At 72.2% G+C, this 57,671-nt stretch carries 46 protein-coding genes, 1 tRNA gene and 5 pseudogenes (1 of these 52 running past the window's edge); 31 read left to right on the forward strand and 21 right to left on the reverse strand.

Going from position 1 to position 57,671, the window contains the following annotated elements:
* Nucleotides 1-120: 120 nt before the first annotated feature.
* On the forward strand, nt 121-1,977 hold the full coding sequence (gene dnaK, locus ACSLTV_RS28795) for a molecular chaperone DnaK (RefSeq protein ID WP_435613148.1): 1,857 nt from the start codon (nt 121-123) through the stop codon (nt 1,975-1,977).
* Nucleotides 1,978-2,019: 42 nt separating this feature from the next.
* Here the strand turns inward: dnaK and ACSLTV_RS28800 are convergent.
* The 3 genes and pseudogenes from ACSLTV_RS28800 to ACSLTV_RS28810 all read right to left on the reverse strand — a co-directional run.
* Nucleotides 2,020-2,142: pseudogene (locus ACSLTV_RS28800) on the reverse strand (respiratory nitrate reductase subunit gamma); the annotation flags it as partial.
* 97 nt (nt 2,143-2,239) lie between these two features.
* Nucleotides 2,240-2,734 carry a nitrate reductase molybdenum cofactor assembly chaperone gene (narJ, locus tag ACSLTV_RS28805; RefSeq protein WP_432133877.1) on the reverse strand — a complete coding sequence of 165 codons (495 nt, stop codon included), beginning with the start codon at nt 2,732-2,734 and terminating at the stop codon, nt 2,240-2,242.
* 247 nt (nt 2,735-2,981) lie between these two features.
* Nucleotides 2,982-3,845 carry a helix-turn-helix domain-containing protein gene (locus ACSLTV_RS28810; protein WP_432133879.1) on the reverse strand — a complete coding sequence of 288 codons (864 nt, stop codon included), beginning with the start codon at nt 3,843-3,845 and terminating at the stop codon, nt 2,982-2,984.
* 271 nt (nt 3,846-4,116) lie between these two features.
* On the opposite strand from ACSLTV_RS28810, the gene ACSLTV_RS28815 reads away from it, so the two are divergent.
* The gene (locus tag ACSLTV_RS28815; RefSeq protein ID WP_432133880.1) at nt 4,117-4,548 is read left to right on the forward strand and encodes a hypothetical protein; all 432 of its coding nucleotides are present in this window, start codon (nt 4,117-4,119) and stop codon (nt 4,546-4,548) included.
* A 7-nt stretch (nt 4,549-4,555) separates the two neighbouring features.
* Here ACSLTV_RS28815 and ACSLTV_RS28820 read toward each other — a convergent pair whose 3' ends face one another.
* Nucleotides 4,556-5,398, reverse strand: a complete 843-nt coding sequence (locus ACSLTV_RS28820; protein WP_432159100.1) for a helix-turn-helix domain-containing protein — start codon at nt 5,396-5,398, stop codon at nt 4,556-4,558.
* A gap of 122 nt (nt 5,399-5,520) precedes the next feature.
* Between ACSLTV_RS28820 and ACSLTV_RS28825 the strand changes: the two genes are divergently transcribed.
* Nucleotides 5,521-5,826 (forward strand): 4a-hydroxytetrahydrobiopterin dehydratase, encoded by a 306-nt coding sequence (locus ACSLTV_RS28825; protein ID WP_432133882.1) that lies wholly within the window; start codon nt 5,521-5,523, stop codon nt 5,824-5,826.
* Between the two features lie 46 nt (nt 5,827-5,872).
* On the forward strand, nt 5,873-6,637 hold the full coding sequence (locus ACSLTV_RS28830) for a class I SAM-dependent methyltransferase (RefSeq protein WP_432133883.1): 765 nt from the start codon (nt 5,873-5,875) through the stop codon (nt 6,635-6,637).
* A gap of 132 nt (nt 6,638-6,769) precedes the next feature.
* Here ACSLTV_RS28830 and ACSLTV_RS28835 read toward each other — a convergent pair whose 3' ends face one another.
* Nucleotides 6,770-7,249 carry a hypothetical protein gene (locus ACSLTV_RS28835; RefSeq protein ID WP_432133884.1) on the reverse strand — a complete coding sequence of 160 codons (480 nt, stop codon included), beginning with the start codon at nt 7,247-7,249 and terminating at the stop codon, nt 6,770-6,772.
* A 40-nt stretch (nt 7,250-7,289) separates the two neighbouring features.
* On the opposite strand from ACSLTV_RS28835, the gene ACSLTV_RS28840 reads away from it, so the two are divergent.
* On the forward strand, nt 7,290-8,258 hold the full coding sequence (locus ACSLTV_RS28840; protein WP_432133885.1) for a helix-turn-helix transcriptional regulator: 969 nt from the start codon (nt 7,290-7,292) through the stop codon (nt 8,256-8,258).
* 40 nt (nt 8,259-8,298) lie between these two features.
* Complete coding sequence (locus ACSLTV_RS28845; protein ID WP_435613149.1) at nt 8,299-10,185, forward strand: rhamnogalacturonan lyase; 1,887 nt, start codon at nt 8,299-8,301, stop codon at nt 10,183-10,185.
* A gap of 102 nt (nt 10,186-10,287) precedes the next feature.
* On the opposite strand, the gene ACSLTV_RS28850 is transcribed toward ACSLTV_RS28845, so the two are convergent.
* Nucleotides 10,288-12,978: a cellulose binding domain-containing protein gene (locus tag ACSLTV_RS28850; protein ID WP_432158303.1), complete on the reverse strand. Its 2,691-nt coding sequence runs from the start codon at nt 12,976-12,978 to the stop codon at nt 10,288-10,290.
* A gap of 112 nt (nt 12,979-13,090) precedes the next feature.
* Complete coding sequence (locus tag ACSLTV_RS28855) at nt 13,091-16,006, reverse strand: glycoside hydrolase family 48 protein (RefSeq protein ID WP_432133888.1); 2,916 nt, start codon at nt 16,004-16,006, stop codon at nt 13,091-13,093.
* 277 nt (nt 16,007-16,283) lie between these two features.
* Between ACSLTV_RS28855 and ACSLTV_RS28860 the strand changes: the two are divergent.
* The 5 genes and pseudogenes from ACSLTV_RS28860 to ACSLTV_RS28880 all read left to right on the forward strand — a co-directional run.
* Nucleotides 16,284-16,559 (forward strand): annotated as a pseudogene (locus ACSLTV_RS28860) (cellulose binding domain-containing protein); the annotation flags it as partial.
* 221 nt (nt 16,560-16,780) lie between these two features.
* Nucleotides 16,781-17,142, forward strand: a pseudogene (locus ACSLTV_RS28865) (cellulose-binding protein); the annotation flags it as partial.
* Nucleotides 17,139-18,902, forward strand: a complete 1,764-nt coding sequence (locus ACSLTV_RS28870) for a glycoside hydrolase family 6 protein (protein WP_432133889.1) — start codon at nt 17,139-17,141, stop codon at nt 18,900-18,902. The pseudogene ACSLTV_RS28865 and the gene ACSLTV_RS28870, both read left to right, overlap by 4 nt.
* A gap of 179 nt (nt 18,903-19,081) precedes the next feature.
* Nucleotides 19,082-20,110 (forward strand): methyltransferase, encoded by a 1,029-nt coding sequence (locus ACSLTV_RS28875; RefSeq protein ID WP_432133890.1) that lies wholly within the window; start codon nt 19,082-19,084, stop codon nt 20,108-20,110.
* A 172-nt stretch (nt 20,111-20,282) separates the two neighbouring features.
* On the forward strand, nt 20,283-20,984 hold the full coding sequence (locus ACSLTV_RS28880) for an SDR family oxidoreductase (RefSeq protein WP_432133891.1): 702 nt from the start codon (nt 20,283-20,285) through the stop codon (nt 20,982-20,984).
* Between the two features lie 84 nt (nt 20,985-21,068).
* Here the strand turns inward: ACSLTV_RS28880 and ACSLTV_RS28885 are convergent, their stop codons facing one another.
* The 3 genes from ACSLTV_RS28885 to ACSLTV_RS28895 form a co-directional block, all read right to left on the reverse strand.
* Complete coding sequence (locus ACSLTV_RS28885) at nt 21,069-21,905, reverse strand: aldo/keto reductase (RefSeq protein WP_432133892.1); 837 nt, start codon at nt 21,903-21,905, stop codon at nt 21,069-21,071.
* Between the two features lie 191 nt (nt 21,906-22,096).
* The gene (locus ACSLTV_RS28890; RefSeq protein WP_435613150.1) at nt 22,097-23,932 is read right to left on the reverse strand and encodes an AMP-dependent synthetase/ligase; all 1,836 of its coding nucleotides are present in this window, start codon (nt 23,930-23,932) and stop codon (nt 22,097-22,099) included.
* Nucleotides 23,933-24,285: 353 nt separating this feature from the next.
* Nucleotides 24,286-25,149: a LysR substrate-binding domain-containing protein gene (locus ACSLTV_RS28895; RefSeq protein WP_432133894.1), complete on the reverse strand. Its 864-nt coding sequence runs from the start codon at nt 25,147-25,149 to the stop codon at nt 24,286-24,288.
* Between the two features lie 141 nt (nt 25,150-25,290).
* Between ACSLTV_RS28895 and ACSLTV_RS28900 the strand changes: the two genes are divergently transcribed.
* Together ACSLTV_RS28900 and ACSLTV_RS28905 are read left to right on the forward strand one after the other, a co-directional pair.
* Nucleotides 25,291-26,445: a bile acid:sodium symporter family protein gene (locus ACSLTV_RS28900; protein WP_435613151.1), complete on the forward strand. Its 1,155-nt coding sequence runs from the start codon at nt 25,291-25,293 to the stop codon at nt 26,443-26,445.
* A gap of 244 nt (nt 26,446-26,689) precedes the next feature.
* Nucleotides 26,690-27,217: an isochorismatase family protein gene (locus tag ACSLTV_RS28905; protein ID WP_435613152.1), complete on the forward strand. Its 528-nt coding sequence runs from the start codon at nt 26,690-26,692 to the stop codon at nt 27,215-27,217.
* A gap of 99 nt (nt 27,218-27,316) precedes the next feature.
* Here ACSLTV_RS28905 and fdhD read toward each other — a convergent pair whose 3' ends face one another.
* Entirely contained in the window at nt 27,317-28,165 is an 849-nt protein-coding gene (fdhD, locus tag ACSLTV_RS28910) for a formate dehydrogenase accessory sulfurtransferase FdhD (protein WP_432158307.1), read from the reverse strand.
* A 368-nt stretch (nt 28,166-28,533) separates the two neighbouring features.
* Here fdhD and ACSLTV_RS28915 point away from each other — a divergent pair, with 368 nt between their 5' ends.
* From ACSLTV_RS28915 to ACSLTV_RS28960, 10 genes are all read left to right on the forward strand, one after another.
* Nucleotides 28,534-29,481, forward strand: a complete 948-nt coding sequence (locus ACSLTV_RS28915) for a beta-ketoacyl-ACP synthase III (protein ID WP_432133898.1) — start codon at nt 28,534-28,536, stop codon at nt 29,479-29,481.
* 175 nt (nt 29,482-29,656) lie between these two features.
* Nucleotides 29,657-30,331: a GntR family transcriptional regulator gene (locus tag ACSLTV_RS28920; protein ID WP_435613153.1), complete on the forward strand. Its 675-nt coding sequence runs from the start codon at nt 29,657-29,659 to the stop codon at nt 30,329-30,331.
* 226 nt (nt 30,332-30,557) lie between these two features.
* Nucleotides 30,558-30,642: transfer RNA gene (locus tag ACSLTV_RS28925), tRNA-Leu, on the forward strand.
* Nucleotides 30,643-31,033: 391 nt separating this feature from the next.
* Nucleotides 31,034-32,419, forward strand: a complete 1,386-nt coding sequence (locus tag ACSLTV_RS28930) for an LCP family protein (protein ID WP_432133918.1) — start codon at nt 31,034-31,036, stop codon at nt 32,417-32,419.
* Nucleotides 32,420-32,763: 344 nt separating this feature from the next.
* Entirely contained in the window at nt 32,764-33,960 is a 1,197-nt protein-coding gene (locus tag ACSLTV_RS28935) for an ATP-binding protein (RefSeq protein ID WP_435613154.1), read from the forward strand.
* Complete coding sequence (locus tag ACSLTV_RS28940) at nt 33,957-34,358, forward strand: roadblock/LC7 domain-containing protein (RefSeq protein ID WP_432133920.1); 402 nt, start codon at nt 33,957-33,959, stop codon at nt 34,356-34,358. The genes ACSLTV_RS28935 and ACSLTV_RS28940 overlap by 4 nt, the downstream gene beginning before the upstream one ends.
* The gene (locus ACSLTV_RS28945) at nt 34,355-34,732 is read left to right on the forward strand and encodes a DUF742 domain-containing protein (protein WP_432133921.1); all 378 of its coding nucleotides are present in this window, start codon (nt 34,355-34,357) and stop codon (nt 34,730-34,732) included. The genes ACSLTV_RS28940 and ACSLTV_RS28945 overlap by 4 nt, the downstream gene beginning before the upstream one ends.
* Nucleotides 34,707-35,300, forward strand: a complete 594-nt coding sequence (locus ACSLTV_RS28950) for a GTP-binding protein (RefSeq protein ID WP_432133922.1) — start codon at nt 34,707-34,709, stop codon at nt 35,298-35,300. Before ACSLTV_RS28945 ends, ACSLTV_RS28950 begins: the two co-directional genes overlap by 26 nt.
* Before the next feature lie 11 nt (nt 35,301-35,311).
* Nucleotides 35,312-36,655 (forward strand): cytochrome P450, encoded by a 1,344-nt coding sequence (locus ACSLTV_RS28955; RefSeq protein WP_432158311.1) that lies wholly within the window; start codon nt 35,312-35,314, stop codon nt 36,653-36,655.
* Between the two features lie 222 nt (nt 36,656-36,877).
* Entirely contained in the window at nt 36,878-38,017 is a 1,140-nt protein-coding gene (locus tag ACSLTV_RS28960; protein WP_435613155.1) for a tryptophan dimethylallyltransferase family protein, read from the forward strand.
* A gap of 88 nt (nt 38,018-38,105) precedes the next feature.
* Here ACSLTV_RS28960 and ACSLTV_RS28965 read toward each other — a convergent pair whose 3' ends face one another.
* The 7 genes from ACSLTV_RS28965 to ACSLTV_RS28995 all read right to left on the reverse strand — a co-directional run bounded on the left by ACSLTV_RS28965 (nt 38,106) and on the right by ACSLTV_RS28995 (nt 45,613).
* Nucleotides 38,106-39,392: a flavin-containing monooxygenase gene (locus ACSLTV_RS28965; RefSeq protein WP_432133958.1), complete on the reverse strand. Its 1,287-nt coding sequence runs from the start codon at nt 39,390-39,392 to the stop codon at nt 38,106-38,108.
* Nucleotides 39,393-39,746: 354 nt separating this feature from the next.
* The gene (locus ACSLTV_RS28970; RefSeq protein WP_432133925.1) at nt 39,747-40,439 is read right to left on the reverse strand and encodes a GntR family transcriptional regulator; all 693 of its coding nucleotides are present in this window, start codon (nt 40,437-40,439) and stop codon (nt 39,747-39,749) included.
* 114 nt (nt 40,440-40,553) lie between these two features.
* Nucleotides 40,554-41,555, reverse strand: a complete 1,002-nt coding sequence (locus ACSLTV_RS28975; RefSeq protein WP_432158313.1) for a proline racemase family protein — start codon at nt 41,553-41,555, stop codon at nt 40,554-40,556.
* 23 nt (nt 41,556-41,578) lie between these two features.
* Nucleotides 41,579-42,475 (reverse strand): dihydrodipicolinate synthase family protein, encoded by an 897-nt coding sequence (locus tag ACSLTV_RS28980; RefSeq protein ID WP_435613156.1) that lies wholly within the window; start codon nt 42,473-42,475, stop codon nt 41,579-41,581.
* Between the two features lie 228 nt (nt 42,476-42,703).
* Nucleotides 42,704-44,143: an NAD(P)/FAD-dependent oxidoreductase gene (locus ACSLTV_RS28985; RefSeq protein WP_435613157.1), complete on the reverse strand. Its 1,440-nt coding sequence runs from the start codon at nt 44,141-44,143 to the stop codon at nt 42,704-42,706.
* Nucleotides 44,136-44,462 (reverse strand): (2Fe-2S)-binding protein, encoded by a 327-nt coding sequence (locus ACSLTV_RS28990; RefSeq protein WP_432133929.1) that lies wholly within the window; start codon nt 44,460-44,462, stop codon nt 44,136-44,138. The genes ACSLTV_RS28985 and ACSLTV_RS28990 overlap by 8 nt, the downstream gene beginning before the upstream one ends.
* Nucleotides 44,459-45,613, reverse strand: coding sequence for an NAD(P)/FAD-dependent oxidoreductase (locus ACSLTV_RS28995; protein ID WP_435613158.1), 1,155 nt, complete (start codon nt 45,611-45,613; stop codon nt 44,459-44,461). Before ACSLTV_RS28995 ends, ACSLTV_RS28990 begins: the two co-directional genes overlap by 4 nt.
* Nucleotides 45,614-45,870: 257 nt before the next feature.
* On the opposite strand from ACSLTV_RS28995, the gene ACSLTV_RS29000 reads away from it, so the two are divergent.
* Entirely contained in the window at nt 45,871-46,566 is a 696-nt protein-coding gene (locus ACSLTV_RS29000) for a nucleotidyltransferase domain-containing protein (protein WP_432158317.1), read from the forward strand.
* Nucleotides 46,567-46,617: 51 nt separating this feature from the next.
* A pseudogene (locus ACSLTV_RS29005) lies at nt 46,618-46,797 on the forward strand (hypothetical protein); the annotation flags it as partial.
* A 171-nt stretch (nt 46,798-46,968) separates the two neighbouring features.
* On the opposite strand, the gene ACSLTV_RS29010 reads toward ACSLTV_RS29005, so the two are convergent.
* Nucleotides 46,969-48,879 carry a coagulation factor 5/8 type domain-containing protein gene (locus ACSLTV_RS29010; RefSeq protein ID WP_435613164.1) on the reverse strand — a complete coding sequence of 637 codons (1,911 nt, stop codon included), beginning with the start codon at nt 48,877-48,879 and terminating at the stop codon, nt 46,969-46,971.
* Between the two features lie 412 nt (nt 48,880-49,291).
* A complete protein-coding gene (locus tag ACSLTV_RS29015; protein ID WP_432133932.1) occupies nt 49,292-50,035 on the reverse strand; it encodes a YwiC-like family protein in 744 nt (247 codons plus the stop codon).
* Nucleotides 50,036-50,238: 203 nt separating this feature from the next.
* Here ACSLTV_RS29015 and ACSLTV_RS29020 point away from each other — a divergent pair, with 203 nt between their 5' ends.
* A complete protein-coding gene (locus tag ACSLTV_RS29020) occupies nt 50,239-51,657 on the forward strand; it encodes a NarK family nitrate/nitrite MFS transporter (protein WP_432133933.1) in 1,419 nt (472 codons plus the stop codon).
* A 314-nt stretch (nt 51,658-51,971) separates the two neighbouring features.
* On the opposite strand, the gene ACSLTV_RS29025 is transcribed toward ACSLTV_RS29020, so the two are convergent.
* Complete coding sequence (locus tag ACSLTV_RS29025) at nt 51,972-52,763, reverse strand: CDP-alcohol phosphatidyltransferase family protein (RefSeq protein ID WP_432133934.1); 792 nt, start codon at nt 52,761-52,763, stop codon at nt 51,972-51,974.
* A 106-nt stretch (nt 52,764-52,869) separates the two neighbouring features.
* Between ACSLTV_RS29025 and ACSLTV_RS29030 the strand changes: the two genes are divergently transcribed.
* From ACSLTV_RS29030 to ACSLTV_RS29050, 5 genes and pseudogenes are all read left to right on the forward strand, one after another.
* Nucleotides 52,870-53,850, forward strand: a complete 981-nt coding sequence (locus ACSLTV_RS29030) for a dehydrogenase (protein ID WP_435613159.1) — start codon at nt 52,870-52,872, stop codon at nt 53,848-53,850.
* Between the two features lie 116 nt (nt 53,851-53,966).
* Nucleotides 53,967-54,365 (forward strand): 6-pyruvoyl trahydropterin synthase family protein, encoded by a 399-nt coding sequence (locus ACSLTV_RS29035; protein WP_432133936.1) that lies wholly within the window; start codon nt 53,967-53,969, stop codon nt 54,363-54,365.
* Nucleotides 54,362-55,558 (forward strand): glycosyltransferase family 4 protein, encoded by a 1,197-nt coding sequence (locus tag ACSLTV_RS29040; protein ID WP_435613160.1) that lies wholly within the window; start codon nt 54,362-54,364, stop codon nt 55,556-55,558. Before ACSLTV_RS29035 ends, ACSLTV_RS29040 begins: the two co-directional genes overlap by 4 nt.
* A complete protein-coding gene (locus tag ACSLTV_RS29045; RefSeq protein WP_435613161.1) occupies nt 55,555-56,550 on the forward strand; it encodes a class I SAM-dependent methyltransferase in 996 nt (331 codons plus the stop codon). Before ACSLTV_RS29040 ends, ACSLTV_RS29045 begins: the two co-directional genes overlap by 4 nt.
* Before the next feature lie 503 nt (nt 56,551-57,053).
* Nucleotides 57,054-57,671 (forward strand): annotated as a pseudogene (locus ACSLTV_RS29050) (lysylphosphatidylglycerol synthase transmembrane domain-containing protein) (its annotated part continues 117 nt past the right edge of the window); the annotation flags it as partial.

Consider the following 57,671-nt stretch of genomic DNA (forward strand, 5'->3'; position numbering starts at 1 on the left):
GGGGGGGGGTGGGGTTCTTTTTGGGTCTCCCCCCCACGGTCCTGTTGACAAGCACCTGCCCAGGTTCTGTGCTGGAACTGGAGGCTGTCTGGCGCGAAGCCCTGGCGGAAGGGGACGGCGATGGGACGTCCGGTCGGTATCGATCTGGGAACCACCAACTCGGTGGTGGCCGTCCTGGAGGGCGGTGAACCCACGGTCATCGCCAACGCGGAGGGCGCGCGGACCACCCCCTCGGTGGTGGCCTTCGCCAAGAGCGGCGAGGTCCTCGTCGGCGAGGTCGCCAAGCGGCAGGCGGTCACCAACGTCGACCGCACCGCCCGCTCCGTCAAGCGGCACATGGGCGACGCGCACTGGCGCTTCCCCGAGCACGGCTCCGTCGACGGCACCCGCTACCGCGCCCAGGAGCTGTCCGCGCGCGTCCTGCAGAAGTTGAAGCGGGACGCGGAGTCCTACCTCGGCGAGGACGTCACCGACGCCGTGATCACCGTCCCCGCCTACTTCGACGACACCCAGCGGCAGGCCACGAAGGAGGCCGGGGAGATCGCCGGCCTGAAGGTGCTGAGGATCATCAACGAGCCGACCGCGGCCGCCCTCGCCTACGGCCTCGACCGCGGCGAGGAGCAGACGGTGCTCGTCTTCGACCTCGGCGGCGGCACCTTCGACGTCTCCCTGCTGGAGATCGGCGACGGCGTCATCGAGGTGAAGGCCACCAACGGCGACACCCACCTCGGCGGTGACGACTGGGACCAGCGGATCGTGGAGTACCTGGTCAAGAAGTTCAAGGGCCAGTACGGCATCGACCTGGGCAACGACCGGATGGCCGTGCAACGGCTGCGCGAGGGCGCCGAGAAGGCCAAGATCGAACTGTCCTCGTCCTCCGAGACCACCATCAACCTGCCGTACATCACCGCCTCCGCGGAAGGCCCGCTCCACCTCGACGAGAAGCTGACGCGCGCTCAGTTCCAGGAGATCACACAGGACTTGCTCGACCGCTGCAAGAGGCCCTTCCACCAGGCGGTCAAGGACGCGAACATCCAGGTCTCCGCGATCGACCACGTCATCCTGGTCGGCGGCTCCACCCGGATGCCCGCGGTGACCGACCTGGTGCGCGAACTGACCACCAAGGATCCGCACAAGGGCGTCAACCCCGACGAGGTGGTGGCCGTCGGCGCCGCGCTGCAGGCCGGCGTGATCCGCGGCGACGTCAAGGACGTCCTGCTCCTGGACGTCACCCCGCTGTCCCTCGGCATCGAGACCAAGGGCGGCATCATGACCAAGCTGATCGAACGCAACACCACGATCCCCACGCGCCGCTCGGAAATCTTCACCACCGCCGTCGACAACCAGCCCTCCGTCGGCATCCAGGTCTACCAGGGCGAGCGGGAGATCGCCGCCTACAACAAGAAGCTCGGCGTCTTCGACCTCACCGGGCTGCCGCCCGCACCGCGCGGGGTGCCGCAGATCGAGGTCGCCTTCGACATCGACGCCAACGGGATCATGCACGTCTCCGCGAAGGACCTGGGTACCGGCAAGGAACAGAAGATGACCGTCACGGGCGGCTCGGCCCTGCCGAAGGACGACATCGACCGCATGGTGCGCGACGCCGAGCAGTACGCCGAGGAGGACCGCAACCGCCGCGAGGCCGCCGAGACCCGCAACCAGGCGGAGCAACTCGTCTACCAGACCGAGAGGTTCCTCCAGGAGAACGCGGAGCGCATCCCGTCGGACACCAGGAGCGAGGTCGAGTCGGCGGCGACCGACCTCAAGGCGCTGCTGGAGCGCGGCGCCGACACCGCCGAGCTGCGTGCCGGGGCCGACCGGCTCTCCTCCGTCAGCCAGCGCATGGGGCAGGCGATGTACGCGCAGGCACAACAGCCGACCGCCGACGCGGGGCCGCCCCCGCCGCACGACGAGGAGGGGGTGGTGGACGCGGAGATCGTCGACGACGAGAAGGACACCAAGGGCGGCGCCGCCTAGCGGCCGGGACCCCCGGTCGAGCCGTTCCCGGCCGGGCCGTTCGCCGCGCGGGCCCAGTCGGTGCGGATCCCGGCTGCGGTGGACGATATACGGCATGTACGGCATGTACGGCCGGAACAGGTACTGCACCGGCGCGCTGAACAGGTGCACCGGGCGGGTGTACGGCGCGTCCCGCCGAACCTGTCGTGGCGGTGGCGCCAGACCGGGCCGGAGACCAGGAGGACGAAAGCGATGGAGGGCAGGGCGCCCCAGAGGAGTGTGGTCACGGACGCTCCCCGGTGCATACCGTCGGCAGTGTGGCGCAGACCGCATCCAGAACGGTCGCATACGGTGTGCCGTATGCGGTCAACCGGTCACGCAGCTGCCGCAGCGCGTCCCTGTGCTCGGTGAGCATGTCGATGTTGCCGGTGCGGGCCGCGAACTCCAGCACCGCGGGCAGGAAGTCCGGCAGCTCCTCACCGGTGAACTCCAGCCCGTGCGCCCGGTAGAGATCCTCGAAGCGGACCAGGGACATCCCCCGACGACGGGTGTCGCCGTCCCGCCACCAGCTCAGGTACAGGCTGTACCGGTTCTTGAGGCCGAAGACCCGCACATAGTGCTCGGCCAGCTCCCCGGGCGGTGTCACCGCCGCGTGGTCGGCGAACTCCCGAAGCTGCGGAGCGGCTTCACGCAGCAGCGGCAGCCGGGCGCGGAAGTCGTCGTCCGGATAGGTCAGACAGAGGGCGGCAGCCTGGTACAGCACGGCGTCCGAGGGCATCAGACCTCCTTGGCCTCGTCGGGGACGACGGCTTGCGCGTCGTCCGTGGTCCGCCGCCGGCGCGGGACGCGGAAGTTCTCCACCGACACCAGCGGCAGCCGCCGCCGACCCCCGACGGCCGAGACGGTCCGCGTGTCGGTCGCGTGCGCTCCCTTGCTCGACCCGTGGTTCGACGCTAGGGGCGCGGACGCGAGCACACCCGTTCACGGCGCCCGTACGGGTCACCGCTCCCGGTGGCCGGCACCGGTCAGCAGGCGGCGCGCAGCGAACGCAGGATCTCCTTGGTGCGTGACGCCGACGCGGCGTGCGTCGTCATGTGGTCGAGGACCTCCAGGTGCACCGAGACCTCCTTACGGGAGTCCAGATAGAGGGCGCCCGTCAGATACTCGCTGACGACCATGTCGGGCAGCTCCGGCTGTGCGAACCGGAACAGCGAGAACGGGGCGTACGTTCCCGGATGCGGGCCCTGCGCGAACTCCGCGACCTGCAGCGTGACCCGGTCGCGGTCGGCGAACTCCAGCAGCTTGTCCAGCTGGTCGCGCATCACCGACGGCTCCACACCCACCGGCCGCAGCAGGACCGTCTCGTCCATCACGACCCACAGATGCGGCGGTGTCGGCCCCTCCAGCAGCTGCTGGCGGGCCATCCGCAGCGCCACATGCCGGTCGATGGCCTCCGGCGTGGTCTGCCCGACGGTGCCGGCCTCCAGCACCGCCCGCGCGTACTCCCGCGTCTGCAGCAGCCCCGGCACGAAGTGCGGCTCGTAGGAACGGATCAGCCGCGCGGCACCCTCCAGGCTCACATACAGGCTGAACCACTCCGGCAGCACGTCGTGGAAGCGCTGCCACCAGCCCGGCCGGTTCGCCTCCTCCGCCAGCTCCACGAACGCCGCCGTCTCGTCCGCCGGCACGCCGTACGCCTCCAGCAGCACCTGTACGTACGGGATCTTCAGCGCGACATCGGCGGTCTCCATCCGGCGTACCGTCGCGGGAGCCACCCGCAGCGCCCGGGCCGCCTCCTCGCGGCTGAGGCCGGCCGCCTCCCGCAACTCCTGCAGCCGTCTGCCGAGGACCACCTGTCCCACGGTGGGTGCGGGCCGCCGTTCACTCACGCCACGTCTCCCCTGCGTGTCGACCTGGCAGCAGTGTGTCATGTCCCGGGCCCGGTCTCACGGGAAGCGGAAGGATCTCCTCGGCACGGGCCGGGCCGCCGGACGGCCGCATGACCCCGGGGGTAATCGACGGGCTCGGCCGACGGCGGGATCGTGGAGTCACCGGGTTCCGGCCGGCGCGCTCCTGCCCGGAACCCGCGACCTCCCCGGCCGGCCGGAGTGCCGCCGCCGGGCCGTACCGCCCCATGACCGCGACGGAGGGTGCTTCACCATGGCCACGACCCAGCTCACCGCTCTCGCCCGCACCGACGAGCCGCACACCGCGCTGCGCCGCTTCCTCGCCCTGGACGCCGTCGTCACCGGCGCCAACGGACTCGCCTACCTCGCCGCCGCCGGGCCGCTCGGCCGCTTCCTGGGCGTCGACGCCGGACTGCTGCGCGCCCTGGGCGCGTTCCTCACCGTGTTCGCCGCTCTCGTGGCGGTCCTGGCCCTCGGCGCACGACCCGCGGCGGTCCCGGTCCGGGCGGTGGTGGAGGCCAACCTCGCCTGGTCGGGCTTGAGTCTCCTCGCCCTGGTCGCGTGGCTGTCGCCGACCGGACCGGGCGCGGTGTGGACGGTGCTGCAGGCGGGCACGGTGGCCGGCTTCGCCGTACTGCAGCACCTCGCGCTCAAGGCGCGCCACGAGGGGGCCACCGCGCCCTGAGCATCGGTCAGGTAATGGCGCCGCGCAGGAACTTGCCCGTCGCCGGGTCGGCCGGGAGGAACGTCTCGATGGCCAGCTCGGCGACGGTCACGTCCATCGGCGTGTTGAACGTGGAGATCGACGACACGAACGACAGGGTGTGCCCCTCGTGCTCGATCAGCAGCGGAAGCGCGAAGTGCGGTACCGCTCCCGCCGGTTCACTCGTACGCGACGGTCCGCCGACGCCCTCGGCCAACGGGTAGGCGGACACCTCCTCGTACAGCGCGCGCAGCTCCGGCGAGCGCTGCAGAGCGATCTGACGCTCCATCTGATGCAGCAGGTGCCCACGCCACTCCCGCAGGTTGCGGATGCGCGGCGCGAGGCCCTTCGGGTGCAGCGTCAGCCGCATGGCGTTCAGCGGGGGCGCCAACAGCTCCTCGTCGACGCCGTCGAGCAGCATCGCGATCCCCCGGTTCGCGGCCACCACGGAGTACAGCCCGTCGACGACCAGCGCCGGATACGGCTCATAACCCCGGATCAGCCGCTCCACCCCCTCCCGCAGCGCCTCCAGCGACGGATCCTCCAGCGGGGTCTCCGGGTAGCGCGGGGCATAACCCGCCGCCAGCAGCAGCGCGTTGCGTTCCCGCACCGGCACCTCCAGGTGCTCGGCCAGCCGCAGCACCATCTCCTCGCTGGGCCGGGAGCGGCCGTTCTCGACGAAGCTGATGTGCCGCGCCGAGGACTCCGCGCGCAGCGCCAGGTCCAGCTGGCTGACCCGTCGCCGCTCACGCCAGGCCCGCAGCAGCGGTCCGACGCCCTGGACGGCGGAGGAGGACGGGGTGGTGGCGGGCGCGGTCGGGGCAGTGGTCATATACATGACCGTAGCCGAGAAGGCGCGGCCAGGGGGGTGCGGTCGCGTCGGCGACCAGGACCCCGACGCCTACCTGTGGCAGGCTGAAACCGGTACGCGACGACGAGGAAGGGAGCTGGGACATGCCCGCCGAAGCACTGTCGCAGAAGGAGATCGAGGACCGGCTCGCCGAGCTGCCCGGCTGGTCCGTCGAGGGCGGCCGCCTCACCCGGACCTTCCGTCTCGCGTCCCACTTCGCCGCCACCGCCCTGGTCACCCACATCGCCCAGGTCCAGGAGGAGCTCGACCACCACTCGGACCTGACCCTGGGGTACAACACGGTCGTGCTGGCGGTGCACACCCACAGCGCCGGCGGCGCCCTGACCGGCCTCGACTTCGAGCTCGCGCACCGCGTCGAAGCCCTCGCGCCGGCGCACGGTGCCGACTGAACCCGGCCGATCACCGAGGGACGGACCCAGGGACGGGGGGACCCACGTGCTCGACTACGAGAAGGAAGCGGCCGTCTACGACGGGCTGCGCGGCGGTGAGCCCAGGGCCGAGGCGGCCGCCGAGGCCGTCCTGGGCCTGGTTCCGCGACAGCGCGGAGGCCGGTGGCTCGACGTCGCCTGCGGCACCGGCATCGTGACCCGCCGCCTGGCCGCGGCGCGGCCCGACACCCGGGTGGCCGGGGTGGACCTGGCGCACGCGATGGCGCGGACCGCCGCCGCCCGCCTCCCCGGCGCGGTAGTCGTCGCCGACAGCAGGCGGCTGCCGTTCCCGGACGCCGCGTTCGACGCCGTGTCCAGCGTGTGGCTGCTGCACCTTCCCGACGAGGCGGCGGACGTCCACCGGATCGTCTCCGAGTGCGCCCGGGTGCTGCGGCCGGGCGGGGTGTATGTGACGACGGTCGACAAGGGCGCTGCCCACAACGTGGGGAGTGACATCGATGGCGTTCTCTCCGCCCGCCCGCGCAGCACCGCACGGGACGCCGCGCACATCGTCGAGGCGTACGCCGCCGACCAGGGCCTGACCCCGGCCGGGCAGGCCCGCTTCCCCGGCCGGGGCCAGGGCCGCAGTCCCCGCCGGGCCATTGCCGACCTGCGACGCGGCTGGTTCCTCACGCTCCCGCCGGGGGATCCGCGGACGGACGACTTCGCCGACCGCCTGGCCGCCCTGCCCGACCAGGACCGGCCGCGCCCGGACCCGGTGTTCACCCTGCGGGCGTTCCGGAAGCCGGCGCGGCGGGCCCCTGACGGCTGAACCCCGGCAACCGGCCGGTCCCCAGGCCGCCCCAGCCGCTCCCTCCCGCCTCTCCCGGGGGCGGGAAGTCGCTGCCGCGGTGGTCGCGAACCTGTCCGTCCCCGGAGCGGAAGCCGGACCCGTGCGCGCCGCTCATGAGAGGCCTCCGGTACTTCCCTCGGGCAGACTGTCCGTCAAGTAGCTGTGCAGATCGGGGATGTCGGGTGAGAGCAGGTGGCGCACCCAGGCGTCGCGCTCGTGCTGGATCGGGGGCAGCTCCCAGACGCAGCCGATCCACGGCCTGTCCACCGGAACGAAGTGCGTGGGGTCGCGGTCGGGGCAGCCGAGCACCGGCTGCCCGGCCGCGGCGCCGCGGAAGTGCAGGACGTTGTCCCATACCCAGCTGTAGGCATTGAGGTAGGTACCGCCGTCGCCGCCCTGGTGCAGGACGACGAACGTCGCCGGGGGAGTGTCGTCGAGATCCGGCAGCAGGGTCGGCAGGATCCTGTATGCGGCATCCTGCACATCGGCGGCGATCCCCGCCGGGTCGGCGGTCACGTGGTAGCGCTTGATCCGCCGTCCCGCGAGCGCGATCGGCGGCGGGACGGTCAGCAGTTTCTCCTGGAAGGCCATGACCGCGACGCTAGGGCGACTTCACTGACATCCTGTGTCAGTGAAGTCCGGCCGACTCGTCTCGATCCTGCTCCTGCTGCAGACCAGGGGCCGGATGACCGCCGCCCAGCTCGCCGCGGAGCTGGAGGTCTCGGTCCGCACGGTCTACCGGGACGTGGAGGCGCTGAGCGCGGCCGGTGTGCCGCTGTACGGCGACGCCGGTCACGCCGGCGGCTACCGGCTGCTCGGCGGCTACCGCACCCGCCTGACCGGTCTCACCGCCGACGAGGCCGAGGCACTCTTCCTCGCCGGGCTCCCCGGACCGGCCGCCGAGCTGGGCCTCGGCGACGTGCTCGCCGCCGCCCGGCTCAAGGTGCGCGCCGCGCTCCCGGCGGAGCTGCGTCCCCACGCCGACCGGATCAGCGGCCGCTTCCACCTCGACGCTCCCGGCTGGTACGCCGAGGGGGACGAGGTACCGCTCCTGCCCGCGGTGGCGGACGCGGTGTGGAACAACCGTGTCCTGGATGTCGTATACCGCCGCTGGCGGGAGCCAACCGACGTGCGGCGCCGCCTGGAGCCGTACGGACTCGTGCTCAAAGCCGGGCGCTGGTACGTCGTCGCCGCCCCGGGACCGCGCACCTACCGGGTCGACCAGATCCTCGAACTGACCACGCGGGACGAGGTGTTCACCAGACCCGGCGACTTCGACCTGGCCGGGTACTGGGCTGCCTGCCGGCGCGACTTCCACGACCGGCTGCACCGCGCCGAGGCCCTGGTCCGCCTCGCTCCCGGAGTGCACCTGACCGGGGCGGCCGGCCGTGCCGTGGACGACGGCGGCCGCACGGACCCCGACGGCTGGACCGTCGCCCGGGTGCCCATCGAGTCCGTCGACCACGCCCACGCCGAGTTCCTCCGGCTCGGCGCCGGCATCGAGGTGCTCCGGCCGGTCGCACTGCGCGCGCGGATCGCCCGGACGGCCACCGAACTGGCCCGGCTGTACGGCAACCCGGCGGACCCCGGCGACGACTGACAGGACACAACCTGTCCGCTCTCACGGGAGGTCACGTCTCGTGCAGCACCCGCAGCCGCACCCCCGCAAGCACCGCAGACGCCGTACCCTCGTCCTCACCGCGCTGACCGCCTCGGCCGCCCTGGTCGGCACCGGGCTGACCACCCTGGGCGCGGCCACCGCCGAGGCGGCCACCGCCCGGCAGGTGGAGGCCCTCGACCGGGGCGTGGTGAGCGTCCACACCACCGACGGCAACCTGGTCAGCTGGCGGTGGCTCGGCACCGACCCCGGCGACATCGCCTTCAACCTCTACCGGGCCGGCACCAAGGTCAACTCCGCGCCGATCACCGGCTCCACCGACTACTTCCACGCCGCCGCGCCCGCCCACGCCGACTACACCGTCCGCGCGATCGTCGACGGCGTGGAGCAGGGCGACTCCGTCCACGCCGTCCAGTTCCGCTCCGGCTACAAGGACGTGCCCCTCTCCCCGCCCGCCGGAGGCACGACCCCCGACGGTGTCGCGTACTCCTACGAGGCCAACGACGCGAGCGTCGGCGACCTCGACGGCGACGGCGCCCTGGACATCGTCCTCAAGTGGCAGCCGACGAACGCCAAGGACAACTCGCAGTCGGGATACACCGGCAACACCGTCGTCGACGGCGTCAGGCTGGACGGCACCCGGCTGTGGCGGATCGACCTGGGCCGCAACATCCGTTCCGGCGCGCACTACACACAGTTCCAGGTGTACGACTACGACGGCGACGGCCGGGCCGAGGTGGCGATGAAGACGGCCGACGGCACCCGGGACGGCACCGGCGCCGTCATCGGCAGTTCCTCGGCCGACCACCGCAACTCCAGCGGCTACGTGCTGTCCGGGCCGGAGTACCTGACCATGTTCGACGGCCGGAGCGGGCGGGCCCTGCAGAGCGTCGGATACGTGCCGGCGCGCGGCTCGGTGTCGTCGTGGGGCGACTCCTACGGCAACCGCGTCGACCGCTTCCTGGCCGGCACCGCCTATCTCGACGGCTCCCGTCCGTCGCTGATCATGGCACGCGGCTACTACACCCGGACCGTGATCGCGGCCTGGGACTGGCGCAACGGATCCTTCACCCGCCGCTGGACCTTCGACACCAACTCCTCCACCAACGCCGGCCGGGGCTACGACGGCCAGGGTTCGCACAGCCTCTCCGTCGGGGACGTCGACGGCGACGGCAAGGACGAGATCGTCTACGGCGCGATGGCGGTCGACGACGACGGCCGGGGCCTGTGGACCACGAGGACCGGTCACGGCGACGCCCAGCACCTCGGCGACCTCGACCCGTCGCACCCCGGTCTGGAGTACTTCAAGGTCTCCGAGTCCAGGAACCAGCCGGCCGAGCTGTACATCGATCCGGCTAACGGCGCGGTGAACTGGAAGCTCTCCCCGTGCTGCGACAACGGGCGCGGCGTCGCCGGCGACATCTGGGCCGGCAACGACGGCGCCGAGGTCTGGTCCGCCTCCGACACCGCCGTCCGCGACGAGGCCGGCGCCGCCAAGGGACGCGAGCCGTCCAGCGTCAACTTCCTGTCGTGGTGGGACGGCGACCCCGTCCGTGAACTCCTCGACGGCACCCACATCGACAAGTACGGGCCGTCCGGCGACACCCGCCTGCTGACCGGGTACGGCGTGCACTCCGCCAACGGCACCAAGGCGACCCCCTCGCTGTCCGGGGACATCCTGGGCGACTGGCGCGAGGAGGTGATCTGGCCCACGTCCGACAACCGGGCCCTGCGCATCTACTCGACGCCCTACGAGACGACGACCCGGATCACGACCCTGCTGCACGACACCATGTACCGCACGGGGCTCGCCTGGCAGAACACCGCGTACAACCAGCCGCCCCACCCGAGCTTCTTCCTCGGCGACCGCATGGCCACGGCGCCCCGACCGGCCGTGTACACGCCCTGACGCACCACCGCCGAGGCCCCTGACCCGGAAAGCCCCACAGGCCGGTCCGTGAAGGGCGTGGTGGGTGGCCGCCGGGAGCGGCCACCCACCACGCCGGGGGTGTCAGAGCACGGCGCAGGTCCGGTCACCCATCCGGAACGCCGTGGGTTCGGTGTTCGACCCGGTCCAGCTGCCCGTGAACCCGAAACTCACCGAGGAGCCCGCCGCCACGTCGCCGTTCCAGCCGGCGTTCTGCACCGTCACCGCCGAACCCGACTGCGTGAACCGGGCGTTCCACAGCTGTCCGACGCTCTGCCCGTTCGGGAAGGCCCAGTCGAGCGACCAGCCGGACCACGGGGACGTGCCGGTGTTGGCCAGCTTGACGTCCGCCTGGAAGCCGCCCGACCACTCGTTGGTGATCTCGTACGTCACCGCGCAGGCACCCGTGGGGGCAGGGGGCGGGTCCGTACCGCCGTCGTCGCCGCCCCCGTCGTCCCCGCCGCCGTCGCCTCCGCCGTTCGGGTCGGAGGTGTCGCCGTAGATCACGCCCCGGCCGTTGGTGGAGACGTACACCCGGCCGTAGACCCGCGGATCGCCCGTGATCGCCGCGCCGGTCCAGCCCCACTGATGGGCGTCGTCGTTGACGCGCGTCCAGGTCGCGCCCTGGTCCGTCGACCGGAAGATGCCGCGCACCCCGCCGATCTTCGCGCTGGTGTACAGCGTCTGGTAGGTGGCACCGGCAGCCGCCTTGCCGAAGCCGACGGTGTCGGCCTGTTCCACACCGGACAGCTTGGTGAAGGTCGCCCCGGCGTCCGTGGAGTGCCACAGCCCGTACGCCCCGTCGCTCGCGCCGCCCGCCAGCCAGACGTCGCCCTTCGTGCCGGGCAACGCCTTGAAGCGGACGCTGTCGCCGCCGGGCAGGCCGGTCGCGGCGGACGCGGTGAAGGTGGCCCCGCCGTCCTCGCTGACGTAGAACTTCCCCGACTTGAAGCCGTAGAAGGTCAGCGGGTCGACCCGGTCGGACTCCACGATCGCGCCCGCGGGGATTCCGCTCGACGCCGACCACGACGTCCCGAAGCCCGTGGTGTGCTGCACGCCGGTGCCGTTCGGACTCCACACGAACCGGCTGCCGTCCGCCGCCGCGGCCACCGTGCCGCCGCCGCTGACCCCCGAGGGGTCGCTGCCGGCGAACCAGTGGGCACCGTTGTCGGTGGAGAACGCGACGTGCGGCCCCGAATCCAGATCGCCCACCCGCACCACCGTGTTCGGGTCGGTCTCGGCGTAGTCGAGACTCGTGGTCGTGGTGAAGACCGGCGCGGTGTACATCATCGACGGCACCTCGGTCAGGTCCGTGTGCCGGAAGCCGCCGATGTCACCCAGCGCGCTGAGCAGCGGGGCGCCGGACGGGGGCGAGGCGAGGTCGTTGACCGCGGTCTCCTCCAGCCCGCGCACCATCGGCTTGATGGTGAACGTGCCGCCGCCGTCCCACTCGGTGAGGTTCTCGGTGCCGTAGATCGTCGCGCCCGTGCCGTACATCATGCGGTCGGAGTCGAACGGGTCGATTTCCAGCGCCTCGGTCATCCAGCCGAGTTTGGGTGTCTGCTCGGGCGGCTGCGGGTCGGCGTTCCAGGTGAGCCAGGGCGAGGACGAGACGTCCATGGTGTAGCGGTTCGCCCGGTCGGGATACGAGGTGTAGTCCCAGGCCTTGGACCAGGTGGCACCGCTGTCGGTGGAGCGGAAGAGCTGGGTGTCGGGCCACCAGGAACTGTAGGCGGTCGTCATGAGCGTGCCGGGGTCCCGGCGGTCGACGGTCAGTCCGCTGAAGCCGTAGTAGGTGTCGGCCTCGGCCACGGGGCTGATGTCCGTCCAGGTGCCGGTAGCCGTGGCATACCGCCAGAGCTGCCCCTTGCCGCCGTCGTAGGGACCCCCCTTGTCGCTGTATGCGATGTACAGATAACCGTTGACCGCATCCAGGACACCCTTGTGCGGCAGGTATCCGGTCGGCTGTCCACCGATCCGCTGCCAGGTGACCCCCGCGTCCGTCGACCGGTACACCGCGTTGTCCTTGTCGGCGACCCCGACGTAGATCGTCTTCGTCGCGCTGCCCGGCGTCCCCGTGGACTCGTCGAACGTCGCCCAGACGATGCCCTGGTTGTCGGAGGCGTACCCGCTGGTGTCGCTGGGATCCTGTACGTAGTTGCCGGGATTCGGGAACGCGGTCACCTGCGCCCAGGTCACCCCCGAGTCCGTGGACCGCCACAGCCCCTTGCCGCTGGGCGCGCCCAGGTACAGCACACTGTCCTTGTTCGGGTCGATCGCCAGGCGCTCGCCCATGCCCCGGCCCGGCATGTTGCCGCCCAGCTTGAACGGCAGATCGGCCTTCTGCCAGCTCGCGCCCCGGTCCCCGGAGCGCAGGACCGCCCCGTTGCCCGGATCCCAGCTGTTGGTGTACGTGCCGACCGCCGCGTACACCTTGTCCGGATCGACGGGGTCGGAGGCCAGGCTCACCACCCCCGTGTGGCCCCAGCGGTCCCAGCCGACCGAGTCCAGCAACGGCGTCCAGCTCTTGCTCGACTCCTGCCACCGGTACGCGCCGCCGATGTCGGTGCGGGCGTACGCCAGGTTGCGCTCCGTGCGGTTGAAGACGATGCCGGGGACGAAGCCGCCCCCGTCGATGCGCGCGTTCTTCCAGGTGTACGACTCGGCGGCCGGACTCGCCTCGGCCGCCCGGTCCGCGGCGAGCGCGGGCGGGCTGCCCGCGAGCAGACCGGCGGCCAGCGCCAGTACGGCCGTCAGGATGCGGGTTCTTCGCACGGTGGGGGTCCTTCCCTCACGAAGCCGTGTCAGGGGTGGGGGCACGACGACCGGGCGGTCCCCACAGCGGGAAGGGGACCGCCCGGCGCGCTACGCGGAGCGAGAGCGGGGCTTACTCGAGGAGCTCCGCGTACGAGCCCATGGCAAGGGCGATGTCCGCCTGGGCCCAGAACCGGTGGTACGTGAACACGGGCGCCGCTCCGCCCGCGAGGTAGCTCTCGATCTTCGACCAGGCCGGGTCGTCCTGGTAGAAGGACCGCAGCGAGGCGAACGTCGACGAGGAGTTGATCGCGTCGCCGTTCGGCATGGCGCCGCTGAAGCCGCTCGGGACGTAGACCGGGTCGTCGAAGCGGTTGTAGTCGGCGCGGGTCTCCGGGACGGCGATGCCCAGGCTGTCCTGGTAGTTGTCCCACATGCCGTCGAGGAGCGCCTTGGCCGTGGTGGCGGCCTCGGTGTCACCGGAACGGTCCGCGTAGTACGTCAGGGTCTTTGCGTACGCCGCCGCCACGCCGACGTCGTTGGTGTAGTCGGCGACCGTGACGTGCAGGCCGTTGTTGGCGCCGGGGCTGGAGGCGTTCCAGGTGTCGGGCTGGCCCGACCACTGCAGCGTCGACGGGATGCGGAACGTGCCGTCCGGGTTGACCGTGGTCTCGGACAGCGCCCAGTCGACCCACTTGTCGAGGACCGCCTTGGCCGCCGCGTCACCCGTCTGCTGGTAGTACTCCGCCACGCGTTCCATGGACCACGCCTGGAAGCCGAACCACTGGTTGGACGGCGGGTCGTGGTAGACGGGCGCCTCGTCGTAGTACATCCCGTAGAAGGTCGACCTGCCGGCCGGCGGGGTCGCGTAGCGGCCCGCCCAGCTGTTGGTGGCGCCGCCCGCGATCGCGCCCTCACTGGACTGCAGCCAGCGGTAGAACTCGATCTGCCGCTGCAGCGACTTCGACCAGTCCGCCTGCCCCGTCGCCGACTTCGGCTTCAGGTCGGCGTAGCTGCTCAGCGCGTACGCGGCGAGCGGGTTCTGGTAGCCGCCGTGGACGTGGCTGGAGCCGATCCGCCACGCCCAGCCGGCGCTGGTGTCGGTGGCACCGCCCCAGGCGTAGTACCAGGACATCAGGTAGTGCGAGGCGTCCTTGCCGGTGCCTGCCGCGCAGGAGGAGGGCCCGACGCAGTTGCCGATCTTCTTGAAGTACTTGTCGTACATCGAGTAGCGCAGGTAGTCGCCCATCTTCGCGGCCTTGGCGACGGTCGCGGAGACCTGGCTCTTCTTGCCCTGCTCGCCGGCCCACTTGTCGGCCCAGTACGCCGCCTGCACCGCACGCGCGTCGGCGTCCGGGGCGTTGGTGAACTTCCACTGCTTGGCGTAGGAGGCGTCACCGGTGAACAGGTCGAGGTAGCCGTTCGGGCCGCCGTACCTGAACTGGTCGCAGGTCGGCTGCGGCACCGTCTCCCACACCGACTCCTGCACGCCGCGCTGGAAGGTGTTGATGTACGACGGTCCGGTCGCGGTCGGGCCGGCCTCGCACTTGCCGGGCTCGTTTCCGTAGCCGTAGACGTTGTCGACGTCCTGCAGCCAGTGCATACCGTAGACGTCGTCCGTGCCGTATGCGGTCTTCAGTTCACCGGCGATCGGATCCGATCCCACCGACACCCCGGAGTCCAGCTGCGCCGGGTACTCGTTCGGCGTGTCCAGCTCGGGTGCGTAGGTGGCCGGCTTGGAGGCGTTGTAGAAGGAGTTCGTCGGCTGGTCGGCGTGGGTGGGGATCATGTATTTCTCCATGGTGTCCCACGCACCGTTGAACTTGGACCAGTCACCCGTGACCTTGCCGTACATGGCCTGCAGCCACAGCAGGTAGCTGTACGCCTCGGACGTGGTCTCGTGCCCGTGGTCCGGCGCCTCGACGATCAGCGTCTCCACCGAGTGGTACGGGATGCCCTCGGGGGAGAAGTAGCCGTTCGCCGGGTTGGTGATCTTCCCGTACAGGTCCAGGAAGCGGGCGTCGTACTCCTTGGCCCCCGCCAGCTCGGTGACGGTGACCGACGCCTTCGCGTGCCCGTTCGCCGACGACTCGAAGGTGGCCGAGCCCGTGCCGGAGGAATCGGCGCTGATCCGCACCGTCTGCCCGGTGTTCCAGTTCGACCGGGTGAAGGTGAGCGAGGCACCGCCGGACACCGTCAGTCCGGAGTTGCCGCTCGCCCGGGTGGTGGTGACGGTCACGTCGGACGACGGCTGTGTCGACAGCTTCACCTCGTACGTGCCCGACTCGCCCTGCCTGACCGCGAGTTGGTTGGTGGACACCACGATCGCCGGTCCCGAGGCGACCTGGATGCCGACCGGGGCCGACTCCGCCGAGGCGCCCAGGCTGTCGTAGGCCTTCGCCAGCAAAGAATGACTGCCCACGGTCAACCCGGAGGCCGAGAGTGTGTACGGAGCGCTGGTGTCCGTGCCGAGCAGCGTGGTGTCGTCGTAGAACTCGACCTTGGAGATGCTCGCGTCGTCCGCGGCCGCGGCGGTCGCCGCGAGCGGTACGGCGTCGCCCTGGCTGTAGACCGCGCCCGGCGCCGGGCTGGTCAGCACCGTGATCGGCGGCTGGTGGGCGCCGACGCAGGGCGTGCCGTTGATCGCGAAGCTCGTCGGAGCGGCGTTGGTGCCGCTGTAGGTGAACTGCGCACCCGTGCTCACGGCCGCGCCGGCGGCGATGGTGCCGTTGTACGGGGCGTTGCGCACGGTGATCTGACTGCCCGACTGCGACCAGGTGCCGTTCCAGCCGTTGGACAGCCGCTGGTTGCCGGTGTAGCCGTACGTCAGGGTCCAGCCGTTGATGGAGTCGGTACCGCGGTTGGTCAGGGTGAGGTCCGCGGTGAAGCCGGAACCCCAGTCGTTGGTCTTGTAGTCGACGCTGCACTGAAGTGCAGCCGCCTGGGCGGGAGTCGACAGTGTGCTCAGGGTGGCCAGGGGGAGCGCGAGGGCCGCCACGGCGGCGGTCCACAGGCGCCGCGCCGTGCGGCGTCTGCGTTGGGGATGCATGTGCTGGTTCCTCCTTGCGGCTCGGGAGAAGGTGGGCGCGGAGCAACAAGCCTTGAACCAGTGGGAGCGCTCCCATAGTGAGGACGACGCTACGGACGGTCAAGATGCTTGAAGAGTCGAAAAAATTTCACCGGCCGTCATTGAGCGAAAGTCAGGGAAAATCGGCGGCTCCCCTGTTCTTTGCCGGCACTTGGCGCTAGCTTCTTGGACACCAGTGGGAGCGATTCCATCAGTCGACGCGTCCGCCACGACGCGCCTGAGCTGCAAGGAGTCGCTCATGCGACACCCCCCGCCTTCAGTACTTTTAGCCGTGGCCTGTGACGTCGACCCCGTCGCGGGGTCGACGCCGTCGGCAGTCACGGCTGAGGGAGCCGCGCCTGCCCGCACGGTGGAGTACTCGGTCACCGGCCAGTGGGACGCCGGCCTCCGAGCCGCCGTTCGGAACACCGACCACGTGGCCGCCCTGAGCAGTTGGAGCCCGACCCTCGATTTCGTCGACGGCCGGCCGGTCACCCGTGGCTGGAACGCCTGGGGGCCGCAGTCCGGTGCCTCCGTCACCGCGGCGAACGAGAGCTCCGACGGTTCGCTCGGCACCGGCACCAGCACCGGCGTTCGCGTCGGCGTCGGCGTCAGTGCCGGCTTCCTGGCAACGAAGGCGGGGGCAACACGGTACCGACGGCGTTCCCGCTCGACGGCACAGCCTCTAACACCGACACCGACACCGAGCTCACGCCCACACGCACGCACACGCCCACCCCGCCCACGCCGGCCTGCCGGACCACCGGCCCGGCGGGCGATCTCACCGCCGCCCGGCGCGTGGACGACCGTCCTGCCCGCTGCGCGGAGCGCTGCTGGAACTCCATCCCCGCCCCCGTGCGGGCCCAAGTGCCGCTGGTGGCCGGGGACAACGGTGAGAACCGCTGCTCGCACGGTTTCGTCGACCGCGTCATGAACTGGTTCGACGACCGGGACCTGTCGTACCTCGGCTGGACCTGGAACACCTGGGACTGCTCCTTGGTCCCTCGCTGATCTCCGACCATGCCGGAACGCCGACGGCGTACGGCATCGGGCTGCGCGACCACCTGCGCTCGCTCGACGGACAACACCCGCAACCACGAAGGAACCCGCACTCATGAGTCGTACCAGAACAGCGATGCTCGCTGCCATGGCGCTGGTCGCCGGCGCCTCGGGAACCGCGCTCGCGGCCGCGGACCCCGGCGGCGTCGGCCTGGCCGCCGTCCCCTGCACCGTCGACTACCAGGTCCAGAACGACTGGGGCTCCGGATTCACGGCCGCCGTCACCGTGACCAACAATGGCGCCGCCAAGTCCAGTTGGTCGGTGGCGTGGTCCTACGGCGGCAACCAGCGCGTCACCAACGGCTGGAACGCGCGGATCACCCAGAGCGGCACCGGTGTCACCGCCGCCAACGAGTCCTACAACGGCAGCCTCTCCACCGGTGGTTCGGTCAGCTTCGGCTTCCAGGGCACCTACAGCGGCAGCAACCCCGTCCCGGCCACCTTCACACTCGACGGCGTGACCTGCAACGTGGACGACGGCAGCGGGGGCGGCGACGGCGGCGGTGACGGCGGTGGCGACGGCGGCGGTGACGGGGGCGGTGACGGGGGCGGCGGCAACCCGTCCGACAAGGCCGACAACCCCTACGTCGGCGCCAAGGGCTATGTGAACCCGGAATGGTCGGCGAACGCCGCCGCCGAACCGGGCGGCAGCCGCATCGCCGACCAGTCGACCGCCGTCTGGCTGGACCGCATCGCCGCCATCGAGGGCGTCAACGGGGGCATGGGGCTGCGGGACCACCTCGACGAGGCGCTTCGGCAGAAGGGCTCCGACGAGCTGGTCATCCAGCTCGTCATCTACGACCTGCCCGGACGCGACTGCTCGGCGCTCGCCTCCAACGGCGAACTCGGCCCGACCGAGATCGACCGGTACAAGACCGAGTACATCGACCCGATCGCCGCCATCCTGTCGGACTCCAAGTACGCCGGGCTGCGGATCGCCACCGTCATCGAGCCGGACTCGCTGCCCAACCTGGTCACCAACGCGGGCGGCACCGCCGGAAGCACCGACGCCTGCGCGACGATGAAGGCCAACGGCAACTACGAGAAGGGCGTCAGCTACGCCCTCGACCAGCTGGGCGCCATCCCGAACGTCTACAACTACATCGACGCCGGCCACCACGCCTGGATCGGCTGGGACACCAACCTCGACCCGTCCGTCCAGGAGTTCTACAAGACCGCGACCTCCAACGGCGCGAGCGTGAGCGACGTCGCCGGCTTCATCGTGAACACCGCCAACTACGGCGCCACCAAGGAGCCCTACGTCAAGATCGGCGACTCGGTGAACGGGCAGACCGTGCGCCAGTCCAAGTGGATCGACTGGAACTGGTACGTGGACGAGCAGTCCTTCGCGCAGGCCCTGCGCGACAAGCTCGTCGCGGCCGGCTTCGAATCCGGTCTCGGCATGCTGATCGACACCTCGCGCAACGGCTGGGGCGGCTCGGCCCGGCCCGCCGGCCCGGGTGCGACGACCTCGGTGGACAGCTACGTCGACGGCGGCCGCATCGACCGCCGCATCCACGCCGGCAACTGGTGCAACCAGAGCGGTGCCGGCCTCGGCGAACGTCCCACCACGGCCCCGGCCGCCGGGATCGACGCCTACGTGTGGGTCAAGCCCCCGGGTGAGTCGGACGGCGCCAGCTCCGCCATCCCCAACGACGAGGGCAAGGGCTTCGACCGTATGTGCGACCCCACCTACGGGGGTAACGCGCGCAACGGCAACAACCCGTCGGGCGCCCTGGCCGACGCTCCGGTGGCCGGGCACTGGTTCTCCTCCCAGTTCCAGCAGCTGATGCAGAACGCGTACCCGCCGCTGCCCTGATCGGCTGAACCGACTCGTGATCCGCCGGGGCCGCCTTACCGTCCTCCGCCCGGCACCCCGGCGGATCACGGCCGGGCCTTGCGCCGCAGGGCCCGGATTTTGCCGTAGCCGCAACAGGAGTGGCCTCCCTCCGGTCCGTCGGCGCACGCTGTCGGCATACCGGAGGAGAGGCTGAGCACATGGCGCACGAGCAGCACGAGACCCACCCGCACCCGCACGGCACGGAGCACGGCCCGGCGCACCACCCCGGCCGGGACACCGGACACGGTTCCGAGGAGAGGGACCGTCCCGGTCCCGGTCGGGAGCGTGGTCATGCTCCGGACGACGGCCATGGGCACGGCCACGGGCACGGCCACGGCCACGGCACCGAGGTCGACTGGGCGGAGATGGCCGCGCACCTGGAGGCCGAGGCCGAACTCTTCACCCCGATGTACGAGCGTGCCCTGGCCTGGCTGGGCAAGGAGGTGACCGAACCGGGACTGATCGTCGACGTGGGCAGCGGGCCCGGCGTGATCTCCTGCCTGTTCGCGGAGACCTTCCCCGGGGCACGGGTGGTGGCCGCCGACGGCTCCGAGCCCCTGCTCCGACGGGCCCGTGACCGGGCCGCCCGGCTGGGCCACGGAGACCGCTTCGACACCCTCGCCGGCGAACTCCCCGACGCCCTGGACGACTTGGACTACCCCGCGGACCTGATGTGGGCGAGCCGCAGCCTGCACCACCTGGGCGACCAGCGTGCCGCTCTGGCGGCGTTCGCTGGACGGCTCGCTCCCGGCGGCACCCTGGCGATCATGGAGGGGGGCCTGCCGACCCGCTTCCTCCCCCGGGACCTCGGCTTCGGCCGGCCGGGCATCGAGGCTCGGCTGGACGCTCTGCAGACCGACTGGTTCGCCCGGATGCGCGCCGAGCTTCCCGACTCCGTCGCCGAGACCGAGGACTGGCCCGCCCTGCTCGCCGCCGCCGGCCTGAAGCACACCCGGACCCGCAGTTTCCTCCTCGATCTGCCCGCCCCCGTCTCCGACCGGGCCCGCGACTTCGCCGGGACCGTGCTGTCCCGGGTACGAGACCGGCTCGGCGACGAACTCGACGCGCAGGACAGGGCCGCGCTGGACCGGCTCCTGGATCGGCAGGACACGGCGAGTGTGTACCGTCGTCCGGATCTGTTCGTGCTGACGGCGCACACGGTGTACACCGCCGTCCGGCCGGGATAGCGCGTGCGCCAGGGGTGCAGGGGTGCAGGGGTGCAGGGGTGCCAGGGCTGCCACAGCTGACGGGGCTCCCTTGTGTCGTAGTCGTCAGCCGGGCCGTCAGCCGGGGTTGACCTGGAGAGCGCTCCAAGTGATGGACTCCCGTCGTCCGCACCACGCATATGGGGGTACACACATGAGCCACTCACCGGTCGCACTGATCACCGGCGGCGGCAGCGGTATCGGCGCCGCGGTGGCGCGGCGGTTGCTCGACGCCGGTCACCGGGTCACCGTCACCGGGCGTGGCGAGGAGCGGCTGCGCGCGTTCGCCGAGGACCTCGGCAAGCCCGACGGGCTGTTGACGATCGCCGGCAGCGCGTCCGACTACGGCCATGTACAGTCGGCGGTCGACCGTACACTGCACGCCTTCGGCCGACTGGACACCGTCGTCGCCAACGCCGGTGTCGCCACCCACGATTCGGTGGCCACCGGCGATCCGGCCGACTGGCCGGAGATGGTCCTCACCAACGTCCTGGGGCCCGCGCTGCTCGTCCGCGCCTCCGTCGAGGCGCTCAAGGAGACCCGGGGCCGGATCGTCCTGGTGGGCAGCGTCGCCGGTTTCGTCAACACGCCGGGCAACCTCTACGGGGCGACCAAGTGGGCGGTGACCGGCCTGGCCGAGAACACTCGCCGCGAGGTCACCGAGCACGGCGTCGGGGTGACCCTGATCGCACCCGGGCGGGTCGAGACCCCGTTCTGGGACGGCCGCGGCAGCCTCCCGCCCGGCCGCCTGCTGACGGCTGATCAGATCGCCGACTCGGTCGTCTGGGCCGTCCGGCAGCCCGACGGGGTCGACGTCAACACCGTCGTCGTACGCCCCCTCGGCCAGCCCAACTGACGGAGCGCGGAGGTGGCACACCGACGGGCCGGCGCAGAAGGCGTCGGCCCGTCGGGAAGGCGCGGCTCGGTCCGCGTCGAACGCTCAGCCCACGTCGAACGACGCCGGGTCCGGGCCGATGCGCCGGTCCTCGTTCAGCGCGCTGATCGCGGCGAGGTCCTCGTCGTCCAGGCTGAAGTCGAAGACGCTGATGTTCTCCGTGATGCGGGACGGCGTCACCGACTTGGGGATGACGACGTTGCCGACCTGGAGGTGCCAGCGCAGCACGACCTGGGCGGCGGTGCGACCGTGCTTCCGCGCGATGGCCACGATGGCCGGGACCTCCAGCAGGCCCTTGCCCTGGCCCAGCGGCGACCAGGCCTCGGTGGCGATGCCCTGCTCGGCGTGGTACTCGCGGGCCTCGTGCTGCTGCAGGTGGGGGTGGAGTTCGATCTGGTTGACCGCCGGAATGACCGACGTCTCGCCGATCAGCCGCTTCAGGTGCTCCGGCAGGAAGTTGGACACGCCGATCGCGCGGACCCGGCCGTCGGCGTGCAGCTTCTCCAGCGCCTTGTAGGTGTCGACGTAGCGGTCGCGCTGCGGGAGCGGCCAGTGGATCAGGTACAGGTCGACGTGGTCCAGCCCCAGCTTGGCCAGCGACGTGTCGAACGCGCGCAGCGTCGAGTCGTATCCCTGGTCGCTGTTCCAGAGCTTGGTCGTCACGAAGATGTCCTCGCGGGGCAGGCCCGAGGCGGCGATCGCCTTGCCGGTGCCTTCCTCGTTGCCGTAGATCGCCGCTGTGTCGATGCTGCGGTACCCGGCCTCCAGCGCGGTGGAGACCGCCCGCTCCGCCTCGTCGTCCGGCACCTGCCAGACGCCGTAGCCCAGCTGGGGCATCTCGACGCCGTTGTTGAGGATGATCGGGGGGACCTTGCTGCTCACGAGCTCTTGATCCTTCGGTTGTCCGTCAGGTGGTACTCACATCGTCAACGATCACGAGGCGCCGTGCATTCCTGATCACGCAATCCCGCTCGTGCGATTCGGCCGGGCCGCGGTTCCCGAACGAGCGGTGCCGCGCTCCCCGGACGAAGCGTGCCCCGGTCCGCGTCCCGGGGGCAGCCACCGCACCGGCCCTAGGAGCCCCGGGAGTGGTACAGGGCGTCCACCTCCTCGGCGTACGCCTTCTCTATGGCCTTGCGCTTCAGCTTCAGGGACGGGGTGAGCAGGCCCTGCTCCTCGGTGAAGGGCTGCGCCAGGATACGGAAGGTGCGGATCGACTCGGCCTGGGAGACCAACGTGTTCGCGGCCACCACGGCCCGGCGCACCTCGGTCTCCAGATCGGGGTCGTGGACCAGCTCGGCCGGTTCCATCCGGGGCTTGCCGCTCATGTGCAGCCAGTGTTCGACGGCCTCCTGGTCGAGGGTGACCAGGGCGGCGACGAAGGGCCGGTCGTTGCCGACGACGACACACTGGTTGACCAGAGGATGCTCACGCACCCGCTGCTCCAGCAGGCCCGGGGAGACGCTCTTGCCGCCGGAGGTGACCAGGATCTCCTTCTTGCGGCCGGTGATGGTCAGGAAGCCGTCCGCGTCGAGGCTGCCGAGGTCGCCGGTGGCCAGCCAGCCCTCGTGCAGGGTCTGGTCGGTGGCCTTGGGATCGTTGAGGTAGCCCTGGAAGACGTTGGCGCCGCGCAGCCAGACCTCCCCGTCGTCCGCGATGTGCACGGTCACGCCGGGAATGGGCCGGCCGACGGTGCCGTAGCGGGTGCGGCCGGGCGGGTTGGCGGTGGCCGCGGCCGTGGACTCGGTCAGGCCGTACCCCTCGTAGATCTGGACGCCCGCGCCGGCGAAGAACAGGCCCAGCCGGCGGTCCATGGCCGAACCCCCCGACATCGCCTGCCGCACCCGGCCGCCCATGGCAGCGCGCACCTTGGAGTAGACGACCTTGTCGAAGAACTGGTGCTGCACGCGCAGCCCCGCCGAGGGGCCGGGACCGATGCCCCACGCCTTCGCCTCCACGGCGTCCGCGTAGGCCACGGCGACCTCGACGGCCTTCTCGAACGGTCCGCTCCTGCCCTCCCGCTCCGCCCTGCGCCGAGCCGCCTCGAACACCTTCTCGAAGATGTAGGGGACGGCCAGGAAGAACGTCGGCCGGAACGCGGCCAGGTCGGGCAGCAGCGCCGCAGCGTTGAGCTGCGGCTGGTGACCGAAGCGGACCTGGCCGCGGACCGCGGCGACCTGCACCATCCGGCCGAAGACGTGCGCGAGCGGCAGGAACAGCAGGGTCGCCGCCTCGTCCCCCTTGCGGGAGCGGAACACCGGCTCCCAGCCGTGGATCACCGCGTCCGCCTCGTGCATGAAGTTGCCGTGGGTGAGCAGGCAGCCCTTCGGGCGGCCGGTGGTCCCGGAGGTGTAGATGACCGTGGCGACCGAGTCGGGCGTGACCGCCTCGCGGTGCCGGTCCACCACCTCGTCCTCCAGGTGGGCGCCCGCGTCGTACAGCTCCTGCACCGCGCCCTCGTCCAGTTGCCACAGCCGGCGCAACCGGGGCAGGCGGTCGATGACCGTGGCGATGGTCATCGCGTGGTCCTCGTGCTCGACGACCGCGGCCGTCACCTCGGCGTCGTACAGCATCCAGTAGCACTGCTCGGCCGACGACGTCGGGTACACGGGCACCACCTGTGCGCCGATCGTCCACAGGGCGAAGTCGAACAGGGTCCACTCGTAGCGGGTACGCGACATGAGCGCGACCCGGTCGCCGAACCGCACACCCTGGGCCAGCAGGCCCTTGGCCAGTGCCAGCACCTCGTCGCGGAATTCCGCGGCGGTCACATCGCGCCACCGGCCCGCTTCGTCCTTGCGGCCCAGCGCGATGTGGCTCGGGTCGCGCTCGGCGTGCTCGAAGACGACGTCGGCCAGGCCGCCCACCGGCGGCGCCGACGCCAACGGAGGATTGGTGAACTCGTGCAAACCCGGCTCCCCGCTCTCTGGCCGCAGCGCCGTGAAAGCTACCCCACCGCGGCAGGGCGCGTCAGGGGGCGCGAAGGCGAGCGGTGCCGTCGTCGGTGCAGGTCAGGGGTGACTATATGGGCCCACATGGGGAAGGGTCGGACAGAAAACTGACCATTCAGTAAGTTTCGGTGCCGTGATCTCCACCGAATCCCCGTATCCCGCACACGCGTTCAGCGGGCGGGCTCACGGGCCTCGACCGTCACTTGCCTCAGCGTCCGGCGGACCGATTCCGTCACGCGGGGAGCGGGGAGCGGGGAGCGGGGAGCGGGCGGGCGGAAGGAGAGGGCGGGGTAGGGGCAGGGCGGGCGCGCCTACCGCCGGTGGAGCCGATCGCCGCCCGCCAGGATCGCCGCCGCGAGGGCGTCCGCCGCGTCCTGCGCGGTCGTCCGGCGTCGGCCGTGCACCAGCACGAAGTCGACCCGGCCGAGTTCCGGCAGACCGGCCCGGTCGGGTACGCGGACGAGACCGGGCGGGATCAGGCCGCGCGAGTGGGCCATCACGCCGAGACCGGCTCGGGCCGCCGCGATCAGCCCGTTGAGGCTGGTGCTGGTGCACACGATCCGCCACGGCCGGCCCTGCCGCTCCAGCGCCTCCAGCGCGAGCGCGCGGGTGATGCCGGGCGGCGGGAAGACGATCAGCGGCACGGGGCGTTCCGGATCCAGGCGCAGCCGGTCCGTGCCGATCCAGACGAGGCGGTCGTGCCAGACCGGTTCGCCGCGCGGGTCCTCGGGGCGCCGCTTGGCGAGGACCAGGTCGAGCTTTCCGGCCGCGAGCCGCTCGTGCAGGGTGCCGGACAGTTCCACCGTCAGTTCGAGGTCGACCTCCGGGTGCTCGTAGCGGAAGCTCTCCAGGATCTCGGGCAGCCGGGTCAGGACGAAGTCCTCCGAGGCGCCGAACCGCAGCCGGCCGCGCACCCGTGTGCCGGTGAAGTAGGCCGTCGCCTGTTCGTGGACCTCCAGGATCCGGCGAGCGAAGCCGAGCATGGCTTCGCCGTCCTCCGTGAGCCGGACGGAGTGGGTGTCCCGGCTGAACAGCGTCCGCCCGGCCGCGTCCTCCAGCCGCCGTACGTGCTGGCTGACCGTCGACTGGCGCAGTCCCAGCCGCCGCGCCGCCTGCGTGAAACTCAGCGTCTGCGCCACCGCGAGGAAGGTTCGCAGATGGGAGGGGTCATACATACCGCATACGGTAGCCGGTCATCACGCATCATGATGACAGTCAGAGCGGTATGACGGATTCCCGATCACCCCGAAGGGGAGGACCATGAGGAAGGGGAACCCTCCCCGGAGTACAGCGCCCGGACCAGCAAGTGGAGCACCGTGAGACGCCTGAAGTGGCCGAGCCGGCTGCCGATCGACCCGTACATCGTGCTGCTGCTCGGTACGGTCGGTCTGGCGGCCCTCCTTCCGGCGCGGGGTACGGCGGCCGACGTGGCCTCGGGGGCCTCCACGGTGGCGATCGCGCTCCTCTTCTTCCTCTACGGCGTCCGCCTGTCCACCCGTGAGGCGCTGGACGGCCTCCGGCACTGGCGTCTGCACGTCACCGTCCTGGCCTGCACCTTCGTCGTCTTCCCCGCGCTCGGTCTGGCGGCCCGGGGCCTGGTACCGGTCCTCTTGACCCAGCCCCTCTACCAGGGGCTGCTCTTCCTGACCCTCGTGCCGTCCACCATCCAGTCGTCGATCGCCTTCACCTCGATCGCCCGTGGGAACGTTCCCGCCGCGATCTGCGCCGGTTCCTTCTCCTCCCTCGTCGGCATCGTGATCACCCCACTGCTGGCGGCCGCCCTGCTCGGCGACGACGGGGGCGGCTTCTCGGCCGACTCGCTGGTCGAGATCGTGCTGCAACTGCTGACGCCGTTCCTGGCGGGGCAGGTGCTGCGCCGGTGGATCGGGGCCTACGTCGCGCGTCACCGCAAGGTGCTCGGCTACGTGGACCGCGGCTCGATCCTTCTCGTCGTGTACACGGCGTTCAGCGAGGGCATGGTGAAGGGCATCTGGCATCAGGTCAGCCCTCTCCGGCTCGGCGGGCTGCTGGTCGTCGAGGCGGTGCTGCTCGCCGTGATGCTGACCCTGACCTGGTACGGCGCCAAGGCGCTGCGCTTCGACCGGCAGGACCGCGTGACCATCCAGTTCGCGGGGTCGAAGAAGTCGCTCGCCGCCGGGCTGCCCATGGCCGGCGTGCTGTTCGGCGCGCAGGCCTCGCTCGCCGTGCTGCCGCTGATGCTCTTCCACCAGATGCAGCTCATGGTCTGCGCCGTCATCGCCAAGCGGCGCTCCCGTGACCCGCTGCCCGGTCCGGAGGACCGGACGGGCGAGGCCCACGATCCTGGGGCCGCCCGGCAAGACGCCGATGACTCGGCGCGGCAGGCCGGATCGCGCACCGAGGCCGGCGGCGGTGCGACCGCCGAGGCCGGCGACGGGGCGACCGCCGAGACACAGTCGGGTGCCGACACCCGCGCGGCGCGCTCGCGCTGAGGCCGTAGGCGAGCCGCCACGGTTCCCCGCCGCCCGCCGCCCGCCGCCCGCCGCCGTACAAGGTCCGCCGCGGCCCCCGAGCACTCGGGTCCACGGACCGGGCCGGGCTGGGCCGGCCCTCGTCATCGGACCGGGCCGGCCCTCGTCCCGCTCGCCTCGCTCGACCCCGCGGAACATGACCGGTTCATACGCCTGTTGAGCAGGATTTCCGGTACGGAGGGCTGATGGCGGATAACGTTCCGTCATGACCGCACCTCTCGCACTGGATCCCGCGCGCACCGCCCTCGTTCTCGTCGATCTCATGGACCGCATCGTCGCGTTGCCCCTGGAGCCCCGTAAGGGCACCGAAGCCCTGTGTGTCGCAGAGGAGCTGGCGACCGCGTTCCGTTCGGCCGGCGCCCCCGTCGTCCTGGTCCGGGTCGAACGCCCCGGTGCCGCGCAGCAACCGCCGGGCAGCGGCCTGGTCCAGGGACTGCTGCACGACGGCGACCTGGAGATCGTGAAGCGGACCCTCGGGGCGTTCCAGGCGACCGGCCTCGACGACGCACTGCGCAGGCGGGGGGTGGCCACCCTGGTGTTCGGCGGCATCGCCACCAACCTCGGCGTCGAGTCGACCGCCCGCGCCGCCGCCGACCTCGGCTACGAGCTCGTCTTCGTCGAGGACGCCATGGCCGCCTTCACCGAGGCCGAGCACCGGGCGTCGGTGACGCTCGACTTCCCCCGGCTGGGCTCGGTGGTCGGGTCGGCCCGGGTGACGTTCGCCGGGCAGTGACGTCAGGGCCGCCGGTGGAGCCGGCAGGGTGTGGACCGGGCGGCGCAGGGCGCTGGTGCCCGTCGCGGCGCTGCCCGCCGGCCGGTACACGGACACCGGTCAGCCCTGAGCGGCCGCCGTTCGCAGCGCGAGCCGGTGTTCACCCGCGTACACGTTCATGGAACCGCCCCGCAGGAAGCCCACCAGCGTCAGTCCGCTCTCCGCCGCCAGGTCCACGGCCAGCGAGGAAGGCGCCGACACCGCCGCCAGCACCGGGACGCCCGCCATCACGGCCTTCTGCGCCAGCTCGAAGGAGGCGCGGCCGGAGACCAGCAGGATGGTGCGGGACAAGGGCAGCTCGCCGTTCTGCAGGGCGCGGCCGACCAGCTTGTCGACCGCGTTGTGCCGCCCGACGTCCTCACGCACGTCCAGCAGCCCGCCGTCCTCGGAGAACAGGGCCGCCGCGTGCAGCCCTCCGGTGCGGTCGAAGACCCGCTGGGCGGCGCGCAGCCGGTCGGGGAGTTCCGCGAGCAGGTCGGAGCCGATCCGCAGCGGCGGTGTGTCGGCCAGGGACCAGTGCGCCGTCGTGCGGACCGCGTCCAGGCTGGCCTTTCCGCACAGCCCGCACGAGGACGTGGTGTAGACGTTGCGTTCGAGGGTGAAGTCGGGGAGCCGCACGCCGGGGGCGGTCGTCACGTCCACGACGTTGTAGGTGTTCGAGCCGTCGACCGTCGCCCCGGCGCAGTAGACGATGTTCAGTACATCGGATGCGGTCGCCAGCACACCCTCGCTGACCAGGAAGCCGGCGGCCAGCGCGAAGTCGTCGCCCGGCGTCCGCATGGTGATCGCGAGCGACCTGCCGTTGAGCCGTATCTCCAGCGGCTCCTCGGCCACGAGGGTGTCCGGCCGGGTGGACACCACGCCGTCCCGGACCCGGATCACCTTGCGCCGTTCCGTGACACGTCCCATGTTCTGATCAGCCCCGGTTCTGTACGTGCTGGTGGCCCGGACGGCCCTTTGATACGAGAAGCGCCGCGGGCCGCCGGGCCGACGGCGCGGCGAGGTGACCTCGGCGACCCCATTGTCCTGCACATGGAGCGTGCGAGCGCGGCCCGCTCCACGGTACGCACATCTGCGGTCGTCCTTCCGTGTCGGTCACCGACGCGTCCCGGGTACCCGGACGGGCGCATGTTTGTCCGCCGTTCGGGTGTCCGAGACCCTGAGGGAAGCCGACAACCCGCGCGCCCGATTCCTGTCGCTTCACCTGCCCTCGTACCCGTGAGTCACTGATCAGACTGGTGGATCCCGCAGATCCAGGCAACGAGGGGGACCACCCAATGAACGGCTCGCGCATCGTCGCCGTCGGCCACTACCAGCCCGCCAAGGTGCTCACCAACGAGGACCTGACGGCCAGGGTCGACACCAGCGACGAGTGGATCAGGTCACGGGTGGGCATCCGGACCCGGCACATCGCCGGGCCCGACGAGCCCGTCGACGAGCTCGCCGCGCACGCCGCCGCCAAGGCGCTGGCGACGGCCGGGCTCGCCCCCGACGACATCGACCTGGTGCTCGTGGCGACCTCGACGGCCGTCGACCGCTCACCCAACACCGCCGCCCGGGTCGCCGCCCGGCTGGGCGTGCCGCGGCCGGCGGCGATGGACGTCAACGTCGTGTGCGCCGGGTTCACCCACGCCCTGGCCACCGCCGACCACACCCTGCGCGCCGGTGCCGCGCGCCGCGCGCTGGTGGTCGGCGCCGACAAGATGTCCGACGTCACCGACTGGACCGACCGCACCACCTGCGTGCTCGTCGGTGACGGTGCGGGGGCCGCCGTCGTCGAGGGCTGTGCGGACGGCGCCGAGCCGGGTATCGGGCCGGTGCTGTGGGGGTCGGTGCCGGAGATGGGGCACGCGGTGCGCATCGAGGGCCAGCCGGCGCGGTTCGCGCAGGAGGGGCAGAGCGTGTACCGGTGGGCCACCCAGCAGCTGCCGCCCCTGGCGCGGCAGGCCTGTGAGCGGGCGGGGCTCGCCCCGGCGGATCTCGCCGCGGTGGTGCTGCACCAGGCGAACCTGCGCATCATCGAACCCCTCGCGGAGAAGCTGGGGGCGGTCAACGCGGTGGTCGCCCGGGATGTCACCGATTCGGGTAACACCTCTGCGGCCAGCATTCCGCTCGCGCTGTCCAAGCTGGTGGAGCGGGGTGCGATCTCCGGCGGCGACCCGGTGCTGCTGTTCGGTTTCGGCGGCAACCTGTCGTACGCCGGGCAGGTCGTACGGTGTCCGTGACGGGGTCGGCCGGCGGGGCGCGGTGAGGCGAGGGCCGGGCGGTGTGCCGATCCCGACGGCCCCCGGCCCGGCTACCGGGAGCCGCGGACCGTAGACGAAAGACACTCGATACTGGCTCCTCACCGGTCACGGCCGACACGGACGGGGCGTGGGGCAGCCCAGGAGGGGGACCGCGATGTTGTCGACAGGACTTCCGCAGGGCGCGGTGCCCCGGCTCGAACGGCCGGGGCCGCTGCGCGACCGCGTCTACGAGGCGCTGCTCGAACTGATCACCACCCGTGCCCTCCAGCCCGGCCAGCACCTCGTGGAGAGCGAACTCGCCAACCACCTCGGGGTCTCCCGCCAACCGGTGCGCGAGGCACTGCAGCGGCTGAACACCGAGGGCTGGGTGGACCTGCGCCCCGCCCAGGGCGCCTTCGTGCACGAGCCGACGGACGAGGAGGCCGACCAACTCCTCACCGTGCGGGCCCTGCTGGAGGCGGAGGCCGCCCGGCTCGCCGCCGCCCACTCGGACGAGGACGGCATCGACGCCCTCGAACGGATCGTGCACCTGGGTCTCGCGGCCGTCGACGACGATGACGTGGCGGCCGCGGTCGCCCTCAACGCCCGTTTCCACGCCACGGTGATGGAACTCGCCGGCAACGCGGTGCTCGCCGAACTCGCCGCCCAGGTCGACCGGCGGGTGCGCTGGTACTACACGCCGGTGGCCCGACAGCGGGGCCGCCAGTCCTGGATCGAGCACGAGGAGCTGGTCACGGCGATCCTCAACCGCGACGAGCAGGAGGCCACCCGGCTGATGCGCGAGCACACCGAGTACACCCGGCGTTCGTACCAAGCCCGGCCGAGGTGACTCCGGCCCCCGCACCGGCAATCGAGGGCTCCCGGAGATCCCGGGGCCGGTCCCGACCCCGTTCCCCGAGTGAGCGGGCGATCACCCGTCGTGATGATCGGCGGCGCCCCGGTCCCACGTCCCCGCACGGCGTCCTGCCTGCGGATACGCAGGTGAAACGTGCTCCGAAACCTTGGTATTGTTGTCCGTGTCGCCGCGGGGAGCACCCCGGGGCGGCAGGCACCTGGTCCGGGTGGCGGAATGGCAGACGCGCTAGCTTGAGGTGCTAGTGCCCTTTATCGGGCGTGGGGGTTCAAGTCCCCCCTCGGACACTTCACATCGCATCGTCGGGGCGTTCACGAGATCGCCCCCTCGTTCATCACCGCGGGCGGATCGAGCCGGTCTCGATCCGCCCGCGGTGTTCCCGTGCCCTCCTTCGGTGTCCCCTTCCCGTCCTCCGTCGCGGTCGCCCCGCCGCCGGCCGTGTCACCGCCGGGGCCGGACCGACGCTCACCGGAGCGTGAGGCCACTGTGTCAATCCGTGACGAAATCGCGTATTCGTGCGACAAGGGCAACCGATGGGGCTCATCGGTGGTCTGAGCACGATGAGACGTTCGGGACTTCCGAACGTACGTCTACTGGAGCAGAGTTCGGCCGGCGTGAATCGTGCCGGAGCGGCGACGCGGCGTACCGCGCGACGGCCGAGCGGAGGGGCGAGCGAGGGTGGGCGGAACGGGCAGGCGCAGGGCGGCCAGGGCCGGTACGCGGGGCGGCGGCCTGACGCGGCGGGGCCGGATCCTCGCCTGGGGCGCGGGCGTGACCGGCGTGGTCGTCCTGGGCGTGGGCGGGGTGGGCGCCTGGATCTACCAGGACCTCAACAACAACATCACGTCCGCCGACGTCGACGACAAGCTCGGCGAGGACCGCCCCGAGAAGATCAGCCCCGGCTCCAAGAACATCCTGGTGGTCGGCTCCGACAGCCGTGACGGCGCCAACGCCAAGTACGGCAGGAACCTCACCACGATGCAGTCGGACACGCTGATGCTGCTGCACATACCCGCCGACCGGGAGTGGGCGGCCGTGGTGTCCTTCCCGCGTGACTCCTGGGTGCAGATCCCCGCCTGCCGGAAGGGCGACGGCGGAACCTCCACCCCGCACCACTTCAAGATCAACGAAGCGTTCGCGATCGGCGGCAGCACCGGCGAGGTGGCCTCGGCAGCCGCCTGCACCATCAAGACCGTGGAAGCCAACACCGGACTGCGTGTCGACCACTTCATGTCGGTCGACTTCCAGGGCTTCAAGGGAATGGTCGACGCCCTGGGCGGCATCGAGGTCTGCCCCGAGCAGGCCATCCACTCGGAGAAGGCGCGTCTCGACCTGGAGCCGGGCTGTCAGACCGTGCGCGGTGAACAGGCGCTCGGCTACGTGCGGGTCCGCTACGGCGTCGGGGACGGCTCCGACACCGGACGCATCAACCGCCAGCAGGAGTTCATGGACTCCCTCGCCAAGAAGGCGAAGTCCAAGCTGACCAACGCCAAGGCGATGTACGACTTCCTGCAGGCGGCCACCAAGTCGCTGACCACCGACCCCGACCTGGCCGGACTGCAGCCGGTCACCGGCCTCGCCAACGAGCTCAAGGGCATCCCCGGCGACCGGCTCGCGTTCGTCACCGTGCCCAGCTACCCGCGCGAGGCGGACAAGCCCAGCGACCGGGCCAACGTGGTGTGGCAGTACCCGGAGGCCGTCGACCTGTTCACCGCCCTGGCCCATGACCGGGAGGTGGACAAGGACCGGCTCAAGGCCCAGGCGAAGAACCCGCTGTACGCCTCCCGCGTGCGGGTGCGGGTCCTCAACGGCACCGGCGTCCCCGGGCGGGCCAAGGCCGTCGCCGACAAGCTGACCGCCGCCGGCTTCACGGTTGTCGGCACGGGCAACGCCCCCCAGGACGCGGGCAGTACGACGGTCGGGTACCCGTCCGGCCTGGAGCGGCAGGGCCGGGCCGTCGCCACCTGGCTGCCGAAGGCGACCGCGGCACAGGACCCCCAGGCCGCCGCCGGAGTGGTCACCCTCGTCATCGGCAAGGACCTCGATCCGCGGGCGCTGCGCTGAGCCGCAGCCGCAGCCGCAGCCGTAGCCCCGCGTCGCGCGCGTGCCGTACGTCTGGATCGGTGCCTGATGGGTGCGGAAGCCCGTTTATCGGTTGGCTTGTCGCGGTGACGCCTGACAGTTGCCTGACTGTCCGTCAATGTTCAACCAGGGGCGCTTATTGGCGGTCCGGTGACCGCTTCCGGCGATGATACGATCACGCTCGCTTGTAGAGCGGGCGGATGGGTGCGGGACATCCCCGACTACGGGGACGGTCCGGGCGGTTGACCCCGGTGCGGGCGGTCCGCCGGTCCACCCGCGTTGACGGGAATTCAGCAACTGGCCGTCAGTCGCCTGAAGAGAGTCTTATGACGCATTACATACCGGACCCGGTGGCGTGGGTTCTCTTTGTCGCCGTCGTCGCCGCCGTCGCCCTGATCGTTCGCCAGCGCAGGGCGGCACGCACGTCAAGGCAGGAGATCGCAGGACTCAAGGCCCACTACTCCGAACTGGAGCACGAGTACGCGCAGTCCGTCGCCGCGGCCCAGGAGCGCGCCGAGGAGGCCACGAAGACCGTCCTGAAGTCGGCGATGCGCACCCTGCAGGGTCTCGCCGCCGAACAGCAGCTGATCGTCTCCCGGCTGCAGACCAAGTACGGCGAGTCGGTCATCCTCCAGGACCTGCTGGAGATCGACCACACCAACTCGCAGTTCGGCCGCCGCGCCCAGTCCATCGCGGTGCTGTGCGACGGCTGGCTCGGCCGGCAGCGCGACATCGCCTCCGTGTACGACGTGGTGCGCAGCGCCCAGGGCAGGATCCGCCATTACCGGCGGGTGGAGATCCTCTCCCAGGTGGACTTCGGCATCACCAGCCGCGCGGTGGAGCCCGTGGCGCTCGCGCTGGCCGAACTCCTCGACAATGCCACCAGCTATTCCAGCCCCGACACGGTCGTCGAAATCAATATCCGCACCGTGCCCAAGGGAATCTGCATCGTCGTCGACGACGCCGGCGTCGGCATGAACGACGAGGAACGCGCCCGCGCCGAGAAACTCCTCTCCAGCGAGCGTGTCTCGGGCGTGTCCGGTCTCGGCAACCCGCCGCAGTTCGGTTTCGCCGTGATCGGTGTGCTGGCCGAGCGCTTCGGCTTCGAGGTCTCCGTCGACTCCACCTCCCCCTACGGCGGCGTCCGCGCCGTCCTGCTGCTGCCGCACGACCTGCTCACCAACGCCCCCGAGCAGAAGGAGCCCGCGCCGGTCGTGACCAACGTCTCCGCCGCTCCGGTGCACGCCGGCGGCCCCGAGCCCGCACCGGCCGCCGTCACCACCGCCGACGGCCTGCCCAAGCGGCGCCGCAAGCGGCCGATGGCGGTCGTTCCGAACACCCCCACCGCCGCGCCCGCCCCCGCACCGGCCGTCGGCGGGACCCGCCGCACGGGCGCGGAATCGGCGGCGATCATGGGCGCCTTCCAGCGCGGCACCCAGTCGGGCCGCGCGATCCAGGACGGCCCGGCGGACCAGACGAGCAGTACACGTGGTGCGAGCAGTGAAGGGCATGAGGTCTCGTGAACGACGATCTGTCATGGATGCTTGACAGCGCCCTGGAGATTCCCGGGGCCCTGCACGCGGTCCTGATCTCCGCCGACGGCCTGTTGATGGCCCGGACGAAGGACTTCGGCAAGGACAACGCCGACCGGGTGGCCGCCGCGATGAGCGGTGTGCAGTCACTCAGCCGCTCGCTCGGGTTCTTCTGCGAGGACCCCGGCCACCGCTGGCGGCAGACGCTCGTCGAGTTCGACGGCGGCTGGGTCTTCCTGATCTCCGCGGGCGAGGGCGCCTACCTCGGCGTGTCGGCCTCCCCGGACGTCGACATGCAGGACATCACCTTCCGTATGCAGCAGCTCGTCGGCCAGCTCGGCAAGGCACTCACCACGCCGCCGCGCGAGAACCTCGGCGTGCGCTCATGACCGGGTACGGCCAACTGGAACCCCAGACGCCGGAGTTAGTGCGACCGTACGTCATCACCAAGGGGCGTGGGCTGCCCGACGAGGAACAGCTCTCCCTGATCACCCTGGTCACGGCGGCGGAGGACCACCAGCAGCGGCCCACCCGCCTGTCGCCGGAGGAACAGAACCTGCTGGAGCTGTGTTCGGCCGGCTACCTGTCGGTGGCCGAGATCGCCGGGCACACCCATCTGCCGCTCGGCGTGGTGAAGATCCTCCTCGCCGCTCTCACCGAGGGCGGCTACCTCATCACCCGCCCGCCCGTGCAGCGGGCCCCCCTCGCCGACCGGGAGATCCTGGAGGAGGTGCTGAATGGTCTCAGGGCCAAGTTTGGATGAGGCCGCGTACGTACGCGCCGGTGAGAGCCAGACCGCCGTGAAGATCCTCGTGGTGGGCCACTTCGCGGTGGGCAAGACCACGTTCATCGGGGCGATCTCGGAGATCGAGCCGCTGTCCACCGAGGAGACGATGACCCGGGCCGCCGAGGCGGTCGACGACCTCAAGGGCGTTCAGGGCAAGACCACCACCACGGTGGCCATGGACTTCGGCCGGCTCACCATCAGTGACCGCGTCGTGCTCTACCTGTTCGGCACGCCCGGCCAGCAGCGGTTCGTCCAGATGTGGGAGGACATGGCCCGCGGCGCGCTCGGCGCGCTGGTCCTCGTCGACCCCGAGCGGCTCGCCGACTCCTTCGCCGTGATCGACCTGATCGAACAGTACGGGCTCGACTACGCCATCGCCGTCAACCACTTCGACGGCGCCCCGCTGCGCGACGAGACCGCCCTGCGTGAGGCGCTCGACCTCCTCGACGACACCCCCGTCGTCACCTGCGACGCGCGCGACGAGAGGTCCTCGGCCGAAGCGCTCATCACCCTCGTCCGCCATCTGCAGGAACGTGCCCACTAGTAGGAGCAACCATGGACGCCCATTCCACCCCCGTGCCCCCGCCCGGGTGTCCCGCGCACCACACCGGCGCCCGAGTGCCGCTGTACGGACCCGAGTTCGCCGCCGACCCGCAGGCCTACTACGCCTACCTGCGGCACTACGGCCCCACCGCGCCGGTGGAACTGGCACCCGGCGTGGAGGCCACCCTCGTCACGGACTACCAGGCCGCCCTGCACCTGCTGCAGGACTCCGCCTCGTTCCGCAAGGACGCGCGCCGCTGGCGGGACCTCAACGAGGGGAAGATCGCCCCCGACAGTCCGGTCGCACCCGTCCTGGCGTACCGGCCCAACGCCATGTTCAGTGACGGCGCCGAACACCTCAGGCTCCGCCAGGCGATAGCGGACAGCATGGCCAAGGTGGACGGCCGCCGGGTCAGCCAGGCCACCGAGCGCGCCTCCGACTTCCTCATCTCCCAGTTCAGCGCGCGCGGTTCGGCCGACCTGCTGAACGACTACGCCAAGCAGCTGCCGCTGTTCGTCTTCAACGAGCTGTACGGCTGTCCGGCCGACATCGGCGACCGTGTGGTCTTCGGCATCACCAACATGTTCGACGGCGTCAACGCCGAGCGGGCGATGGGCGTGCTGTTCCAGGCGGCCGGCGAGCTGGTGGCGCTCAAGCGGTCCCGGCCCGGCGAGGACGTCACCAGCTGGCTGATGCAGCATCCGGCGAAACTGACGGACGAGGAGATGGTCCACCAGCTGGCCCTTCTGATGGTGGGCGGCAACGAGCCGCTGCGCAACCTCATCGGCAACACCCTCCACCGGCTGCTCACCCACGACGCGTACGCCAACCAGGGCGGCCTGATCGACGAGGCGATCGACGACACGCTGTGGGAGAACCCGCCCATGTCGAACCTGGCGCCGCACTACCCGGTCGCCGACATGGAGTTCGCCGGCACCGAACTGCGCGCCGGCGACCTGGTGCTGGTCAGCTTCGCCGCCGCCAACACCGGACCGGCACTGACCGCCGCCCGTCAGGCCGGCAGCAACCGGGCACACCTGGCCTGGAGCGCGGGCCCGCACGCCTGCCCCTCCAAGGAGCCCGCCCGGCAGATCACGGTGACCGCCATCGAGAACCTTCTCAACAAGCTCCCCGACGTCGAACTCGCCGTCCCGGCCGACAGCCTGACCTGGCGCCCCGGCCCCTTCAACCGCGGTCTGGCCACCCTGCCCGCCCGGTTCACCCCGGTGCAGACCGTGCGACGTCCGGCCCAGCAGGCCCGTACCGAGGCGGTGTCGCAGCAGGAGTCCGCGGCCGGCCGGAAGGCGGAACGCAGTGGCGTGTGGAGCCAGTTCCTCAACTGGCTGACGAGGTGATTCACACAACACCCCCCAACTCGTCACGACCGCATGACATTTCAACCGTCGGGGTAGTGAGGAACGCGTCAATCCGTGTTGCTCACGAGACGAAGGAGGTGTCGTGGATCTCCTGGCCATCGACGCCGTTCACATACCGGGACACAGAGTCGTGCGCCCCCTGATACCCGCCGAGGACGGCGGGTATCTTCGTGTCAGCCGCGCATCGTGGCGGGAGGAGCGGTGACTCCCTTCCGTCACGGCGCGCCGGCCGTTCCCGACGCGGACACCCTCGGCGGCCACACCACCCGCCAACTGCTGCGGCTGTGCGAGGTCGTGGGTCTGGGCGACGACGACGCCTCGGTCTACGCGCGCACACTGCTGCGGTCGCTGGGCCCGGTGGCCGGCCGTCCGCTGGACCTGCCGCCCGCCACGCCCAGCTTCCTCTCCGATGACCACACGCCGGTGGAGTTCTCGCTGTCCTTCGTGCCGGACGCCGCCCCGACCCTGCGGGTGCTGCTGGAGCCGGGGTGCGGCGCAGGCACCCTGGCCCAGAACGGCCGTACGGGCCTGGAGTTCCTCCGTGACGCGGCGCGCCGCTGGGACTTCGCCACCGACCGGCTCGACGAGCTGACGGACCTCTTCTTCCCGGAAAAGCCCGAGGGACCCCTGGCGCTGTGGCTGGCCCTGGAGCTGAGGCCCGGCGGGGTGCCCCAGGTCAAGGCCTACCTGAACCCCGCGGCCGCCGGCGACGACCGGTCCGCCGCCACGATGCGCGAGGCGCTGCACCGGCTCGGCCACCGGTCGGCGTTCGAGGTGCTGCCCGAGGGCGACCGGCATCTGTTCCTCGCCCTGGACCTCGGTGACTGGGAGGAGCCGCGGGCCAAGGTCTACCTCGCCCACCACGACATGTCGGCGCCGGAGGCGGGCCTGCTGTGCCGTATGCCGGGCGGTCCGTCGCCCGAGGACATCGAGGCGGTCTTCCGCGTGGCGGGCGGCCTCGACACGGGGGACGGGGCGGACGGCCGGCTCTCGCGCCGTCCGGTGCAGTCCTGCCACGCCTTCACCGAGACGTCGACCGCCCTGCCGAGCGGCTTCACCCTCTACGTTCCGGTCCGGGACTACGCCGCGCACGACGGCGAGGCGCTGGCCCGCGCCACCGCCCTGCTCGACCGGTACGGCATGGACACCGGACCGCTGCGCGGGGCGGTGTCCGCGCTGACCCGGCGGCGGCTGGAGGACGGAGTGGGTCTCATCGCCTATCTGTCCGTCGCCCACCAGTCGGGGCGTCCGCCCCGGGCGACGGTGTACCTGTCGTCGGAGGCCTACCAGGTGCGGCCGCCGGCTCTGGCGTCGCTCGGTGAGCCCGCGGCAGCGCACTGAGGTCCGCAGGTGCCCGCCGCCCGCGGATCCGGTGCGGCCGGTCGCGCGGGGCTCCGCGTCCCACGAGGACGCGGAGCCCCGCGGCGCGTCACTCCGCCCGCAGCTCCCGCAGGTACGGTGCCACGTTGACCTGGAGGGAAGCGCCCTCGCGGTCGCCGTACTGACCGGCGATCCCGCTCAGGTGGGCGCTGATCTCCTTGTGCATGACCGCCGGCTCGGGCAGCACCGCCTCGCCCGTGGCGATCCGCGTGACCCAGCGTGCCTGGGCCTCCACGAGCCGGGTGATCGAACCGTGCGGGCGCACCAGACCGACGAAGGACAGCCCCGGACGGTCGGGCGCCACCACCCGCTTGTACAGCTCGACCGAACCCCCGGGACCGAGGGGGCAGCCGTCGGGCAGGAAGGGGTAGGCCATGCGGTAGCCCGTGCAGTAGACGATGGCGTCGGCGCGTTCGCGGGTGCCGTCGGTGAAGACCACCCGGTCGCCCTCGACGGCGTGGACGGCGGGCTTGGGCACGACGCCACCGTGCCGGATGCGGCTGAGGATCTCGTCCGAGAGTGTGACCGCGGAGGCGAAGACCGGGTGGTCCGGCTCGGGCAGCCCGTAGTCGGAGAGCCTGCCCCGGGCGACCAGGAGGGCCTGTTCGAGGAATTGGCGCTGCTCGGGCAGCGACATCGCCGTCCACCAGGGTGCCTCGGCGACCTCGTCCAGGGGTATGCCGAAGAGCTGCTTGGGCAGGATGTGCAGGCCCCGGCGCACCGACAGCAGGGTCCGCGCGGCGTGCCGGGACAGGTCGGTGGCGATGTCGACCGCCGAGGCGCCCAGACCCACGACGACGACGTGCTGTCCCTCGTGGTCGGCGCCGTCGCGGTAGTCGTAGGCGTGGAGGATCGTTCCGTCGAAGGTGTCGGCGCCCTGGGGCGGGGCGGGCATCACGGGCTCGGTGTTGTGGCCGGAGGCGACCACGACCTGGGTGAAGGTGCGCGTGGTGCGTGCGCCCCGGGCGTCCTGGCTGACCACCGTCCAGGTACCGTCCGGTCGCTGCCGCACGGATTCCACCGTGGTCTCCAGCTCGATGTGGTCCAGCAGCCCGGCCCACTCGGCGTAGGAGCGCAGATAGGCGGCCATCTGGCGGTGGCTGGGGTAGACCGGGTAGGACGCCGGCATCGGGAAGTCGGCGAACCCGGTGAGTTCCTTGGTGGAGTTGAGGTGGAGGGAGAGATAGCCCGGGCCGGGCTCACCGGCCTCGGGGCGGCGCCAGATGCCGCCGACGCCGGGTGACCGCTCCAGGCACACGAAGTCGACACCCCCGCTCTTGAGGGCTCGGGCCGTCGCGAGCCCCGACAGACCCGCACCGATGAGACACACCCTCACGGTTTCCCCCACAGGAACGACACCTTCCTTCCGTGCACGCGCATTGACTGCCCATCCACCACTCTTCTCACACCAGCGACAAGGATCACAGACGGGCGGTCTTGCGTCGGCATCGGGGCGGTGACAGAGGGGGCCTGACCGGCGGATTCCTCGCGTCGGTCGGTCCCGCGGAGCGAACTGACGGGAGGTTGCCACGGCGCGGACCGCCGGGCGGTCCGGACGGGCGGACCTGCCGGACGGAGGGACCCGCCGGACGTACGGGCTGAACGGACGTGCCGGACGCACGGACTTGCCGAACGGACGTGCCGGACGGTCGGCACACGCCGCTGTGCCGGGCCCGACCCGGGGACGTCGTCAGCCGGTACCGGCCCAGAGGCCCCGCACGTGCCCGAGGTGACGCGTCATCACCTCGCGCACGGCGCGCTCGTCCCGGGCGAGCAGGGCGTCGAGGAGTTCCAAGTGTTCCTCGGCGGAGGCGAGCAGCCGGCCCGAGGCGGCGAGCGCGGTCAGCCCGTACAGGCGGGCACGGCCGCGCAGGTCGCGGACCACCTCGACCAGGTGGGCATTGCCGGCGAGGGCCAGCAGCCCGAGGTGGAAGCGGGTGTCCGCCTCCACGTACGCGATGAGGTCGCCCGCGACGGCCGCACCGACGATCTCCCGGGCGGCCGGCCGCAACGCCTCCAGCGAGACCGGGTCGGCGCCGGCCGCGAGCGCCACCACCGTCGGGATCTCGATCAGCGCCCGTACCTGGGTGTACTCGTCGAGCTGCCGGTCGGAGACCTCGGTGACCCGGAAACCCTTGTTGGGCACCGCGTCGACCAGCCCCTCCTTGGCGAGGTCGAGCATCGCCTCACGCACCGGGGTCGCGGAGACCCCGAACCGGGTGGCCAGCGCGGGCGCCGAGTACACCTGGCCCGGCCGTAGTTCGCCCGCGATCAGCGCGGCACGCAGCGCGTCGGCGACCTTCTCCCGGTAGCTGCGGCGGCGACCGCCCAGCCGGGGGAGCGCGGGTGCGGCGGACGGGGGGCCGCCGGGCCGGCCGGTCATGAGGTCTCCATCGGGGTCCTGGGGTGCCATGTCACGCATCACTCAAGCACAGGGCGCCGTCGGTGTCGCTCCCGGTGTCCCCTTCGGTGTCCGCTCCGGGTATCGGCTCGCCCGTCACAGGACGAATCCCGCCGGGAACGGGTCCGTCGGGTCCAGCAGGTACTGGGCGGTCCCCGTGATCCAGGCGCGGCCGGTGAAGCTGGGCAGCACGGCCGGCCGGCCGGCGACCTCGGTGGTGTCCAGGAGCCGGCCCGTGAACCGGGTCCCGATGAAGGACTCGTTCACGAACTCGGTGTGCAGGGGCAGTTCACCGCGTGCGTGCAGCTGCGCCATGCGCGCGCTGGTGCCCGTACCGCACGGCGAGCGGTCGAACCAGCCGGGGTGGATCGCCATCGCGTGACGGGAGTGACGCGCGGTGGAGCCGGGTGCGACGAGGTGGACGTGGTGGCAGCCGCGGATCGACGGATCCTCCGGATGCACCGGCTCCTCCTGCGAGTTGATCGCCGCCATCAGTGCGAGCCCGGCCCGCAGGATGTCGTCCTTGCGGGCGCGGTCGAAGGGCAGCCCGAACCGGTCCAGCGGCAGGATGGCGTAGAAGTTGCCGCCGTAGGCGAGGTCGTAGGTGACCGGCCGCCCGTCGGCGAGCGTGACGGTGCGGTCCAGGGCCACGGAGAAGGAGGGGACGTTGCGCAGGGTGACCGCCCTGGCGGCACCGTCCTCGACCGCGACCTCGGCGACCACGAGCCCGGCAGGGGTGTCCAGGCGGACCGTGGTGACCGGTTCGACGACCTCGACCATGCCCGTTTCCACCAGGACCGTCGCCACCCCGATGGTGCCGTGCCCGCACATCGGCAGGTAGCCGGACACCTCGATGTAGACGACGCCCCAGTCGCAGTCCGGACGGGCCGGCGGCTGCAGGATCGCGCCGCTCATCGCGGAGTGGCCACGCGGCTCGTTCATCAGCAACCGCCTGACCTGGTCCCGGTGTTCGCGGAAGTACAGCCGCCGCTCGTTCATCGTCGCGCCCGGGATGGTGCCGATCCCGCCGGTGATCACCCGGGTGGGCATCCCCTCCGTGTGCGAGTCGACGGCGTGCAGGACCGTTCTGCTGCGCATCTCGTGGCTCCTTCGCGCCGGTGCTACGCCGCGCCCTCGGCGACGGCCTTGCCGGTGGCCGTACGCACGGCCGCCTCCTGCTCGGGTGTCAGCGGAACCCGGGGCGGCCGGCAGGGCCCGCCGTACCGTCCGGCCACCGCCATGGACACCTTGATGGCCTGCACGAACTCCGTCCGCGAGTCCCAGCGCAGCAGCGGGTGCAGCCGGCGGTACAGCGGCAGCGCGGTGGTCAGGTCACCGGCGACCGCCGCCCGGTACAGCTCCACGCAGGCGCGCGGCAGCGCGTTCGGGAACCCGGCGACCCAGCCCTTGGCGCCCGCCATCGCCAGCTCCAGCAGGACGTCGTCCGCACCGATCAACAGGTCCAGCTGCGGCGCGAGTTCGGCGATCCGGTAGGCGCGGCGGACGTCACCGGAGAACTCCTTGACGGCGTGCACGAGCCCCTCGCCGTGCAGTTCGGCGAGGAGTTCCGGTACCAGGTCGACCTTGGTGTCGACCGGGTTGTTGTACGCCACCACCGGCAGGCCCGCCCTCGCCACCTCGCGGTAGTGCGCGAGCACCGAACGCCGGTCGGCACGATAGGAGTTGGGCGGAAGCAGCATCACGGCAGCGCAACCCGCCTCGCGTGCCTGCTCCGCCCAGCGGCGGGCCTCCGCCGAACCGTACGCGGCGACGCCGGGCATCACCCGGTCCCCGCCGACCGCGGCCACGGCGGTCTCCACCACCCGGGCCCGCTCGTCGGGCGTCAGGACCTGGTACTCACCCAGCGAGCCGTTCGGCACGACGCCGTCACAGCCGTTGCCGACCAGCCAGGCGCAGTGCTCGGCGTAGCGGTCGTGGTCCACCGCTAGGTCGTCGGTGAACGGCAGCGCGGTGGCGACGAGTACGCCACGCCAGGGGCGGTGCCGGGAGTCGGTCATGTGGGTCCCCTTTCCGAGGGCCGGTACGAGGCGAAGGCCGTTACGAGTGGCAGCCGTTACGAGTGGAGGCCGTTACGAGTGGAGGCCGGTATGAGGTGAAGGCCGGTACGAGGGGGAAGCCGTCACGGGTGGAGGCCGGTACGAGGTGGAGGCCGGTATGAGGTGAAGGCCGTTTCGTGCGGGGCCGTGGGACGGCCGCTCGGCGACCCGGCGCGGTGGTGCGGGACGTCACTGGGGTTCGGTTGGTTCGGCGGCCAGCGCTCCCAGGGGCACCGGCCGGGCCAGAAGCCGGCGGCCGGGGGTGGCGCCGCAGCCCGCGACCCCGGCGACCCCGGGCGCGCACATCCGCCCCTGGCACCAGCCCATTCCCGCCCTGGTGAGCAGCTTCACGGTCCGCAGGTCGCCCGCGCCGAGCGGGCCGGCGGCCTCCCTGACCGCGCTCGCGGTGACCTCCTCGCAGCGGCACAGAACCGTGTCGTCGGTGATCCGTTCCGCCCACCCCCCGGGCGGAACGTAGCCGGCGTCGAGCGCCGCGAAGAACTCCCGCAGCCGGGACCGGGACCGGGCGGCAGCGCTCCAGCCGCGCGCGTCGGGCACGTCCCCGCGCAGGCGGGCGGCGGCCGAGCGGCCGGCGATGTGGCCCTCCGCGAGCGCCAGGGCCGCGCCGCCGATCCCGGTGGCCTCACCGGCGGCCCAGACGCCGGGTACGTCGGTGCGCTGCTCGTCGTCCACCCGTACCGCCGGGCCGTCGGGCCCGCAGCCGAGGCCTTCGGCCAGATCGGTGTGCGGCAGCAGCCCGTGGCCGACGGCCAGCGTGTCGCAGGCCAGCCGCCGCTCGGTGCCGGACACCGGGCGTCCCCCGGCGCCCAGCGCGGCCACGGTCACGGCCGTCAGCCGCTCCTCGCCGTGCGCCCGCAGCACCGTGTGACGCGCCATGACGGGGACGCGGTGGAAGGCGAGCCGGGCGGCGAATCCCGCGCCCTCGACGAGCTTGGCGGGCTGCCCGGCCAGGGCGCCGGCCTGTCGCAGCAGGGCCCGGGGATCGACCGAGTCGACCAGCGCCGCGACCCGGGCGCCCGCGGCCGCCAGCCCCGTCGCGACGGGCAGCAACAACGGCCCCGTACCGGCCACCACCGCCGTGCGGCCCGGCGGCAACGCGAGGGAGCCCTTCAGCACGGCCTGCGCACCACCCGCCGTGATCACACCGGGAAGGGTCCAGCCGGGGAAGGGCAGCACCTTCTCGTAGCCGCCGGTCGCGAGGACCACCCCGGCCGCGCGAACGGCGACGGAGTCCCGCTGCTCCGGTCCGAGCAGCGCGTGCACGGCGAAGCCGCTGCCCGACTCCCGCTCGACGCACCACACGTGATGGTCCGCCAGGTGCCGGATCCGCCCCGCGGTGATCTGCGCGGTCAGGGCGGCCCGCAGCCGTTCCCAGGCCCGCCACTGGTGGTGCAGAGCCCACGGGCGGCGCGCGCCGAGGGTGGCGGCGGGCTGCCGGTAGAACTGGCCGCCCGCGTCGGCCGCCGAGTCCACCAGGACCACCCGGAGCCCGCGCGCGGCCGCCGCCACGGCGGCGGCGAGCCCGGCGGGCCCGGCACCGATCACCGCCAGCGCCGGTCCGGATGCTGCCGGTCCGGACGCCGTCGTGGCGGACGCCGGCTCAGTCATCGTGTCCCGTCCCCTCCTGCGTGCGGACGTCCGCGCCGGGGGCGGCCGGCACCAGACAGGCCCGCTGGTTGGGGAGCCCGTCGACCGTGACCAGGCAGTCGAAGCAGACGCCGATGCCGCAGAACACCCCGCGTTGCCGGGCCTGCCCGCGTGTGGTGCGCCAGGCGGTCACACCGGCCGACCAGAGCGCGGCGGCGACCGTCTGACCGGGCAGTGCCTCGATCCGCCGGCCGTCGAAGGTGAGAGCGAACGGCGTGCCGGGCCGGGCCCGTACCAGGGTCGTCGGGTTCGTGCGGCGGCTTGGCTGTGGAAGTCTCACTCGGGGGCCTCCTCGGCGAACCGGTCGGGGCGGAAGGGGCCCAGGTCCAGGTCGGTGGGCGCACCGGCGAGCGCCTGGGCGACGAGATGGCCGGTGCCGGTCGCCAGGCCGATGCCGGCACCCTCGTGTCCGCAGGCGTGGAACAGCCCGGGCAACCGGGGGTCGGGGCCGAGGGCGGGCAGGTGGTCCGGCAGATAGGGGCGAAAGCCGAGATAGGCCCGCAGCGCCCGCACCTGCTCCAGGAAGGGGAACAGCCGCACCGCTCCTGCCGCCAACGCCCTTACGGCAGGCAGTGAAAGGGCGCGGTCGAAGCCGACGCGCTCACGGCTGGCGCCGATGAGCACCGGCCCGGCCGCGGTGCCCTCGACGACCGGCGAGGTCTGCAGCGCGGCCGAGTCGCTGGCCACGTCGGCCACGTAGTCCGCCGCGTACACCTTGTGCCGCACCCGGCGCGGCAGCGGCTCGGTGACCAGTACGAAGCCACGGCGGGGCAGCACCGGCAGGTGGACCCCGGCGAGCGCGGCGACCTCGCCGCCCCAGGTCCCGGCCGCGTTCACCACCGCGGGCGCGTACAGGTCACCACGGTCGGTGGCGACACCGCGGACCGCTCCGTGCGACCCGCGCAGCACCTCGGTGACCGTACGGCCGGTCTCCAGACGGGCACCCGAGGCGCGCAGCAGGTGGGCGGCGGCCAGGGCGGGCATGACCTGGGCGTCCTGCGGATAGAGCACACCGCCGGCCAGTCCGCGGGCCAGGTACGGTTCCAGCGCGGGCAGTTCGTCGGGTGCCACGCTCACCGCGTCGACGCCGGCGGCCCGCTGGCCGGCCGCCAGGTCCGAGAGGGCGGTCAGGCTGTCCGGGGTGGCGGCGACGACCAGGCCGCCCTTGGCCTCGTATTCCGACGGCCCGCCCAGGCTGTTCGCCAGTTCTCGCCACAAGCCCAGGGAGAGCAGGGCGAGTTCGAGTTCTGGGCCGGGTTCCTTGTCGGAGACGAGCAGGTTGCCCTCCCCGGCGCCGGTGGTACCGCCGGCCACCGGGCCCCGGTCCACCACGACGACGTCCAGCCCGGCCCGGGCCGCGTAGAACGCGCACGCGGCACCGACCATGCCGGCGCCGACCACCACGACGTCGCAGCCAGATCGCTTCGTCACGGCAGTAATATGTCACATGCTCCTGCTGGCCGTGAACACCCGGACACCCGAAGAACTCGAACGCCCCGGAAAATGCGAGGTGCCCGAGGCGCCGGCACGGCACCATGCGGAAGGGCACCATCCAGGGCCGAAGGCCGAAGGCGACGGTCGAGAAGGCAAGGGCCACGGTCCGCCGGTCGGCCGAAGAGCGAGGGCCGAGGAAACAACGGCCGAGGAACCAGGCCACAGGGCAAGGGGTAAGGGGCAAGGGGAGCGGAATGACCGTGGAGAACGTGCTGCTGTCCGGCGTCGTCGGCTCGACGGCGTACGGGCTGGCGCACGAGGGATCCGACGTGGACCGGCTGGGCGTGTTCGCGGCACCCACCGAGGAACTGCACGGACTGCGCGCGCCGAAGGAGTCCCACGTCAGCACGGCCCCCGACCGCACCCTGCACGAGGCCGCCAAGTGGTGCAGACTCGCCCTCGGCGGCAACCCCACCGTGATGGAACTGGTCTGGCTGCCCGCCGACCTCTACGAGGTGCGCACCCCGCTCGGCGAGGAACTCATCGGCCTGCGCTCGTCGTTGCTCGGCGCCGACCGGGTGCGGGACGCCTATCTGGGCTATGCCGCACAACAGTTCCGCAAGCTGCTCAGCCGGGGCGACGGCACCTTCTCGGCGGCCACCCGCAAGCGCACCGCCAAGCACGCCCGGCACCTCAAGCGCCTGTGCCACCAGGGCTACGAGCTGTACACGACCGGCCGGTTGACCATCCGCGTCGACGATCCCGACAGCTACCACCGGTTCGGCGACCAGGTGGCCGCCGACCCCGAATCCGCACGGTCCCTGCTGCGCCACTACGAGTCGGCCTTCGCCGAGACGCGCAGCGCTCTGCCGGAACGCCCGGACGAACGGTCCGCCGAGGCCTGGCTGCGCCGGGTACGCCGGCACTTCTACGGACCCGCCGCGAACTGAGGGGCGCGCCCGTGTGCATCGAGTGCCCCTGGGGCTCCGCCGGGAGGTCAGGTCCCCGTGCCCGGGGACGCCACCGGGGCCGTTCTCGGCGATCCCGCGGCGCGGCCTGGCCGGGTCAGCGGCTCGGGGACGCGCGGTGGCTCGGCGGTGGTCGCACCCGGTGGACGGGGCACGTTCACCGCCCCGTCCACCGGGTACGCCCCGGCGCCCGCGTCGGTGCTGACACCGTAGGAGCCACCGCACGGCTACTCCGGCCTGACCCCGCCGCGCGGCTCTTCCGGCCCGGCCCCACTCACGGCCGCACCCGCCGCGCCCGCCGTACTTGCCGCGCCCGCCGTGCCCGTCACGACGGCGTCAGCGCCGCCGTGCACGCCGCGGGGCCTCACCGGTGCGGTCCCCGCCTCATGGGTAGGACACGACCGTGGACGGCACCGTCGACGTGCCCGATGTCGGCGCTCCGGTGTCGTTGATGACGTGCTCGTACTGGCCGTTGCCGCCGAGGGAGATGACGAGCAGGTCGTGGAACCGCACGCCTGGCCGCACAGGGGCGGCGAAGCCGTGGTGCTGGACGATCGTCGGGTCGACGTTGTAGTAGCAGTAGCTGCCCAGGCCCCAGGCCTCGTGCGTGGTGACGGCGTCGCCGACCTTGTAGGCGGCGTAGCCCTGGACGGCACCGTTCTGGATCGCCGCCTGGTTCGGGGCGTCGTACGCCTTCTCGTTCTGGAAGAAGATCGTGCGGCCGCGCTCGCCGTACCACTGCACGTCGTACTTGTTGAAGTGTTCGACGAACAGGCCGGTGCACAGCACGTCGTCGCCGTTGACGACGACGCCGTGGTCGGCGCGGTTGGTCTCCCAGCCGACACCCTCGCCGTGGTCGGCGCGCCAGACCCAGGTGTGGTCGACCACGGTGTGCCGGTTGTTGACGACCATGCTGGTGCGGGCGCGACCGGGGCCCGCGCCGCCGATGCGGAGGAACACGTCCTGCACGGTGGTCGGGTCGGCCCGGTGGTCGCGCCGGGCGCCGGGCGGCCCCACCTCCAGCAGCGACGCGGACTCCACCGGCCCCGCGTCGATCAGGAATCCGGCCAGCCGGACCCCGTTCACGTCGGCCACCCGGAGCGCGGTGACCCCGCCCTCGGGGATCAGCGTCGCGTAACCGAGGCCGAGCACGACCGTCCTGGGCCGGTTCACCCGGATCGGCCGGTCCAGACGGTAGATGCCCGGTGTCAGCAGCAGATGGAGGCCCTGCGCCAGTGCCCGGTTGAGCGTGGCGGCGCTGTCGCCGGGTCGCGCGACGTAGAACCGCGACAGCGGCAGCGAGGTGCCGCGCGGGGTTCCGTTGCCCCAGGTGACGCCGCGCGCGTCCCGGCGCAGGGCCGGCAGGAAGACGCGGTACTCGTCGCCGTCGAGGTGCAGGAAGGGCTTCTCGCGGGAGACGGGTGTGGTGTCGAGCGTGGTGTACGGCGGGCTGGGGAAGCCCTGCGCGGGGGCGCCCTCGACGCCCGAGAAGACCATGTTCCACACGCCGTTGAGCCAGCTGCCGATCGCGCTGTCGCGGGTGTACCACTGCTGCTGGGAGTACGGTCCCACCTGGCCCTCGATGCGGCTGTCGGCGATGTAGCCGCCGCTGGCCCAGCCGTACCCGGACGGCGCGAGGTCCAGACCGCCGCGCACGTGCATCCGGCGGAACGGCGCCGCCTGGGCGACCGCCCACCGGTTGGTGCCGCTCACCGGGACGAGGGCGAGGTTCTCCGCGGAACGCCAGAAGTTCTGGGTGGCGTTGCCGCCGAACCAGCCCGCGTCGACCGTGACATCTCCGTGGATCGTGGTGTCGTCGGGGGAGAGGCCGAGCCCCGCGATCGAGGTGTAGAAGCCGAGTTGGGCGTTGAGCCCGTGGTAGGTGCCGGGTTTGAACAGCAGCGCGTAGCGGCCGGTGCCGAACTGAGCCGACTCCTGCTGCCGGAACACCTCGTCCAGGCGGGACTGGATGTCCGGCTGGGCAGGGTCGAAGACGAGGACGTTGGGGCCCAGGTCACCTCCGCCGTGCAGCGGGCGGCACCGCCGGGTGGCCGCGGCCGGCGGATGGGCGGCCGCCGGCGCGGGCGGCGCTGCCGGTGTGACCGGTGCGGCGTACGCCGACGGCGCGGCGAGGGCCCCGAGCGCGGGCACGGCCGCGGCGGCACCGAGGAGCGTTCTGCGCGCGACGGGGGAGCGCCGGGCGACGGGGGAGCGCCGGGCGACGGGGGAATCCGCGGAACCCGCGGAACGGGCGGCGTCGGGGGACTCGGGGGACCCGGGGGACTGAGGGGACATCGAGGGCATGGGGCGGCTCTCCTGAGAGGTCGACAGTTCGGGAACCGAACCGTGGGGCGTGATGGGAGCGCTCTCTCGCCGGGGAATACTTCACGCCATGAAGAAAGCCGTCAAGGGGTAGGTGGGACTTCCTCGTCCGGTCTTCGCGCGCGGCCCTGACGCAGGTCTGCCGCTCGAACGTGTCGAATCCGTACAGATTGACCTTCCCGGCCGCCCCCGAACCCCCCGACCTCGCCCCTCGACCCCGACCTCGACGCCGAACCCGACGCTGACTCCAAACTCGACGCCGACGCCGACGCCGACGCCGACCCCGACCTCGCACCCGACCCCGATTGCTCGACGCCGAAGCCGCCCCCGACCCCGAGCGCAGGTCCCGCCCGCGCCGCCCACGAGCCAGGCCCGTCGGGCGGGCTCAGCCGTACGCCGTCACCAGGACCGTCAGCAGTGCCGCCGACAGGACGACTTCCGTGGCGCCCACCACGGCGACCCGCACCCGTCCGAGGGCCGGCATGAGCAGCGCGCGCAGGAGGCAGACGGCGAAGAACACGCCGGCCCACAGGCTCAGCACCGCCCCGACGGCCAGCGCCACGGCATGGTAGGTGCCCGACGCCCACCGGTACCCCGCGCTGCCCCGCTCGCGGATCATGGTCTTGACGTAGAGGACAGTGCCCGCGAAGTACAGCAGGCAGGTCAGCGTGGCCACCAGGGCGTAGCCGCCGCCTCCGAGGTGGAGGGCGACCGGCAGCATGCCGCAGGCCGGGATCACGGCGGCCAGGCCGTTGAGGGTGGCGCGCTCGCGGTTGTGGGCGGCGTACCAGCAGTTGACCGCGAGGAACGGCAGCGCGGCGAGCCCCGCGAGCAGCAGCCAGGGCGCGTGGACGACCAGCGCCAGGCCGGGCGGCACCAGGGCGGCGGCGAAGACGACCAGTGGCCGCACGTGACGGGCCGGAGCCTTGGGATTGCGGGAGACGCGGCGCAGCCGCAACCACTGCTGCAGGTGGTAGGTGGCGAGATAGCCGAGCAGCCAGGCCGCGAACAGTACCGCGTGCCAGGGCGTCGGCGTGCCGAGCAGGGTGCCCGCGAGGAACGGCACGACGAGCATCGCCCACGCCCCGTGCTGCTGGGGCAGCCAGCGTCGCACCGCCCGTGACGCCATGCCGCCCACTCCTTTCCGCCGCCCGTCCCGCGTGACGACCACAGGGTGCCACGGCCGCGCCGGCGCGAGGCATGGGCCGTTGGTCCGTGGGAGAAGGGACCTGCGGCGACGGGTACCGCCGACCAACGGCACTCACCCCGCCCTCGTCCCGCGGGCCAGCCTGGTCGGGCCAAGCCAACCCTTCTCACCACCTGGAACAGCCCATGCCCGCGGCAGAGGAAACGACGAGCGACGTCGTCAGACAGGCGTACGCCCCGGACCAGTACCGGCCCGGACGGGACATCACCGAATGGGAACCCGAGAACGAACTCTTCTGGAACTCGGTCGGCCGGCGCGTCGCGCGACGCAACCTGTGGATCGCCGTCCCGGCTCTGCTGGTCGCCTTCGTCGTCTGGCAGGTCTGGAGCGTCACGGCGACCAACCTGAAGGACGTGGGCTTCCCCTTCTCCACCTCCCAGTTGTTCTGGCTGACCGCGATACCCGGTCTGACGGGCGGCACGGCCCGGATCTTCTACACCTTCCTCGGCCCCAGAATCGGTCAGCGCACCTTCACGGCGCTGTCCACCGTGATTCTCGTCGTCCCGCTGATCTGGCTGGGCAGCGCGATCCAGGACACCTCGACGTCGTTCGCACAGATGGCGCTGATCGCCGCGCTGTGCGGGATCGGCGGCGCCAACTTCTCCTCCTCCCTCGCCAACATCGGCTTCTTCTTCCCCAAGCGGGAGAAGGGCAACGCCACCGGCATCAACGGCGGCCTGGGCAACCTCGGCGTCTCGGCGGTACAGCTGCTGACCCCCATCGTGATCACCAGCTCCGTGATCGCGATCGGCTCCGGCCAGGCGAACTCGAAGACCGGTGAGACCGTCTACCTGCAGAACGCGGCGTTCGTCTGGGTGCCGGTCCTGATCGTCCTGGCGGCGCTGGCCTGGTTCGGCCAGAACGACCTGAAGACCGCGTCGACGTCGTTCGCACAACAGAAGGTGATCTTCCGCCGGAAGCACACCTGGCTGATGACCTGGCTGTACGTCGGCACCTTCGGATCCTTCATCGGCTTCGCCGCCGCCCTGCCGATGCTGATCAAGACGACCTTCCCGGACTACTCCGTCGCCACCTACGCCTGGATGGGCCCGGCCACGGGCGCCCTGTCCCGCTGGGCGGGCGGCTGGATCGCCGACCGGCTGGGCGGCGCCCGCGTCACCATCCTGTCCTTCGTCGGCATGGCCGCCTCGATCATCGGCGTGATCAACTTCCTGCCGGCCGACGGCGGAACGGGCGACTTCGCGGGCTTCTTCGCCTGCTTCCTCGTCGCCTTCCTCTTCTGCGGCATCGGCAACGGGTCGACGTTCCGCCAGATCCCGGTCATCTTCCGCGGCACGCACCTGACGGGGCTGATCCCGGGCACCCCGCCCTACGCCGCCGCCCTGAAGCAGACCGAGATGGAGTCCGGCGCGGTCACCGGCTTCACCGCCGCCATCGCCGCATACGGCTTCTTCTTCATCCCGGCCCTCTTCGCGAACTTCGCGGTGACCAGCGCGATGTGGGGCTTCGTGGCCTTCTACACCACCTGCGTCGGCATCACCTGGTGGTTCTACGCCCGCAAGGACGCGGAGGCGCCGAGCTGACCGGGCCCGAGGACGGCGACCGGACCGACGGGCCGGGCGACTTCACCGCCCGGCCCGTCCGTGCGTGAGCCGCGGGCCCGGCACGATCCTTCACCTCACGAAGCACCTGCCGAACGGCCCCGGCCCGCACGATCCTTGACTCACCGATGCACCTGCCCAGCAGCCCCCGGGCCCCCACAACCCTTCACCCCTCGAAGCACCTGCCCACCAACCCCGGCCCGCACAACCCTCCACCCCTCGAAGCACCTGCCCGCGAGCCCCCGCGCCCCTCGAGCCGCTGCTCGGCTCCCGCCGTCACCGCCCGCCCCGCACCGTCACCGCCCGGCCAGCGCCGGCTCGACCGGGCAGCCCGCCACCCCGGCCGGGCCCGCCGTGCCCAAGGCGTCCGCCGGCACCCGCGCGGTCCGCCACAGCCAGCGCACATCCCGGCCGAACGACCACACCAGCGAGCCCAGCGCGGCCAGCACGACCGCGAAGTTCACCGCGTACGGCAGCACTTCGGCCCCGGCCAGCAGCAGGCAGATGCCCTGCAGCGCGGCGACCGTCTTACGGGCCATCGACGGCGGCAGCGGGGCGTTGAGCCAGGGCGCCACGCGCGCGGCGGCGACGAAGGCGTACCGCATGCCGCCGATCAACAGCACCCACGGTCCGAACAGGGTCGCGTCGTACACGCTGAGCACCAGGATCAGGAACGCGTCGACCTCCATGTCGAACCGGGCCCCGAGCGGGGTGGACGTGCCGGTGCGGCGGGCGACCTTGCCGTCCACGCCGTCCAGGATCAGCGCCACGGCGGTGAGCACCACCAGCAACATCACCGGCGGCGAGCTCGCGAAGGAGTCCGCGACCAGTGCCGTCACCCCGCCGACCAGGGTGGCCCGGCCGAGCGTGACCCGGTTGGCGGGACCGAAGGAGCGAGGCCGGGCGCGGTGCAGGGCCCGCGAGAGCACCGCCCAGCTGGCGACCGCGAAGACCAGCCCGGTCAGCCAGCCCACCGGACCCAAGCCGATGGCCGAACCGAGCAGCGCCAGCAGCAGGATCTGCGCACCCGCTCCCACCGCGGTCTCCTGCTGGACCAGCCTCGCGTCGTACGTGTTGTTCAGGGCCACCGCACCCCTCCGGCCGTGTGACAGAGTCGATCAACGCCGCGTATGGTGCGCGGCCTGTGCACACCTCGGTACGTGAAGACGTTCCCGTTCGTTCAGGAGGATGCGGATGAAGCGCACCGCACGCGCGTTCTGGGTCGGCCGTCCGGGAGCGGGTGAGATACGCGAGACACCGCTGACCGACCCGGCGGAGGGCGAGGTGCTGGTGCGCGCCCTGTACTCCGGTGTCAGCCGGGGCACCGAGACCCTCGTGTTCACCGGCGGGGTGCCCGAGAGCCAGCACGCCGCCATGCGGGCGCCCTTCCAGGAGGGGGACTTCCCCGGCCCGGTGAAGTACGGCTATCTCAGCGTCGGGGTGGTGGAGGAGGGGCCGGACGACCTGGTCGGCCGTACGGTGTTCTGCCTGTACCCGCACCAGACGCGCTACGTCGTCCCGGCCGCCGCCGTCACCGTCGTACCCGAGTCCGTGCCCGCCGAGCGGGCCGTCCTGGCCGGGACCGTCGAGACCGCCGTCAACGCGCTGTGGGACGCCGCCCCCCTCGTCGGCGACCGGATCGCGGTGGTCGGCGGCGGCATGGTCGGCTGCTCGGTGGCCGCACTGCTGGCCCGCTTCCCCGGCGTGCGACTGCAGTTGGTCGACGCCGACCCGGCGCGCGCCGCGACAGCCCGGGCGCTCGGCGTCGACTTCGCGCTGCCGCAGAGCGCCCTCGGGGAGTGCGACCTCGTCGTGCACGCCAGCGCCACCGAGGCCGGCCTCGCCCGCTCACTGGAACTGCTCGCCCCCGAGGGCACGGTGTGCGAGCTGAGCTGGTACGGCGACCGGCGGGTGAGCCTGCCGCTCGGCGAGGCCTTCCACTCGCGCCGGCTGACCGTGCGCAGCAGCCAGGTCGGCACCGTCTCGCCCCGCCGCGCCGGCCGTACCTACGGCGACCGGCTGACCCTGGCACTGGACCTGCTCGCCGACCCCGCCCTGGACGCGCTCGTCACCGGCGAGTGCGCCTTCGGGGAACTGCCCGAGGTGATGCCCGAACTGGCCTCCGGCCGGCTTCCCGCCCTCTGTCACCGCGTGCGCTACGCCGACGGCGCCTGACCTGAGAAAAGAGTGGGCGGCGGCTGAACACGGGGTACCGAAGAGCCGTACTAGTCGGCAGCCGCCGGCAGCAAGGGGCCGGCGGTTCCGACGCACCGCACCTGGAGGGTCGTCCGTTGTTCAGTGTCACCGTCCGCGATCACATCATGATCGCCCACAGCTTTCGCGGCGAGGTCTTCGGCCCCGCGCAGCGCCTGCACGGAGCGACGTTCCTCGTGGACGCCACCTTCCGCCGGGAGCAGCTGGACGACGACAACATCGTCGTCGACATCGGACTGGCTACCCGGGAGCTCGGCGCGGTCGTCGGCGAGTTGAACTACCGCAACCTCGACAACGAGCCCGACTTCGCCGGGGTCAACACCTCGACCGAGTTCCTCGCCCAGGTCATCGCGGACCGGCTGGCCGAGCGCGTCCACCGCGGCGCGCTCGGCGAGGGCGCCCGGGGCATCGCCCGCATCTCCGTCACGCTCCACGAGTCGCATGTCGCGTGGGCGAGCTACGAGCGTGACCTGTGACCGAGACGACCGTCGGCCGGCGCCACCGGCTGGACTACGTGCCCGCCCAGCAGGCCGGCACCGCCCCCGCCCCCGTGAACGGCGACCTGATCCCCATGGCCCTGAACACCGTGCACTTCGTGATGCCCGGCGGCGTCGACGACCTCGCCCGGCCGAGCGGCGGCAACGCCTACGACCGGCGGGTCTGCCTGGACCTGCCCGGCTTCGGCTGGCAGGTGCGTCGGCATCTCGTGGCCGGTTCCTGGCCCCGGCCCGAGGCGGCCGCCCGCACCGAACTCGCGCGTACGCTCAGCGAGTTGCCGGACGACACCGTCGTCCTGCTCGACGGGCTGGTGGCCTGCGGCGTCCCGGAGATCGTCCTGCCCGAGGCCGAACGGCTGCGCCTCGCCATCCTGGTGCATCTCCCGCTGGCCGAGGAGACCGGCCTGGCACCGCAGGTGGCCGCCGAACTCGACGCCAGGGAGCGGACGGTCCTGCGCGCCGTCCCGGCGGTGATCGCCACCAGCGAATGGGCGGTCCGCCGGCTGGTCGCCCACCACGGGCTCGCCCCCGACCGCGTCCATGTCGCCGCCCCCGGCGCCGACATCGCGCCCCTCGCCCCCGGCACCGACGGCGTGTCCCGGCTGCTGTGCGTGGCCGCCGTGACACCCCGCAAGGGACAGCACCGGCTGGTGGAGGCGCTGGCCACGGTGACCGACCTGCCGTGGAGCTGTGTCTGCGTGGGCGGACTGGACCAGGACCCGGCGTACGTCGACCGGTTGCGCGACCTGATCGCGGAGCACGGTCTGACGGACCGGCTGCACCTGGCGGGCCCGCAGGCCGGGGCCGAACTCGACGCGAGCTACGCGGCCGCCGACCTGATGGTGCTGACCTCGTACGCGGAGACGTACGGCATGGCGGTCACCGAGGCGCTGGCACGCGGCATCCCCGTGCTGGCCACCGACGTCGGCGGGCTGCCGGAGGCGGTGGGCCGCGCGCCCGACGGGGGCGTCCCCGGCATCCTCGTCCCGCCGGAGGACCCGGCCGCCCTGGCGGCGGAACTGCGCGGCTGGTTCGGCGAGGCCGACGTGCGGCGCCGGCTCAAGGCCGCCGCGCGCGGCCGCCGCGCCGCCCTGGACGGTTGGGCCACCACCGCCCGCAGCCTGGCCGGCGTCCTGCTCCGGCTCCCCAGCGAACCCCGGAGGGCGGCATGAGGAAGACCACGGCGGTACCGGCGGACGACCTCGCCGCGAGTCCCGAAGCGGGCACGGGAGTCGCCGGGCCCGGTACGGACGGGGTGATCCCCGGTGCCGGGCCGGCCGGGGGGAGCCGGGAGCGCGAGACCGTCCGGCTGCGCGAGTCCGGGCCCGAGGAACCGGCCCGGTACGCGCCCGAGTGGCTGCGGTTGCGGGAGGGGCCCGACGCGGCCGCCCGCGCTCTCGACCTGCTCGATCCGCTGCGGATCCGGCTCGCCAACATGCCCCGGCGTCCCGGCGGTCTCGTCGTGCACGACGTGGGCTGCGGCACCGGCTCGATGGGGCGCTGGCTCGCGCCCCGGCTCGACGGCGCCCAGCACTGGGTGCTGCACGACCGCGACCCCTATCTCCTGCACTTCGCCGCCGTCGCCTCGCCGCGTGCCGCCGCCGACGGCAGCGCGATCACCGTGGAGACGCGGCGCGGCGACGTCGCCCGGCTGACCTCGGACGCCTTCGCCGGCGCCTCGCTGGTCACCGCCTCGGCGCTGCTCGACGTACTGACCCGTGAGGACGTCGAGGCCCTGGCCGCGGCCTGCGTGGGGGCCGGCTGTCCGGCGCTGCTGACGCTCTCCGTCGCGGGCCGTGTCGACCTGACGCCCGAGGACCCGCTGGACGCGGAGATCGTCGACGCCTTCAACGAGCACCAGCGCCGCGACGGCCTCCTCGGACCCGACGCGGTCCCGGTCGCCACCGAGGTGTTCGCCCGGCACGGCGCGACGGTGCGCACGCAGCCGAGCGCCTGGCGGCTGGGCCCCGCCGAGTCCGATCTGACGGCCCAGTGGCTGCGCGGGTGGGTGAGCGCGGCGGTCGAGCAGCGCCCCGCGCTGGCCGCCCGCGCCGAGCGCTATCTCGCCGCCCGGCTGGCCGCCTGCGCGTCCGGCGCGCTGCGGGTCACCGTCCACCACACCGACCTCCTGGCCCTGGCCCGGCCCACGGGCGGCCCCCGGTGAGCGCGGAGGCGACCCGAGCGCGCCGCCGGGTGGGGGCCCCGGCGCCCGCGGCGGCTCCCGTCGCGGTGTCGGGCGAGCGGCGCCGCAGGCTCGTGCGACGTCCGGGGCGCACCGTGCCGGCCCCACCGCCGGCCCGGTCGCAGGCCACGGCCGCCCCGGCTTCCGGCGTGCCCCACGCGGCCTCGTCCGGGCCCCGGGGCGGCGGACCCGTCCCCCCGGTGACCGGTGTCGTGCTCCCGGCCCCGCGCGTGCCGGACGCCGTACCCACGGCTCCCGGCGCCGCACACCCGGCCCCGCGACGTCCCCGCCCCCCGGCGCCCGTCGCCGCGGTGCCGGCCGCCGCGGCGCCCGCCCCTGCCGTGGCCGCCGCCTCCCGCCCCGAGACCTCGCCGGGGGGCCGGTCGCCGGCGCGGCGGATGCTCGCGCCGCTCACCTCGCGAGCCGTGCGCACTCACGGGGGCACCGCCGCCGGAGTGCTCATCCTCGGCGTGCTCATGTGGCGCATGGGCACCGGCCCCCTGCTGGACGGGCTGCGCCGGATCGACCTGCCGACGCTGCTCGCGGCCCTCGGGATCGGCGTGGTCACCACCGTGTTCAGCGCGTGGCGGTGGGCGCTGGTGGCCAGGGGGCTGCGCATCCGCCTGCCGCTCGGACCGGCCGTCGCCGACTACTACCGCGCCCTGTTCCTCAACGCGGCGCTGCCCGGCGGCGTCCTGGGCGACGTCCACCGGGCGGTGCGGCACGGACGCAGCGAGGGCGACGTGGGCCGCGGCGTGCGCGCGGTGGTGCTGGAGCGCGCGGCGGGTCAGCTGGCGCTGGCCGCCGTCGGTGTGACGGTCCTGCTGGTCGCCCCGTCCCCGGTCCGCGCGGACGTACGCCATGCCGTACCGCTCGCCGCCCTGGGCACCGTGGGCGCGGTCGCCGTGGCGCTGGCGCTGCGGATGAACCGCCCCCTCTCGGCCGCCGCCCGCCGGGGCGGCAGGGCGCGTGCCCTGCTCGTGGAGGCACGCGAGAGTCTGCTGTCGCGGCGCAACGGGCCGGGTGTGGCCCTGTCGTCGCTGGTGGTGCTCGCCGGACACATCGCCATGTTCGTCGTGGCGGCCCGCGTCGCGGGCTCGGCC

This window comes from Streptomyces sp. bgisy159, from assembly GCF_965341775.1.
GTDB lineage: Bacteria > Actinomycetota > Actinomycetes > Streptomycetales > Streptomycetaceae > Streptomyces.

Bases quoted from the DNA above. Each gene is read 5' to 3' on its own strand.
- dnaK (WP_435613148.1), top strand. From the start codon at position 121: ATGGGACGTCCGGTCGGTATCGATCTGGGAACCACCAACTCGGTGGTG.
- narJ (WP_432133877.1), bottom strand. From the start codon at position 2,734: ATGCCCTCGGACGCCGTGCTGTACCAGGCTGCCGCCCTCTGTCTGACC.
- ACSLTV_RS28815 (WP_432133880.1), top strand. From the start codon at position 4,117: ATGGCCACGACCCAGCTCACCGCTCTCGCCCGCACCGACGAGCCGCAC.
- ACSLTV_RS28820 (WP_432159100.1), bottom strand. From the start codon at position 5,398: ATGACCACTGCCCCGACCGCGCCCGCCACCACCCCGTCCTCCTCCGCC.
- ACSLTV_RS28825 (WP_432133882.1), top strand. From the start codon at position 5,521: ATGCCCGCCGAAGCACTGTCGCAGAAGGAGATCGAGGACCGGCTCGCC.
- ACSLTV_RS28835 (WP_432133884.1), bottom strand. From the start codon at position 7,249: ATGGCCTTCCAGGAGAAACTGCTGACCGTCCCGCCGCCGATCGCGCTC.
- ACSLTV_RS28855 (WP_432133888.1), bottom strand. From the start codon at position 16,006: ATGCATCCCCAACGCAGACGCCGCACGGCGCGGCGCCTGTGGACCGCC.
- ACSLTV_RS28870 (WP_432133889.1), top strand. From the start codon at position 17,139: ATGAGTCGTACCAGAACAGCGATGCTCGCTGCCATGGCGCTGGTCGCC.
- ACSLTV_RS28875 (WP_432133890.1), top strand. From the start codon at position 19,082: ATGGCGCACGAGCAGCACGAGACCCACCCGCACCCGCACGGCACGGAG.
- ACSLTV_RS28880 (WP_432133891.1), top strand. From the start codon at position 20,283: ATGAGCCACTCACCGGTCGCACTGATCACCGGCGGCGGCAGCGGTATC.
- ACSLTV_RS28895 (WP_432133894.1), bottom strand. From the start codon at position 25,149: ATGTATGACCCCTCCCATCTGCGAACCTTCCTCGCGGTGGCGCAGACG.
- ACSLTV_RS28905 (WP_435613152.1), top strand. From the start codon at position 26,690: ATGACCGCACCTCTCGCACTGGATCCCGCGCGCACCGCCCTCGTTCTC.
- fdhD (WP_432158307.1), bottom strand. From the start codon at position 28,165: ATGGGACGTGTCACGGAACGGCGCAAGGTGATCCGGGTCCGGGACGGC.
- ACSLTV_RS28915 (WP_432133898.1), top strand. From the start codon at position 28,534: ATGAACGGCTCGCGCATCGTCGCCGTCGGCCACTACCAGCCCGCCAAG.
- ACSLTV_RS28920 (WP_435613153.1), top strand. From the start codon at position 29,657: ATGTTGTCGACAGGACTTCCGCAGGGCGCGGTGCCCCGGCTCGAACGG.
- ACSLTV_RS28935 (WP_435613154.1), top strand. From the start codon at position 32,764: ATGACGCATTACATACCGGACCCGGTGGCGTGGGTTCTCTTTGTCGCC.
- ACSLTV_RS28945 (WP_432133921.1), top strand. From the start codon at position 34,355: ATGACCGGGTACGGCCAACTGGAACCCCAGACGCCGGAGTTAGTGCGA.
- ACSLTV_RS28950 (WP_432133922.1), top strand. From the start codon at position 34,707: ATGGTCTCAGGGCCAAGTTTGGATGAGGCCGCGTACGTACGCGCCGGT.
- ACSLTV_RS28955 (WP_432158311.1), top strand. From the start codon at position 35,312: ATGGACGCCCATTCCACCCCCGTGCCCCCGCCCGGGTGTCCCGCGCAC.
- ACSLTV_RS28970 (WP_432133925.1), bottom strand. From the start codon at position 40,439: ATGACCGGCCGGCCCGGCGGCCCCCCGTCCGCCGCACCCGCGCTCCCC.
- ACSLTV_RS28975 (WP_432158313.1), bottom strand. From the start codon at position 41,555: ATGCGCAGCAGAACGGTCCTGCACGCCGTCGACTCGCACACGGAGGGG.
- ACSLTV_RS28980 (WP_435613156.1), bottom strand. From the start codon at position 42,475: ATGACCGACTCCCGGCACCGCCCCTGGCGTGGCGTACTCGTCGCCACC.
- ACSLTV_RS28985 (WP_435613157.1), bottom strand. From the start codon at position 44,143: ATGACTGAGCCGGCGTCCGCCACGACGGCGTCCGGACCGGCAGCATCC.
- ACSLTV_RS29000 (WP_432158317.1), top strand. From the start codon at position 45,871: ATGACCGTGGAGAACGTGCTGCTGTCCGGCGTCGTCGGCTCGACGGCG.
- ACSLTV_RS29010 (WP_435613164.1), bottom strand. From the start codon at position 48,879: ATGTCCCCTCAGTCCCCCGGGTCCCCCGAGTCCCCCGACGCCGCCCGT.
- ACSLTV_RS29015 (WP_432133932.1), bottom strand. From the start codon at position 50,035: ATGGCGTCACGGGCGGTGCGACGCTGGCTGCCCCAGCAGCACGGGGCG.
- ACSLTV_RS29020 (WP_432133933.1), top strand. From the start codon at position 50,239: ATGCCCGCGGCAGAGGAAACGACGAGCGACGTCGTCAGACAGGCGTAC.
- ACSLTV_RS29030 (WP_435613159.1), top strand. From the start codon at position 52,870: ATGAAGCGCACCGCACGCGCGTTCTGGGTCGGCCGTCCGGGAGCGGGT.
- ACSLTV_RS29045 (WP_435613161.1), top strand. From the start codon at position 55,555: ATGAGGAAGACCACGGCGGTACCGGCGGACGACCTCGCCGCGAGTCCC.